The 45,771-nt window shown below is 64.9% G+C and carries 41 protein-coding genes and 1 pseudogene; 26 read left to right on the top strand and 16 right to left on the bottom strand.

Features of this window, described 5'->3' with window-relative positions; genetic code table 11:
* Both mutS and A8V01_RS17455 read left to right on the top strand, forming a co-directional pair.
* A partial coding sequence (mutS, locus tag A8V01_RS17460) for a DNA mismatch repair protein MutS (protein WP_103097374.1) occupies positions 1 to 1,519 on the top strand: 1,519 nt, incomplete at its 5' end.
* Between the two features lie 23 nt (positions 1,520 to 1,542).
* Entirely contained in the window at positions 1,543 to 1,752 is a 210-nt protein-coding gene (locus A8V01_RS17455; RefSeq protein ID WP_103097372.1) for a hypothetical protein, read from the top strand.
* 6 nt (positions 1,753 to 1,758) lie between these two features.
* Here A8V01_RS17455 and A8V01_RS17450 read toward each other — a convergent pair whose 3' ends face one another.
* From A8V01_RS17450 to gluQRS, 5 genes are all read right to left on the bottom strand, one after another.
* A complete protein-coding gene (locus A8V01_RS17450; RefSeq protein WP_103097370.1) occupies positions 1,759 to 2,073 on the bottom strand; it encodes a hypothetical protein in 315 nt (104 codons plus the stop codon).
* Between the two features lie 243 nt (positions 2,074 to 2,316).
* The gene (locus A8V01_RS17445; protein WP_211295053.1) at positions 2,317 to 3,186 is read right to left on the bottom strand and encodes a 3-hydroxyacyl-CoA dehydrogenase family protein; all 870 of its coding nucleotides are present in this window, start codon (positions 3,184 to 3,186) and stop codon (positions 2,317 to 2,319) included.
* 74 nt (positions 3,187 to 3,260) lie between these two features.
* Complete coding sequence (locus A8V01_RS17440; protein ID WP_103097365.1) at positions 3,261 to 3,842, bottom strand: cob(I)yrinic acid a,c-diamide adenosyltransferase; 582 nt, start codon at positions 3,840 to 3,842, stop codon at positions 3,261 to 3,263.
* 2 nt (positions 3,843 to 3,844) lie between these two features.
* A complete protein-coding gene (locus tag A8V01_RS17435) occupies positions 3,845 to 4,072 on the bottom strand; it encodes an HIG1 domain-containing protein (RefSeq protein ID WP_103097363.1) in 228 nt (75 codons plus the stop codon).
* Positions 4,069 to 4,914, bottom strand: a complete 846-nt coding sequence (gene gluQRS, locus A8V01_RS17430; protein WP_103097361.1) for a tRNA glutamyl-Q(34) synthetase GluQRS — start codon at positions 4,912 to 4,914, stop codon at positions 4,069 to 4,071. Before gluQRS ends, A8V01_RS17435 begins: the two co-directional genes overlap by 4 nt.
* Positions 4,915 to 5,083: 169 nt before the next feature.
* On the opposite strand from gluQRS, the gene A8V01_RS17425 reads away from it, so the two are divergent.
* Positions 5,084 to 5,692 (top strand): HNH endonuclease, encoded by a 609-nt coding sequence (locus tag A8V01_RS17425; protein ID WP_103097359.1) that lies wholly within the window; start codon positions 5,084 to 5,086, stop codon positions 5,690 to 5,692.
* 3 nt (positions 5,693 to 5,695) lie between these two features.
* On the opposite strand, the gene A8V01_RS17420 is transcribed toward A8V01_RS17425, so the two are convergent.
* Positions 5,696 to 6,277, bottom strand: coding sequence for a flavin reductase family protein (locus tag A8V01_RS17420; RefSeq protein ID WP_103097357.1), 582 nt, complete (start codon positions 6,275 to 6,277; stop codon positions 5,696 to 5,698).
* A 79-nt stretch (positions 6,278 to 6,356) separates the two neighbouring features.
* Positions 6,357 to 7,637, bottom strand: coding sequence for a dicarboxylate/amino acid:cation symporter (locus A8V01_RS17415; protein WP_103097355.1), 1,281 nt, complete (start codon positions 7,635 to 7,637; stop codon positions 6,357 to 6,359).
* 189 nt (positions 7,638 to 7,826) lie between these two features.
* Here A8V01_RS17415 and glmM point away from each other — a divergent pair, with 189 nt between their 5' ends.
* From glmM to thiD, 3 genes are read left to right on the top strand one after another with little or no spacing between them, the layout of a single operon-like run.
* The gene (glmM, locus tag A8V01_RS17410; protein WP_103097353.1) at positions 7,827 to 9,170 is read left to right on the top strand and encodes a phosphoglucosamine mutase; all 1,344 of its coding nucleotides are present in this window, start codon (positions 7,827 to 7,829) and stop codon (positions 9,168 to 9,170) included.
* Positions 9,170 to 9,397 carry a DUF1272 domain-containing protein gene (locus tag A8V01_RS17405; RefSeq protein ID WP_103097351.1) on the top strand — a complete coding sequence of 76 codons (228 nt, stop codon included), beginning with the start codon at positions 9,170 to 9,172 and terminating at the stop codon, positions 9,395 to 9,397. The genes glmM and A8V01_RS17405 overlap by 1 nt, the downstream gene beginning before the upstream one ends.
* 54 nt (positions 9,398 to 9,451) lie before the next feature.
* Positions 9,452 to 10,201, top strand: coding sequence for a bifunctional hydroxymethylpyrimidine kinase/phosphomethylpyrimidine kinase (thiD, locus tag A8V01_RS17400; protein WP_103097346.1), 750 nt, complete (start codon positions 9,452 to 9,454; stop codon positions 10,199 to 10,201).
* Positions 10,202 to 10,250: 49 nt separating this feature from the next.
* On the opposite strand, the gene A8V01_RS28695 is transcribed toward thiD, so the two are convergent.
* Together A8V01_RS28695 and A8V01_RS17395 are read right to left on the bottom strand one after the other, a co-directional pair.
* Complete coding sequence (locus A8V01_RS28695) at positions 10,251 to 10,415, bottom strand: hypothetical protein (RefSeq protein ID WP_170065967.1); 165 nt, start codon at positions 10,413 to 10,415, stop codon at positions 10,251 to 10,253.
* A 147-nt stretch (positions 10,416 to 10,562) separates the two neighbouring features.
* A complete protein-coding gene (locus tag A8V01_RS17395) occupies positions 10,563 to 11,438 on the bottom strand; it encodes an LOG family protein (protein ID WP_103097344.1) in 876 nt (291 codons plus the stop codon).
* A 107-nt stretch (positions 11,439 to 11,545) separates the two neighbouring features.
* Between A8V01_RS17395 and A8V01_RS17390 the strand changes: the two genes are divergently transcribed.
* The gene (locus A8V01_RS17390; protein WP_245892684.1) at positions 11,546 to 12,604 is read left to right on the top strand and encodes a S66 peptidase family protein; all 1,059 of its coding nucleotides are present in this window, start codon (positions 11,546 to 11,548) and stop codon (positions 12,602 to 12,604) included.
* Position 12,605: 1 nt separating this feature from the next.
* Here A8V01_RS17390 and A8V01_RS17385 read toward each other — a convergent pair whose 3' ends face one another.
* Positions 12,606 to 12,992: a PilZ domain-containing protein gene (locus A8V01_RS17385; protein ID WP_245892683.1), complete on the bottom strand. Its 387-nt coding sequence runs from the start codon at positions 12,990 to 12,992 to the stop codon at positions 12,606 to 12,608.
* A gap of 338 nt (positions 12,993 to 13,330) precedes the next feature.
* Here A8V01_RS17385 and A8V01_RS17380 point away from each other — a divergent pair, with 338 nt between their 5' ends.
* The 6 genes from A8V01_RS17380 to A8V01_RS17355 are packed head-to-tail and all read left to right on the top strand — an operon-like array spanning position 13,331 to position 23,896.
* Positions 13,331 to 13,687, top strand: coding sequence for a hypothetical protein (locus A8V01_RS17380; protein ID WP_103097340.1), 357 nt, complete (start codon positions 13,331 to 13,333; stop codon positions 13,685 to 13,687).
* Positions 13,687 to 14,439, top strand: a complete 753-nt coding sequence (locus A8V01_RS17375) for a cellulose synthase operon protein YhjQ/BcsQ (RefSeq protein WP_103097338.1) — start codon at positions 13,687 to 13,689, stop codon at positions 14,437 to 14,439. The genes A8V01_RS17380 and A8V01_RS17375 overlap by 1 nt, the downstream gene beginning before the upstream one ends.
* On the top strand, positions 14,436 to 18,917 hold the full coding sequence (bcsA, locus tag A8V01_RS17370) for a UDP-forming cellulose synthase catalytic subunit (protein ID WP_211295052.1): 4,482 nt from the start codon (positions 14,436 to 14,438) through the stop codon (positions 18,915 to 18,917). The genes A8V01_RS17375 and bcsA overlap by 4 nt, the downstream gene beginning before the upstream one ends.
* Positions 18,914 to 22,417, top strand: a complete 3,504-nt coding sequence (locus tag A8V01_RS17365) for a cellulose biosynthesis protein BcsC (protein WP_103097336.1) — start codon at positions 18,914 to 18,916, stop codon at positions 22,415 to 22,417. The genes bcsA and A8V01_RS17365 overlap by 4 nt, the downstream gene beginning before the upstream one ends.
* Entirely contained in the window at positions 22,414 to 22,875 is a 462-nt protein-coding gene (bcsD, locus tag A8V01_RS17360) for a cellulose biosynthesis protein BcsD (protein WP_103097334.1), read from the top strand. The genes A8V01_RS17365 and bcsD overlap by 4 nt, the downstream gene beginning before the upstream one ends.
* Positions 22,865 to 23,896, top strand: coding sequence for a family 8 glycosyl hydrolase (locus tag A8V01_RS17355; protein ID WP_103097332.1), 1,032 nt, complete (start codon positions 22,865 to 22,867; stop codon positions 23,894 to 23,896). Before bcsD ends, A8V01_RS17355 begins: the two co-directional genes overlap by 11 nt.
* A gap of 22 nt (positions 23,897 to 23,918) precedes the next feature.
* Here the strand turns inward: A8V01_RS17355 and A8V01_RS17350 are convergent, their stop codons facing one another.
* The 3 genes from A8V01_RS17350 to A8V01_RS17340 all read right to left on the bottom strand — a co-directional run bounded on the left by A8V01_RS17350 (position 23,919) and on the right by A8V01_RS17340 (position 27,360).
* Positions 23,919 to 25,172 (bottom strand): MFS transporter, encoded by a 1,254-nt coding sequence (locus tag A8V01_RS17350; protein WP_103097330.1) that lies wholly within the window; start codon positions 25,170 to 25,172, stop codon positions 23,919 to 23,921.
* Between the two features lie 80 nt (positions 25,173 to 25,252).
* Complete coding sequence (locus tag A8V01_RS17345; protein ID WP_103097328.1) at positions 25,253 to 26,158, bottom strand: LysR family transcriptional regulator; 906 nt, start codon at positions 26,156 to 26,158, stop codon at positions 25,253 to 25,255.
* 89 nt (positions 26,159 to 26,247) lie between these two features.
* The gene (locus A8V01_RS17340) at positions 26,248 to 27,360 is read right to left on the bottom strand and encodes an ROK family transcriptional regulator (RefSeq protein WP_103097326.1); all 1,113 of its coding nucleotides are present in this window, start codon (positions 27,358 to 27,360) and stop codon (positions 26,248 to 26,250) included.
* 121 nt (positions 27,361 to 27,481) lie between these two features.
* Between A8V01_RS17340 and A8V01_RS17335 the strand changes: the two genes are divergently transcribed.
* Genes A8V01_RS17335 through A8V01_RS29805 form a run of 3 tightly spaced genes read left to right on the top strand, consistent with a single transcriptional unit; the run spans position 27,482 to position 32,161 of the window.
* The gene (locus tag A8V01_RS17335; RefSeq protein WP_103097324.1) at positions 27,482 to 29,959 is read left to right on the top strand and encodes a TonB-dependent receptor; all 2,478 of its coding nucleotides are present in this window, start codon (positions 27,482 to 27,484) and stop codon (positions 29,957 to 29,959) included.
* A 34-nt stretch (positions 29,960 to 29,993) separates the two neighbouring features.
* The gene (locus A8V01_RS17330; RefSeq protein WP_103097384.1) at positions 29,994 to 31,151 is read left to right on the top strand and encodes a YdcF family protein; all 1,158 of its coding nucleotides are present in this window, start codon (positions 29,994 to 29,996) and stop codon (positions 31,149 to 31,151) included.
* 26 nt (positions 31,152 to 31,177) lie between these two features.
* Positions 31,178 to 32,161, top strand: a complete 984-nt coding sequence (locus A8V01_RS29805) for a phospholipase C/P1 nuclease family protein (protein WP_245892682.1) — start codon at positions 31,178 to 31,180, stop codon at positions 32,159 to 32,161.
* Positions 32,162 to 32,265: 104 nt separating this feature from the next.
* Here A8V01_RS29805 and A8V01_RS17320 read toward each other — a convergent pair.
* A pseudogene (locus A8V01_RS17320) lies at positions 32,266 to 33,402 on the bottom strand (MFS transporter); the annotation flags it as partial.
* 220 nt (positions 33,403 to 33,622) lie between these two features.
* On the bottom strand, positions 33,623 to 34,027 hold the full coding sequence (locus tag A8V01_RS17315) for a nuclear transport factor 2 family protein (RefSeq protein WP_103097320.1): 405 nt from the start codon (positions 34,025 to 34,027) through the stop codon (positions 33,623 to 33,625).
* Positions 34,028 to 34,244: 217 nt separating this feature from the next.
* Here A8V01_RS17315 and A8V01_RS17310 point away from each other — a divergent pair, with 217 nt between their 5' ends.
* Complete coding sequence (locus A8V01_RS17310) at positions 34,245 to 35,648, top strand: aldehyde dehydrogenase family protein (protein WP_103097317.1); 1,404 nt, start codon at positions 34,245 to 34,247, stop codon at positions 35,646 to 35,648.
* A 99-nt stretch (positions 35,649 to 35,747) separates the two neighbouring features.
* On the opposite strand, the gene A8V01_RS17305 is transcribed toward A8V01_RS17310, so the two are convergent.
* Complete coding sequence (locus A8V01_RS17305; protein ID WP_103097315.1) at positions 35,748 to 37,061, bottom strand: MFS transporter; 1,314 nt, start codon at positions 37,059 to 37,061, stop codon at positions 35,748 to 35,750.
* A gap of 217 nt (positions 37,062 to 37,278) precedes the next feature.
* On the opposite strand from A8V01_RS17305, the gene cyoA reads away from it, so the two are divergent.
* The 9 genes from cyoA to A8V01_RS17260 all read left to right on the top strand — a co-directional run bounded on the left by cyoA (position 37,279) and on the right by A8V01_RS17260 (position 45,552).
* On the top strand, positions 37,279 to 38,613 hold the full coding sequence (cyoA, locus tag A8V01_RS17300; RefSeq protein ID WP_103097312.1) for a ubiquinol oxidase subunit II: 1,335 nt from the start codon (positions 37,279 to 37,281) through the stop codon (positions 38,611 to 38,613).
* Between the two features lie 5 nt (positions 38,614 to 38,618).
* Complete coding sequence (cyoB, locus tag A8V01_RS17295) at positions 38,619 to 40,631, top strand: cytochrome o ubiquinol oxidase subunit I (RefSeq protein ID WP_211295050.1); 2,013 nt, start codon at positions 38,619 to 38,621, stop codon at positions 40,629 to 40,631.
* A gap of 96 nt (positions 40,632 to 40,727) precedes the next feature.
* Positions 40,728 to 41,267 (top strand): cytochrome o ubiquinol oxidase subunit III, encoded by a 540-nt coding sequence (gene cyoC / locus A8V01_RS17290; RefSeq protein WP_245892686.1) that lies wholly within the window; start codon positions 40,728 to 40,730, stop codon positions 41,265 to 41,267.
* Positions 41,267 to 41,659, top strand: a complete 393-nt coding sequence (cyoD, locus tag A8V01_RS17285) for a cytochrome o ubiquinol oxidase subunit IV (protein WP_103097309.1) — start codon at positions 41,267 to 41,269, stop codon at positions 41,657 to 41,659. The genes cyoC and cyoD overlap by 1 nt, the downstream gene beginning before the upstream one ends.
* Positions 41,660 to 41,676: 17 nt before the next feature.
* On the top strand, positions 41,677 to 42,378 hold the full coding sequence (locus A8V01_RS17280) for an SURF1 family protein (protein WP_281256510.1): 702 nt from the start codon (positions 41,677 to 41,679) through the stop codon (positions 42,376 to 42,378).
* Positions 42,375 to 43,724, top strand: coding sequence for an ATP-binding protein (locus A8V01_RS17275; RefSeq protein ID WP_211295049.1), 1,350 nt, complete (start codon positions 42,375 to 42,377; stop codon positions 43,722 to 43,724). Before A8V01_RS17280 ends, A8V01_RS17275 begins: the two co-directional genes overlap by 4 nt.
* Positions 43,721 to 44,275, top strand: a complete 555-nt coding sequence (locus A8V01_RS17270; protein WP_103097305.1) for a response regulator transcription factor — start codon at positions 43,721 to 43,723, stop codon at positions 44,273 to 44,275. The genes A8V01_RS17275 and A8V01_RS17270 overlap by 4 nt, the downstream gene beginning before the upstream one ends.
* A 56-nt stretch (positions 44,276 to 44,331) precedes the next feature.
* A complete protein-coding gene (locus A8V01_RS17265; protein WP_103097302.1) occupies positions 44,332 to 45,033 on the top strand; it encodes a Crp/Fnr family transcriptional regulator in 702 nt (233 codons plus the stop codon).
* A 78-nt stretch (positions 45,034 to 45,111) separates the two neighbouring features.
* On the top strand, positions 45,112 to 45,552 hold the full coding sequence (locus tag A8V01_RS17260; protein WP_103097299.1) for a GtrA family protein: 441 nt from the start codon (positions 45,112 to 45,114) through the stop codon (positions 45,550 to 45,552).
* Positions 45,553 to 45,771: the final 219 nt, after the last annotated feature.

Raw genomic sequence — 45,771 nt, 5'->3', positions numbered from 1 at the left:
TGGCCAACTGCGCGACGGGCTTTCCGGCGCGCGCCGCGTGGGCGAACGGCTTGCGGGCATGGACAATGTACCGGTGTTGCTGGAGCGGCTGCTCCCTGCGCTTGGCGGTCATGGCGCCCTTGTCGATCACTTCGCCCGCGCGCTGGTCGAAACCCCGCCGACCGAGCGCGGGCAGGGCGGCTATATTGCCAGCGGCTACGATGCTTCGCTTGACGAACTGCGTGTGATGTCGGGCAACGCGCGCCGCGCCATCGCCGCGCTTGAGGCCAAGTACCGCGAGGATACCGGCGTCGCCTCGCTCAAGATCAAGCACAACAACGTGCTCGGCTACTTCATCGAAGTGCCCCAGCGCCATGCCGACCGGCTGATGGAGCCCGACAGCGGATTCTCGCATCGCCAGACGATGGCGGGCGCGATGCGCTTCAACGCGCTGGCGCTGCACGAAGAGGCGGCGCGGATCACCGAAGCGGGCGGCCACGCCCTTGCCACCGAGGAGGCGCATTTCGAGACGCTGGTGGCCGAAGCGGTCGCCGCACGGCGCGAGATCGCCCGCACCGCCGCCGCGCTTGCCCGCATCGACGTTGCCGCCGGACAGGCCGAGCGCGCGGCGGAAGGCGGCTGGGCGCGCCCGCAAGTAGTGGATGGCCTCTCGCTGGAGATCGAGGGCGGGCGCCATCCGGTGGTGGAAGCGGCCCTGAAGGTACAGGGCGAACGGTTCGTGGCGAACGACTGCCGCCTTGCCAGCCACGACCGGCTCTGGCTGATCGGCGGCCCCAACATGGGCGGTAAGTCCACCTTCCTGCGCCAGAACGCGCTGATCGTGCTGCTGGCGCAGGCGGGCGGCTTCGTACCTGCAAAGTCCGCGCGGATCGGCATGGTCGATCGCCTGTTCAGCCGCGTCGGGGCTTCGGACAACCTTGCGCGCGGCCGTTCGACTTTCATGGTCGAGATGGTGGAAACTGCCGCTATTCTGGCGCAAGCGAGCGAGAAGAGCTTCGTCATCCTTGATGAAGTGGGGCGCGGCACTTCCACTTACGATGGTCTTGCGCTGGCATGGGCGGTGGCCGAGGCGGTGCATGAAACCAATCGCTGCCGCTGCCTCTTCGCCACGCACTACCATGAGATGGCGCGCCTTGGCGAAACCTGCGAGGCGCTTTCGCTTCATCACGTCCGCGCGCGCGAGTGGAAGGGCGAACTGGTGCTCATGCACGAACTGACGCAAGGGCCTGCAGACCGCAGCTACGGCCTTGCGGTCGCGCGCCTTGCCGGGGTGCCGCCCAAGGTGATCAGTCGCGCCAAGTCGGTGCTCGACAAGCTGGAGAAGGGCCGCGCGGAAACCGGCGGTCTTGCAGCAGGGCTTGGCGACCTGCCCCTGTTCGCCGCAACGCAGGATGTGCACGAGGAGGAAAGGGATACCCTGCGCGACAAGCTGCGCGACATGGACATCGATGCCCTGTCCCCGCGCGACGCGCTGGAAATGCTCTACGATCTCAAGCGCGAAGCGGGCACGGAACCTTAACCACCTGCGGGTAGGAAGGGGCCATGTTCGGCCCCAAGCTAACCCATGTGTTCAAGAGCCGCTGGCACGCGCTGATGTGGTCGGCAGGCGTGCTGGCGACCGCCTATTGCAGCATTCCGGCTCCCGATAACGGTAGCGAAAGTAGCTCCGATTCTGCTGCCCAGCAACAGGCGGAGGCACAGCAGGCGCAGCAGATCGTCGCCGCATGGTCGAACGCTACGAGCGGGAAGTAACGCAGATCAGGAATCGTCGTCGCTGAAATCCGGGTCTGCGGCATTATCCTTGCCGTAGCGGCTTTCCAGATCGTCCATCGTCTCTTCGCCGTCATAAGCCGACATGTCGATGGTGCCGCTGGTGTCCATCTGGTTCATGTGATCGACGACATCCTCGACATCGTCCTCGTCACGGACACCGCCCTTGGCCTTTTCACTGTCGCCAAGGCCCTTGGCGCTTCGGGCCTGCGCCTGTCCGGCCACGGTCTGGGCCTGCGCGGCTTCGTCTTCCTGCTCTTCGTTCACCGTTTCCGGGGCGAGGTCGTCGGGGCGGTCGGTCATTTCCGGTTTCTCCTTCGTTTGATGAAACGGGAAGGAGAAGCGGGAGGTTCCAGAAAGGAATCCGGGGCCATCGCCCCAGCCCCCCATACTGTCGTCGTTTCGCGCGCAGCGGCGTCGGTCTTACATCGCACCGCAGGCTACAAGTCGCCCGAGGCTACGTCAGTGCATTACGAAGCTGCGCGCGTGATCTCGACGGTATACGGAGGCTGCGCGACGTAGACCCCTGCGACTTTCCTTTCGTAATTACCGCGAAGGAACCGGCGTTTCGCCCGAATAATCGTAGAATCCCTTACCCGACTTGCGGCCGTACCAGCCTGCTTCAACGTACTTTTGCAGCAGCGGGGCGGGGCGGTACTTCGGATCGCCGGTGGTCGAATGGAAGACCTTCATGATCTCCAGCAGGGTATCGAGGCCGACGAAGTCCGCCAGTGTCAGCGGCCCCATCGGGTGGTTGAGGCCGATGCGGCAGCCTGCGTCGATATCCTCTACCGATCCGATCCCGGCGCCAAGGACGAAGATCGCCTCGTTCAGCATCGGGCACAGGATGCGGTTGACGACGAAGCCGGGTTCGTCACCGGCCAGCACCACGGTCTTGCCCAGCTTTTCACCGAACGCCTTCATGCGGTCGATCGTGTCCTGCGAGGTGGCAAGACCGGGGATCACTTCGACAAGGCCCATGACGGGAACGGGGTTGAAGAAGTGAAGGCCGCAGAAGCGCGCGGCGTCGGGTGAACTGGCGGCCATGCGGGTGATCGGGATGGAACTGGTGTTCGATGCCATGATGGCATTCGCGCCCAGCACCTTTCCGGCGGCTTCGAAGATCTTCGCCTTGATATCCTCGCGCTCGGTGGCGGCTTCGATGATCAGGTCGCACCCGGACATCGCGGCATAGTCGGCAACGGGGGTGATCCGGGCGAGCAGCGCGTCGGCATCGGTCTGCGTGATCTTTTCCTTGGCGACCAGCTTCGCCAGGCTCTTGGCGATGCCCGCCTTGCCTTTTTCCGCGTTTTCCAGGCTGACGTCCGTAAGGATCACGTCCATGCCCTTGCCCGCGACGGTCTGGGCGATGCCCGAACCCATGATGCCTGCGCCGATTATGCCGACTGACTGCACTGCCAAAGCTCCTCTATGATTTAACCGGGTTCGATTTAATCGGGCGCTTAACATCTCGGCGCCGGAGAGGGAACCTAGCGATTCTGTCCCGGCACCCAAAGCACGTCGTCGGCGCCGTCACGATTCACCGCACGGGCGAGGACGAAGAGGTAGTCGCTCAGCCGGTTGAGGTAGGCGAGTGCGGCGGGGTTCGTGGCATCGGTCTGCGCCAGCGCGGTGGCACGGCGTTCGGCGGCGCGGGCAGAGGCGCGGGCAACGTGGACGCGCGCGGCGCCCTCGCTCCCGCCGGGCAGGATGAAGCTGCGCAGGGGAGAGAGGTTCTCGTTGATCGCGTCGATCGCTTTTTCAAGCCATTCGACCTGGGCCGGGACGATGCGCAGCGTCATCTCGCTGGGGGTGAAGTCTTCGCCCCCAGGTGCTGCCGGCGTGGCAAGGTCGGCGCCAAGGTCGAACAGGTCATTCTGGATGTGAGTGAGCGTAGGTGCGTGTTGAGTGCCGTTGAGTGCCGCTATGGCCACCCCAATTGCACAGTTCGTCTCGTCCACGGCACCGATCGCCTCCATGCGGGTAGCGTGTTTGGGCAGGCGCGATCCGTCGACAAGGCCTGTTGTGCCATCGTCTCCGGTGCGGGTGTAGATCTTGTTGAGCCGTACCAAGATCAGCGCGCCATCGCCAGAAGCAGCGCGCAGACCAGCACGGCAGCGGCCTGATACTTGATGCGGTTGAACATCATCTTGTTCTGCAGCAGCTGGTTCGGGGTGGGCCCGGTGCCGTCGCTGTTCAGGTCATCGCGGGCGCCGTTCAGAAAGGCCACGATGCCGCGCACAAGGCTGACGATGACCATGATCACCAGCACGATGATGATGGGGACGAGAATGGTGCTCATGGCGTTTGATGTATCCCCTGTGACAATGAAATGCCAGCGGGGAAGCGCCCTTCGCGCAGTGCCGTGGCGATGGCTCGGCCGTCCTCTCCGGCGCGGCGGCAGTCGCCAAGTGACGGAGAACCGCGCCTTTTGGCAAGTTTGCGGCCGTCCGGCTCCACCAGCAGGGGGTGATGCAGCCATGTCGGCACGGGCAGGTCTAGAAGCGCCTGCAGAAGCCGGTGAATGTGGCTTGCCGGGAACAGGTCCATGCCGCGCGTGACCAGCGTGACCCCGTCCGCAGCATCGTCGAGCGTCGCGGCAAGGTGATAGCTGGCGGGCAAGTCCTTCCTGAGCAGCACGACGTCGCCGAAGATCATGGGCGTGGCGTCCCGCCGTCCGGCGATTTCGTCTACCCATTCGAGCGGGCCGGTAAGCGCCATGGCCCTGCCTGTGTCGAGCCGCCAAGCGGCGCCGGTCGGATCGACATGGCGGTTGCGGCAGGTGCCGGGATAGACCGGACCGTCGGGTCCGAACTTAGTGGCCGCAGCAGCGATCTCAGCGCGGGTGCAGTTGCACGGGTAAAGGACATCCATCGCCTTCAGTCGCTCCCCGGCGGCGGCATAGCCGGGCAGGCGGTGTGACTGGAATATGGGGGCGCCATCCCATTCCAGGCCGAGCCATTGAAGATCGAGCAAGAACTCCTCGACAAGTTCGGCCCGACTGCGTTCGCCGTCGATATCCTCGATGCGCAGGGCAAAACTGCCTCCCCGTGCACGGGCGGTGTCATGCGCGACCAAGGCGGCATAGGCATGGCCAAGATGAAGCGGGCCATTAGGGCTGGGAGCGAAGCGGGTACGCATCATCGTGGTCCTAGCGCCGGGCCTCGCTCGCGCAAACATCTTGTGGCTGCCAACATCCTGTGGATTGTCTTTGCGGTCGAAGAATCCGCCATCTTGACGCGCTCGCCCGCAAGTGCTGGAAATAGTGCATGGACTGCCATCAAACCGCAATCCCGGCCTGCGACAGGAGGCCATGCTCAAGTCGGAGCTGATCGAGCGCGCGGCCCGGTTCCGCAGCGCGGAGGGAGACCCCTCCCGAAGTCTTTCAGACTGCCCTGCTCTTGTGCTGAACGCGGATTACACGCCGCTGTCCTATTATCCCCTCAGCCTCTGGCCCTGGCAGACCGCGATCAAGGCGGTTGTGCTGGAGCGGGTCGATATCGTCTCAAGCTACGAACGCGCGGTCCACAGCCCCAACTGGACCATGCAGATTCCTTCGGTGATCGCGCTGCGCCAATACGTGAAGCCAAGCGAGTTTCCCGCCTTCACCCGCTTCAATCTGTTCCTGCGGGACAGGTTCTCCTGTCAGTATTGCGGCAGCCCCCATAATCTGACGTTCGACCATGTCCTGCCGCGCCGCCTTGGCGGGCGCACCAGCTGGGAGAACATCCTTACTGCCTGCGCGCCCTGCAACTTGCGTAAGGGCGGGCGCACGCCGAAGCAGGCGAACATGCCGCCGCTGGTTCCGCCAATCCGGCCGACCAGCTGGCAGCTGCAGGAGCGCGGACGCGGCTTCCCGCCCAACTACCTTCACGAGACCTGGCGGGACTGGCTCTACTGGGATATCGAGCTGGAGGAGTAGGGCTCAAAAGCCCAGCATTTCCGGACGGAAGAGCTTGCGTCGCGATACCCGCTTGCCTGACAGCATGAAGACGCCGTCACCGGAATAGTGCAGATACTCCGGCTCCTTTGGGGAAGGTCGGGCGCTGATGTGCGTTACTTCCAGAATGAACAGATTATAGCGTTCAACCGCGCGATCGTCGCGCAGGCGGCATTCCAGGTGTGCGTGGCATTGCGGCAGCACGGCTGCGTCCACATCATGCGCCTGCGCTCTTTCGAGACCGAATGCGGCAAACTTGTCCACCTCGTCGCCGGAAGAGTTGCCGACCCGGACGACCGCATCGAGCATGTCGCTGGTTGGCACATTGAGCACGCACTGACCCGATGCGCGCAGCATGTCGAAGCTACGGCACCCCCGCGAAACCACACAACTGATAATGGAAGGCGTGAATTCCAGAACCTGGTGCCAGCCCACCGTCATGACGTTGTCCCGGCCGGCATGGCGGGTGGTCAAAAGCACGACGGGGCCTGGTTCCAGGAATTGCCGGGCATGGGATACGGGGATGCTATCGAAGCGCTCGGAGGCAAGCAGTGTCGATGAGGCCAAGACCGGAGGCTCCTGTCGCTGAAGGTGCCCATCCAGCGATTTACATCCGATCTGGTTTCATTTTGCTGCGGCGAGTCGTTCAGTGGATCGTCTCGGCCGTTTCCGGTGCCTCGTCGATCCCGGCATCGACGGCGGCGGCGACTGCCACGTCCATGGTGACGTTGCCGATCGTGCGCATCAGGTCCGGCAGGACTTCCACCGCTACCAAAACGCCGAGCGGCCAGAGCGGCACGCCCATGGCGGCCGCGATCGGGCCGATCGAGGATACAAAGCTGATCGTGCCAGGCAAAGATACGGCTCCGAACGTGGTCGCGAAGGCCACGAAGGCGCCTGCCGCCAGTGCGCCGCTGGTCAGTTCAAGGCCCGCCAGCTTCGCCGCGTAGACCGCAACGGCCATGTTCATCGCAGGACCGGTGGCACGAAACAGGGTGACCGCAAGCGGCAGCACGAACTCGGCCGTCGTCGAAGAGACGCCTAGTTTGCGGCTGGATGCCAGCATGGCGGGCACAGTCGCGATCGAGGACTGCGTGGAGATGGCGACGACCTGCGCGGGCAGGATTGCGGCGGCGAAGGCGGGCAGGCTGCGCTTTCCGCCAACCACCGCGATGACGTACCCGGCGATCATCACCACCGTCCCCACCGCGACCACAAGCAGGATGTAATGCGCCAGCGCGCCCAGCGCCGCGCCGCCGCTGCGCACGCCCAGCGTCAGGCCAAGCGCGAATACGCCGATCGGCGCCAGCATCAGCACCCATCCGATCACCACCATCATCGCGCCTGCCAGCGCTTCGAACAGCACCGCAAGGGCGCGGCGGGGCTCGTCGGCAAGGCGGGTGGAAGCGAGCGCGAACAGCCCGACGAAGACGATCACCGGCAGCATCGCGCTTGCCGCTGCCGCCGAAATCACGTTGTCGGGCAACAGCGAGGCGAGGAACTCGGAAATGCCCGGAACCTTTCCCGGATCGGCGCCGTGGGGAAAACTGACGCCGGCGGGCACTGGGAACAGTTCCAGCAGTAGTGGCATCGCTACTGCGCCCAGCGTGGCGCTGAATGCCAGGAAGCCGACGATGATGCCCAGCGTGCGGCGCGCCATGGCTCCGGCGCGGGCAGCGGCGACTGTTTCAACGATGCCGGAAAACAGCAGGCCCGCGACCAGCGGCAGGATCGTCATCTGCAGGCCCTGTAGCCATAAGGAGCCGATCGGCCCGGTCACTTTCAGCGCGGTATCCGCGATCGGCTTGCCAGCCAGCAACAGGCCAAGGACAAGCCCGGCAACAAGGCCGATCAGGGTGAGGGCGCCGGGTACGCGGATTTCGGGAATGCGCGAAGGGCCGGAAGGTGCGGGATCGGGGGAAGTCATGCCGCGCGACAAATAGGCGGGGCCGGGGCACTTGGCAATTTGGCGTTGCTCAAGTCCGCCTCGGCACGAGACAAAGCCATTCGACGGATTCCTAAACTGGCTGTAAGGCGGTGTTCAGAGGGCGGTAACGCCTGTGGTTGCAGAGCGCGGCGGTGAAGATTCGAAACCTTGCGCGCAAGAGGACAGGTAATGGGTAAGCAGTTCTTCGGCACCGATGGTATCCGCGGCCGCACCAATCAGGGGGCGATGACCGCAGCCACCGCGATGAAGGTCGGGCAGGCGGCAGGAACCCGCTTCCTTCGCGGCACGCACCGCCACCGGGCGGTGATCGGCAAGGACACGCGCCTGTCGGGTTACATGCTGGAGAACGCGATGGTCGCGGGTTTCACCAGCGTCGGCATGGATGTGGTGCTGCTTGGTCCGATGCCGACCCCTGCGGTGGCTCTGCTGACTCGCGAACTGCGTGCCGATGTGGGCGTGATGATCTCCGCCAGTCACAACCCTTATGAAGATAACGGGATCAAGCTGTTCGGCCCGGACGGCTTCAAGCTTTCGGACGAGGACGAACTGGCGATCGAGGCGATGCTGATGGGCGGTGACCTTGGTCTTGCCGCCTCGCCGGAGATTGGCCGCGCCCGCCGCGTGGACGACGCGCGCGGTCGCTACATCCATGCGGTCAAGGCTTCGCTGCCCTCCACTGTCCGGCTCGATGGGCTCAAGATCGCGGTCGATTGCGCCAATGGCGCCGCCTATCAGGTCGCTCCATCGGCGTTCTGGGAACTGGGCGCGGAAATCGTCGCGGTCGGCGTTTCGCCCAATGGCAAGAACATCAACGATCGCTGCGGATCCACGCATGTCGAACTGCTGCAGGAAACCGTGGTGTCTTCCGGCGCGGACATCGGCATTGCCCTTGATGGCGATGCGGACAGGCTGATCGTGGTGGACGAGAAAGGCCAGACCGTCGACGGCGATCAGATCATGGCGCTGATCGGCAGCCAGCTTGCCATGCGCGGCGAACTGCGCGGCGGCGGCGTGGTGGCGACGGTCATGTCGAACCTGGGGCTGGAGCGCTATCTGAACGGGCAGGGCCTGTCGCTGGAGCGCACCGCCGTTGGTGATCGCCACGTGCTGGAGCGCATGCGTGCCGGTGGCTTCAACGTGGGTGGGGAACAGTCCGGGCACATGATCCTGCTGGATCACGCGACGACCGGAGACGGCACTGTCGCGGCCTTGCAGGTGCTTTCCGCGCTGGTCCAGTCTGGCAAGCGGGCGAGTGAGCTGCTTCACCTCTTCGATCCCGTCCCGCAACTGCTGCGCAACGTGCGCTTCGGAGGCGGCAAGCCCCTGGAGACGGACAGCGTCCGGGCTGCTATCGCCGATGCCGAGGCTTCGCTCGACGGGCGCGGGCGCCTTGTGATCCGCCCGTCCGGAACAGAGCCCGTCATCCGCGTCATGGCCGAGGGCGATGACGCCGGTGAAGTGGAAGCCGCCGTCGCCTCGATCTGTCACGCTGTAGAAAAGGCCGCCGCCTGATGCCGCTGGAAATGCGCCCCGATTGCGAACGTTGCGGCACCGACCTTCCCGCCGAGGCCCCCGGTGCGTTCATCTGCTCGTTCGAATGCACGTATTGCGCTGAGTGTGCCGATGCGCTGGATGACATGTGCCCCAACTGCGCGGGCGAACTGGTCGACCGCCCGACACGGGCCAAGCGGCACCACGATTCCGCCCCGCCGTCGAAAGTGCGGCACTATCAGGGCTGATGCCCGACGCTGTTACTCGACTTGTGGCCCCCTGAGCGGGTAAGGAGCCCGGCCATGAACCAGCCTCCTCGCATTCTTTCCATCGCCGGGTCGGACAGCTCGGGCGGTGCCGGCATCCAGGCCGATATCAAGACGATCACGCTGCTTGGCGGTTACGCCATGACCGCGATCACCGCGATCACCGCGCAGAACACCCGGGGCGTCACCGAGGTGGCGACGATGTCGGCCGCGATGGTTGCCGCGCAGATCGACGCGTGCATCAGTGATATCGGCGTTGATGCGGTGAAGATCGGCATGCTCGGCAGCGCCGAGATCGCAGCTGTCGTCGCCGATCGGTTGGAAGGCCTGGGTGTGCCGGTGATCTTCGATCCGGTCATGGTCTCTACCGCAGGATCGGTACTGGCAGATGCCGATACCGTGGCGGCATTCGAACGACTGATGGGCATCGCCTGCCTGACCACCCCCAATTATGATGAACTTGCCGCGCTTGGCGGTGACGCCGCGCTGGCAGAAAAGGGCGTCGCCTATATCGCCAAGGGCGGTGATGCGCCGGGCGATGTGGTGGTGGACCGGCTGATTTTGCCTGGACAGGAGCCGGTGCTTTGGACCGCGTCGCGCGTCGATACGCGTCATACCCACGGCACCGGATGTACGCTGTCCAGCGCGATCGCAACGTTCCTGGGGCAAGGTGCCCCGCTGGTCGAGGCGATAGAGGATGCGCGTGATTTCGTGCGGGCAGCGCTGCTGGCGGCTCCGGGCTTCGGGGAAGGACATGGGCCAATGGGGCACCACGCGGTTCGATAGGGGGGCGTTCGGTAAGGAGTGGTTTGGTAACGGGTGATCGGATGCCGGCTCAATGCATCCGTGAACGGCGGCGCAGCGCAGTATCCGCCAGCAACCCCACCGCTGCCATCGCGCCGCCGGTCAGCCCGGCGGTGCTCAGCGCCACGATCACCGGCTGCGCGAAGTCTGCAAGGGCGCGGGCGCGGTCGTTCAGGGGTTCGATGATCTGGCTCATGGCGGGTGTCCTGCGGGGGCTGGGTATGAGCCACGCAGATGCACCGAATCGTGCTTTCAAGGCACTCGGATAAGTTCGCTTATTGTGTTCGGATTTTTCGAATGAGCGACGGCATCCCGGATAAGGTCCGGGATGCCGTCGGTATGTTCAGCCACAGTCGAGGTTATAGAACTTCTGCACGTGGCTCCAGCCTTCGTCGGCGGTTTCGCACCACTGGAACAGGTCCAGATCCTTGGCATTGATCACGCCTTCCTCGGCCAGAGCCTTGAAGTTGACCACGCGTTCCCAGAACTCGCGGCCGTAGAGCAGGATCGGGATCGGCTTCATCTTGCCGGTCTGGATCAGGGTAAGCAGTTCGAAGAATTCGTCGAACGTACCGAAGCCACCGGGGAAGACCGCCACCGCACGGGCACGCAGCAGGAAGTGCATCTTGCGCAGCGCGAAGTAGTGGAACTGGAACGACAGGCGGGGCGTCACGTAACGATTGGGCGCCTGTTCATGCGGCAGCACGATATTAAGGCCCAGCGATTCCGCGCCGACTTCGGCAGCGCCGCGATTGGCCGCTTCCATGATCGAAGGGCCGCCGCCAGAGCAGACCACGAACTGGCGCATGCCTTTTTCGACGATCGCACACTGGCTGGCAAGGCGCGCGAGCTTGCGCGCCTCTTCGTAATACTTGGCCTTGTCGGCAAGGCGCTCAGCGACCTTCTTCTGATCTTCCGTGACAGCGGCGGTCAGAAGCGCATCGGCCTTTTCCGGCGAGGGGATGCGCGCGGACCCGTACATCACCAGCGTGGAACCGATGTTCGCTTCCTCCAGCAGCATCTCGGGCTTGAGCAGTTCAAGCTGGAAACGCACCGGGCGCAATTCGTCGCGCAGGAGAAAGTCGGTGTCGCGGAAGGCCAGCTGGTAGGCCGGGTGGCCGGTCTGGATTGTATCGGCCTGCTGTTCTGCGAAGCCCGCTTCCTGTTCGGCCTTGTAGAAACGGCGCTGGGTGAGGTCTTTGTCTTCTTTTTCAGTCATTGGCTCATCATAGGCTTGGCGCGTTGCGAACGTCGAGAACAGATATGCATGGGTACGGTTGCATGGGGATGTTTACGCCGTAGTCTGGGCGAATGGCGATCCGGCAGATGTATTCGCGGCGCAACGCGTTGGCAGGAATTGGTGCGGCAGTCGGGGCAGGGATAGGCACCGAGCTCGGCGCGTTCCCGGCTCTGGCAGGGCCGCTGCCCTCAGTGCGCGATATGGTGCGCCCTCCGCGTCTGCGCAACGGTGACGTGCTGGGGCTGGTTGCACCGGCAGGGTTCGTGGCGGATCGCTTCGGCCTTGACGAGATCGGCGCCACGGTACGGGCGATGGGGTTGAAGCCACGTTTTGCCCCGCACCTGACCGACCGTGACGGCTATCTTGCAGGGGCGGACGAAGTGCGCGCGCACGATCTCATGACGATGTTCGCGGATGACAGCGTGCGCGCGGTCATGGCGGTACGTGGCGGCTGGGGGACGGCGCGTCTGCTGCCTCTGCTCGATTTCGCGGCGATCCGGGCGAAGCCCAAGTTGTTCGCAGGGTTCAGCGACAATACCGCGCTCGGACTTGCGCTGGCGCGGGCGGGGGTGATGTCCATCCACGGACCGACTGCGGCGACCAGCTGGCCGGCCGCGTCGTGGGAATCGTTCCGGCAGATCGCCTTCGAGGGCGCCATGCCGACTTACGCGGTGCCGGTGCGCGACGGCACCGGTCTTGGCGGACGGGGCATCGGCGTGAAGACCTTCCACGGCGGCAAGGCGCGCGGACGGCTGCTGGGCGGTAATCTTGCGGTGCTGAGCGCTCTGGTCGGCACGCCATACTTACCCGATTTTGACGGTGCGATCCTGTTCCTGGAGGAAACGAACGAGGCCGAATACCGCATCGACCGCATGCTCACGCAGCTTGCTCTGGCCGGGGTGCTCGGCAAGCTTGCGGGCGTCGTCTTCGGGCAGTGCACGCATTGCGACAATCCGGACGGGGGATACTCGAACTTCACTGTCTACGAAGTGCTGGACCGGCGCTTCGCATCGCTTGGGATTCCTGCCTTTCAGGGGCTCATGATCGGTCATATCGCTGGACAGATCAGTGTTCCACAAGGGGCCATGGCCGAGATCGATGCGGATGCAGGAACGTTGCGTCTGCTTGAAGCGGCAGTAGCGTAACTCAGTCGCGCGTAACCTCTTCGCTGCTGAGACCGTATTGCGAAACGAGTTCGGTATAGAGGTCGTCCGGCAATGCGTGGACGAATTCCAGCCCTGCGCCATGCGTGCCGGCCCAAGCCACGAAGGCGATCATCGGGCGGCATTCGGGAAGGGTCAGAGTGACGACCTCGTCAGGTTGAAGTGTTCCGACACCCTCGATTCGCGCGCCGGACGGGGTCAGATCCTTGAGCACGACGGTTGTGCTGACAAGGTCGCGGCGGAAACGGGCCAGCATTTCCACTTTCTCGCGCTCATGGCGACGAACGCCTCCGACATCGTCGACGGGCAGGGTTTCCGTGCCGATCGGAGCAGTAGATTCGGAGCCGGTCGGAGGGTTCAGCTCCGGCATTGTGGCATGGTCCTTCCAGAACGGTTAACAGGCCGGATCGTCCGGCTGACAGAGCGTCGGACCATAGCGCGCAAAACCTTGCGGCAGTGCTCTTCAGGGGAATGCGTATTTTTCCCGAATCGCGTGTTGGCGTGCTGATTTCTCCGGTTATAAGACATGGTTAATCTGCAAAGGATTGCACCAGCTGAGCCCCGAACGTGCCAAGAACCATGAAAACTGTTGCCGGAATGGCACCTTTTCGTGCTCTCCAAAGGCGGGAATCGATGATCCGTTAGTTTCCGAATACCCTTTCTTAACCATTCTTTGCGCAGAATTTACGTGTTCATACAGGGGTTCTTATGCGCATCGATGCCAGAAATCTGCTCGACCGGCTGGGCAAGAACGACTTCGCCTACAAGGAATTCGAAGACCGCTTCAGCGAACTGGAGCTGTGGCCGATCCTCGAGGCGCTGCTTCGCGATCCGCGCCTGCAGGCGATCGATCAGGCAGAGGCAACGGTTGCTGCCATGCCCGAGCCAGCGCCGACCGAAGTGGTCGAGACGTATTCCGGCGAGAGCCTGAGCTCCCTGTTCAGCCGCTATGGCCGTGGCCCGGCAGCCGACGCGCCAGGAGATCGGCGCGGCGGTTCGCAGCAGCAGGACGTGCGCGCCATGCTCCGTCATTTGTCCGACCTCGGATCGCAGGGGAAGATCTGATGCCTGTCATCGTAACGCACGGCCTCAAGGGCGGCGCCGGAACCACCTTCACCGCCGCGCACATCGCGATGGCCCTGTCCGAAGCGGGCGCCGACGTCACGGTACTGACCGTCGCCAAGCGCGACACGATGCCGCTGCACTTCGGGCTGCAACCCGCAATGACGTTGCCTTCGCTGTTTGCGCCGGCAGAGGATGCGGTGCTCGTTGCCGGTATCGACCTGCGCAGCCTGACCACAGCGCCCGAGGACAACGACTTCGTCCCTGCGCTGCGCGACCTTGGTTTCCTTGAAACCGGTCAGGACAAGGTCATGGTCATTGACATTCCCTCGGCCGAATTCGCGTTTGCGCGTCGGGTCATTCCCCACGCCAGCGCATCGGTTTGCGTGATCAACGCCGCGCCCGATACGCTTGCGCTGATGCCGCAGGTGCTTGCCGAAGCCAGTCCCGAGAACATCGCGGCCACCAGCTTCGTGATCAACGCGCTGGACGAGACGCGCCGCCTGTCGCGCCATTCCTCGGCATTCATCCGCGAACTGGTGGGCGCTCGCCTGCTGGGCCGCATTCGCCTGGACGAATCGGTGCCCGAGGCCATCGCGATGCTGCAACAGCTTTCCAAGTACGCACCGTCGAGTGCGGCGCTTGCTGATGCGAAGGCGATCGGCACCGCACTGGTTCCAGCGCTTGAAACGCCCGGTCGCCCGTGGGTGGCGCGTGGCTCCAGCCCTGCTTCTTCTTCGAGCCGCGCCGCATGATCGAGAAACTGGCCGCCCGCGTGCTGGACAACCGGCTCGCCCGCTACGCATCCGTTGCGGTGATCGTCGGAATTGCCGCAGTGGTCATCGGCGTGCCGCTGGACGGCACCGCGCAGTGGGTCTGCGCGGGTGTCACGATGGCGGGTGCGCTGGTCATGCGCCGTATCAAGGGGCGCATGGGCGCGGTCGCGCTCGGCATCCTGGCGGTGCTGGTCTCGACCCGTTACCTGTTCTGGCGCACCACGCAGACGATCGAGTTCAATACTCCGCTCGAATTCCTGTTCGGCGGGGTGCTTTACCTTGCCGAGCTTTACGCCTGGGTCATCCTGCTGCTGGGCTTCCTGCAGACCACCTGGCCGCTCGACCGCCCGGTTATCGAGCCCGAGGGCGAGCCTGACACCTGGCCGACCGTCGATATCTACATCCCGACCTACAACGAGAGCCTGGAGATCGTGCGCAACACGGTCTTCGCGGCGATGGATCTCGATTATCCGGTTGATCGCTACCGCGTCTTCATCCTCGATGACGGCAAGCGCCCGGATTTCCGCGCATTCGCCAAGGAAGCGGGCTGCGGTTACATCACCCGCGACAACAACCTGCACGCCAAGGCGGGCAACCTGAACGCGGCGATGAAGAAGACCGACGGCGAACTGATCGCGATCTTTGACTGCGACCACGTGCCGACCCGCGCCTTCCTGCAGCTGACGGTGGGCTGGTTCCAGCAGGATCCGCGCCTCGCGCTGCTGCAGACCCCGCACCACATGTATTCGCCCGATCCGGTGCAGCGCAATCTCGCGCAGACCATGGGGGACATGCCGGGCGAGGGTGATCTGTTCTATGGCCCGGTGCAGGGCGGCAACGATCTCTGGAATGCCACCTTCTTCTGCGGTTCGTGCGCGATCATTCGCCGCGAGGCGCTGATGGAGACCAACGGCTTCGCTGGGGAAACCGTCACCGAGGATGCGCACACCGCGCTCAAGCTGCAGCGTACCGGGTGGAACACTGCCTATATCTCGGCGCGCCTCTCTGCCGGCCTTGCCACTGAACGTCTGGTCCTTCACGTCGGTCAGCGCATCCGCTGGGCGCGCGGGATGACGCAGATCCTGCGCATCGACAATCCGCTGTTCGGGCGTGGCCTGACCTGGCAGCAGCGGCTTTGCTACCTGAACGCGATGATGCACTTCCAGTATCCGGTGCCACGCATCGTGTTCCTGACCAGCCCGCTGGCTTACCTGATCTTCGGGCAGAACATCATCCAGGCTTCAGCCTCGCTGATCTTCGCCTACGCGCTGCCGCACTTGTTCTGCTCGTCCGTCGCCAACGAGAAGACGCAAGGCGGCTGGCGTCGCCCGTACTGGGGCGAAGTCTACGAGACGATCCTTGCCTTCCACCTCGTCAAGCCAACGGTGATGACCTGGTTCCAGCCGCGCAAGGGCAAGTTCAACGTGACCGACAAGGGATCGCTGCTTGACCAGACCTATTTCGACTGGGCGATCGTCAAGCCGCACCTGATCTGCATCGGCCTTGTCATCACCGGCATCACCATGGCGGTCGTGAAATGGGCGTTCTTCCCTTACATGTTCAATATCCAGACCGATACGCTGGTGCTGAACGTGGCATGGGCACTGTTCTCCCTCGCCATCCTGCTAGCCGCCGTTTCGGTGGCGCGTGAGACGCGGCAGGAGCGCGTGGATATCCGTATCCCGGTGCAGCTTCCGGTCACTGCCTACCTTGCATCGGGGCATACGGTTCCGGCGACTACTATCGACATCTCGATGGGTGGTGCCGCGCTTTGCCTGCCCGACGAACTGCCGACCAAGTACCGCACCGTCAGTCACATCACCATGGCCATGGGGGACGAGGTGCTCTCGATCCCGGTCACGACGATGCGCACCAGCGGCATGAACGCCTACGTGCGCTTTGAAAAGCTTGACATTCTTGCCGGTCGCCATCTGGTGCGCGCCGTCATGGGCCGCGCCGATGCGTGGCAGCCCTGGGGACCGCCCGCCATGGTCGGCACCGCACGTTCCTTCGCTGATATTCTTCGGGTGGATATGGTTACGTTGAAGCGCATGCTACGTCTGAACTTCGCCGAACGCCGCCAGATGAAGGCCGCCAACGCCGCCAAGAAAGCCGCCATGGCCAAGGCCGCGAAGGAAGCCGAAAGGAACGGGGCAAAGGGGGCGTCATTCGCCAAGGCGGCGATGCTGGGCGGCGCTTTGGCTCTGGGCGCCGCGGGCCTGTTCTTCGGCACGTCCGAAGTTCATGCCCAGTCCGCTACCGCCAGGGCGTCCGCTACCGCCAAGGCACCCGAGACAGCCGCTGCTGCCGCCACGCCTGCCGCGAGCAGCCCCGGCGGCATGGCAGAGCGCCTGACGCTGAAGGAACTGCGCGTCAGCCAGCCGATCCGGCTGCGTGGCACGCAGGGCGAAATGGGCATCCCGTTCGGCATGCGTCAGGACCGCGTGGCCACCCAGGCCATGCTGCGTCTGCAGATGGCATGGTCACCAGCGATGCTCGATGACCTCAGCCAGCTGGTCGTGATCGTCAACGGTGAAGTCGTTCAGACGGTGCCGCTGACCCGCGCCAACGCCGCAGGGCAGGTGCTGGAAGTGCCGGTGAACCCCGCACTGCTGCTGCCGGGCGACAATCAGCTCAACTTGCGCCTGATCGGTCACTATGCGCGCGATTGCGAGGACCCGTTCCACTCCTCGCTTTGGGCGAACATCTCGAACACGCGCTCGTGGTTCGATTTCGATTACCAGCCGCTGCCTTACGGTCCCGACCTGTCCCGCCTGCCGCTGCCCTTCTTCGACAAGGGTCAGAACGTGCCGCTGCGCATGCCTTTCGTCTTTGCCAGCCAGCCGCGCGCCGGCGAACTTCAGGCTGCTGCGGCGACCGCCAGCTGGCTGGGCGCACTGGCCAGCTACCGCGGTTTCACCTTTCAGCCGGTCGTCGGTTCGATCCCGCGCGGCAATGCAATCGTCTTCCTCAAGGGCGGTCAGGGCATCCCGGGCCTCGATATAGCTCCGGCCAATGGTCCCGCCGCTGCCGCAGTACGCAACCCCAACGATCCCAACGGCACGCTGCTGGTGATCATGGGCCGCAACGACGATGACCTGCATATCGCGGCTTCGGCAGTGGCGCTGGGGCGCGGCGTGTTCGGCGGTCAGCGGATGAGCTTTGACGGCGTGCGCATTCCCGCCTGGCCACGCTACGGCGCGGTGCGCTGGCTGACCACGGACAAGCCGGTTGAGCTTGGTTCGATCATGGAGCCGTACGCGCTGCAAGGCATGGGCATCCCGCCCGGCCCGCTTACGACCCGCTTCCGTGTCTCGCCGGATCTTTTCTTCTGGCCACGTGAAGGCGGCAAGCTGAACCTGGGCTATCGCTATCCGGTGGCACAGTGGCTGGACAAGCGGGCCTCGCGCCTCGACGTGTCGATCAATGGCCAGTACCTCAAGACGCTGCCACTCGGCGCCGCATGGTGGAGCCAGCTGTTCGGCGGGACCGGTGCCAAGAGCGCGGATTCGAACGCTACCGTCACGCTGCCGCGTTACAACCTGTTCGGCCAGAACGAGCTGACTTACGACTACAACCTGCTCATTGCCGACAAGAAGAAGTGCACCGGCACCCTGCCGGACAACGTGCGCGTCTCGATCGACCCCAAGAGCACGATCGACCTGACCAGCGCCTATCACGCGATCATGATGCCCGACCTGGCGACTTTCGCGGGGGCAGGCTTCCCCTTCACCGCCAGCCCCGACCTGTCGCAGACCACCGTGGTCGTCGCACCGAACCCGTCGATGGCTTCGGTGCAGGCGTTCCTGACGCTGATGGGCCGTTTCGGCGATTCGACCGGCGTTCCGGTGACGGCGGTGACTGTGACCTCCTCGATCAACGGCGACGCTCTGGCCAACCAGGATGTGCTGGTCATCGGCGGCACCGGGCTGGCAGAGGCGGACATGTTCGCCGATGCACCGGTGCGGTACGAGAACGGCCGCCTGCGCGTTTCCGAACGTTCGCCCATGCAGTACCTCACCGCGCTGTTCGGGGGATCGCAGGAAACCGATCCGATGGCTGCGGCTCCGATCGTCTACAACGCGCAAGGGTTCTCCGGTATCGTCAGCTTCCAGTCGCCCTATGCCTCGGATCGGACCGTGGTGGCGCTGCTGGCGGATGACGGTGCGGCACTGCCCGCGCTGGTGGACGGCATGGCCGACGTGAAGATCAACGCCGCGATCCAGGGCGACCTTGCGGTAACTCGCGGCGACGGCATGACCAGCTTCGCGCTGTCCAGCCGCTACTGGGTGGGTTCGCTGCCGATCTGGATGAAGCTGGCCTACTACGTCAGCCAGCGTCCGATGATGCTGGGCGTGTTCACGCTGCTGCTGGCGCTGGCTCTTGCCGGACCTGCCTATCTCTTCTTCCGCCGACAGGCCCAGCGCCGCCTCGGCCGCCAGGACGACCACGCATGACGATGAAGCGTACTTCTCAGTTGGGGGTCGCCCTGCTGCTTTCCACTGCCGTGGCACTGCCCACGGCAGTCGAGGCGCAGAGCGCCGGCGTCGAAGCACTGGTGAAGCAGGCTCAGTACTGGCGCTCCAAGGGGCGTGAGGATCTGGCGCAGCAGGCTTTGAAGCGGGCCCGCGCGCTCGACCCTAACAACCCGGCGCTCAAGGCTTCGGCGCAAGCTGCCAAGCCGGCTGCCCCGAAGCCTGCACCCAGACCTGCCGCAGCCAAGCCCGCTGCCGCACCCAAAGCCGCCGCGGCTCCGACCCGCGCAGCGCCCAAGCCCACGCCAGCGCCGACCCCGACGCCTGCCCCCGTCTCTGCCGCCGACCGTGCGGGCCGGGCGCGCGTATCGGGTTTCGATGCACTGAACGACGGCAACCTGGCCTCCGCCGCCGCGCAATTCCAGCGAGCGCTTGGCGTTAATCGTCGGGATTCCGATGCGCTGGGAGGCCTCGGCCTTGTGCGGCTGCGCGAAGGGCAGTTTGCCGAAGCGGCCAGCCTGCTCGAACAGGCTTCCGCCAGCGGCAAGGCCAGCCAGTGGGCAGAGGGCCTTGCCTCCGCGCGCTTTTTCGCCGGCGTGGACGAGACCAAGGGCATGATCGCCCAGAACCGCCTGGCCGAAGCGCAGAGCCGCGCCGAACAGCTGGTGCGCTCTGGCTACAAGGAGCCTGCTCCCGCGCTGGAATTGCTGGCGGATATCTACGAACGTCAGGGCCGCTACGCCGATGCCGCCGACCTCTACCGCCAGGCCGCGCAGGGCGGCACTGCGGCGGACGACAAGCGCCTGCAGCTGCGCGCTGCGCGCGGCCGCGCCCTTGCCGCCGCCGAGCGGGGCGACGATTTCGGCGCCGTGCGCGAATTTCAGCAAGGCATCGTGCTAGATCCCAACGATCCGTGGATCCGCTACGAATTCGCGCAGTTCCAGATCGAGCGCGGCCGCGTGCCTGAGGCGGAGTCACTGATCCGGTCGCTGGCGACAAGCGGTAACGCCGATTCGCTTTATGCTGCAGCGCTGCTCAACAACGACCTTGGCCGTGCGAGCGAGGCGGACCGCCTGATTGCGATGATCCCCGAAACGCAGCGTACCGCGCCGATGCGCAGCCTGGCGCTCAGCGTGAAGACTGACGCCGCAATCGCCCGCGCCAAGGCCATGGCCGCCAGCGGTCAGGGCGCGCAGGCAGTCAGCAGCTTGCGACAGTTGGGCGCGATGGCCTCGATCCCGGCAGGGAAGCAGGCGGCCGTGGCCAATGCGCTGTTCGACCTTGGCGATACGCAGGGAGCGGCCGAAGTCGCCGCCAATGCTGCTACCGGGCGTATCGACAATATTGCCGACTACGAAGGGCTGATAGGTGTTCTGACCCGCACCGGTCGCAGCGATCTTGCCCAGCAGGCGCTTCAGCGTGCCTCGCAGCTGGCAGGCTCCAGCGCAGAGGGCCAGAAAGCCTATGCGCGCATCAGCGCGGGGATGATGGTGGGGCAGGCCGATGAGGCGCGCATGGGTGGGCGCTATGCGGAAAGCTTCGACATTTTGCAGCAGGCATATTCGGCCGCGCCTGACAATACCGAGATCATGTCCGGCCTTGCCCGCCTTTACCAGACCGGCGGCATGCCTGCGAAGGCGGCGCAGACCTATCAGCTGGTGTTGGCGCGCAAGCCGAACGACAAGGATGCCCTGCTTGGGCTGGCCGACACCGCGCAGGGCGCAGGCGACCGCGACTTGTCAGAACAGGCACAGAAGCAGGTTCTGCGCCTTTACGGGCAGGACTATCAGGTACGCATGGCGCTGGCCAACGTGGAGCGCGCACGCGGCAATGATCGCGCGGCGGTAGCGCTGCTCAAGGATGCGCGCGCGCTCTACGCCCGCCAGAGCGGTGGTATGGCGATGGGAGGCAATCCGTTCGCGGGCATGAATGCCGGAGGCGGCGCGAACCCCTTCCGCAACCAGGCGCAGGCCGCACCGCAACAGGTGAACCCCTTCGCGCTTGGCGGCGGCACCCGATTGCCAGCAGCATATCCGCAGCAGGGCGCAGTCGCCTACGCGGCCCCGCAGCAGGCGAGTGCGTTTGGCGCGGGGCCGGTAGGTATCGGCACGGGTCAGAGCGGCTTTGGCGGGTTTGCCGGAGCCCAGGCACCTCAGGTGTATGGGCAGGCGTATGACTCGCCGCAGGCCACCTATGCCGCGCCTGATCGTTACGCTTCGCCGGTCGGCTCGACCGCTCCGGCGGCAGCGGCGTGGGCTGCCCCGGCCGCCGCACCGGGTTATGACGGTCCGCAGGTTCCGGTTGCTTATGCTGGCGACCCGGTGATGACCCAGATCCAGTCACAGATCGATCAACTGGCGCAGGATACCGGCCCGCGCGTTGACGTCCAGACAGGCTATCGTGGCCGTTCGGGCGAAACGGGCCTGTCCAAGCTTGACGAGATCAAGGGTTCGGCCAAATTCTCGACCGGGGCTGCCGGTGGCCGCGTCTTCGTGAAGGCGGAAGCGGTGACGGTCGATTCTGGCCGTCCGACCGGCTCGGGCCTTGCCCGCTTTGGCCGGAATGCCACGCCAGAGGCGCAGGGCATCGTAGCTGAGGAGCCCTCGGCCCTCGTCAATGCCGATACCCAGAACGGTTCGGGCGCTGCGTTCTCGGCCGGATACGAAAGCGATGTCGTGCAGGTGGAAGCTGGCACCACCCCGATCGGCATGGGCAAGACCAAGTTTGCCGGGCGCGCCGCCGTCAGCCCCAAGCTGGGCCAGTTCGTGCGGGCTACCGCATTCGTTGAGCAGAAGCCGGTGACGGATTCGGTGATCTCCTATGCCGGAACCCGCGACCCCGTAACCGGGGAGCGCTGGGGGCAGGTCATGCGTACGGCTGGCGGGCTTGGCCTCAGCTACGACGAGAACGGATCGGGCGTCTACGGCGAGGCGCGCTACTACCGGCTGCGCGGCGAGAACGTGGCGAACAACGATGGCATCGAGGCCAACGTCGGCGGTTATCTGGAAGCGTACCGGGGCCGCAATTCGCGCGTTACGGTGGGTCTCAACGTGAACTATCAGGCTTACGACAAGAGCCAGAACTACTTCACGTTCGGCAACGGCGGCTATTTCAGCCCGCAGAATTTCATTTCGGTCGGCTTCCCGGTGAACTACACCATGCAGGATGAACGCTGGGACGTGGCGGCATCGTTCACGCCGGGCTTCCAGAGCTACAAGGAGGACCAGAGCGTCCTCTACCCGACCGACCCGACAGCGCAGGCCGAACTGGATGCGCTCAAGGCCGAGAACGACGATGTGCGTTCGTATTTCGACAGCCTGAGCAAGACCGGCTTCGCGCTTTCGGCGCAAGGTTCGCTCTATTACAAGATCACGCCCAATACCCGCATCGGCGGCGAACTGGGGTATAATACCTTCGGCAGTTATGACGAGTTCCGCTCCATCCTCGGGGTGCGGCAGAGCTTCGGGAGCACCGGTAAATGAGAATGCAGGCATTTCCCCAGCCCCGCAGCGGGCCATCGGACTACGCGGTCGGCGGCCTGGCGCTGCTGGCGATCTCCACGGCTTCCGAAGTGTCGGAGGGTATCCCCGAGGAACAGGCGCACGGCTTCTTTCTGGCGATCGGCCGCCGCATGGCCGCGCTGGAACCGCTGGAAGGCGTGAACGACGCTTCGGTTCTCTGCGCCCGGATCAACGCCTTCTGGCAGGCGCTGGACTGGGGCGAGATCGAACTGGCGGTAGGCCGTGATGCCATCGTGGTGCGCCATCGCGATCTGCCGACCGAGATCGCACCCGATCGCGCGGGCCACTGGGCGCGTATGCTGCTTGGCGTGCTGGAGGGCGCTTACGACGCCTGGTTCCGGGTTCTGGGCAGCGGCCCTGCGCTGCGCACCACGGCGGAATGGAAGGGGGACACGCTAGAGCTTCGTCATGGTCGCTGACACTGTTTTCCGGCCCAGGGTCGATCGTCGCACGTTTTCGCTGGGGGCACTGATGGCCTTCACTGCAGCTTGCAATACCGCCCCCAGCCAGGGGCGTGCCCAGCAGGTCAACGACCCGCTGTGGACCCAATGGCGCGACCGCTTCGTCGCGCCGGAGGGCAGGGTGGTCGATACCGGCAATGGCCGCATCAGCCATTCGGAGGGCCAGAGCTACGGCATGATCCTGGCCCTGCGCGCCGGTGACCGGGAGGCTTTTGAACGGATCGCGAAATGGACGCAGGACACGCTGGGACGGCAGGACATGGCGCTCCATTCGTGGAAGTACGATCCGACGCAGCCGGTGCCGGTGTCCGATCCGAACAATGCGACCGATGGGGACATCGTTATCGCCTGGGCGCTCGCGCTGGCCGGGCAGCGGTGGAAACGCTCGGAATGGAGCAACCGCGCGCGTGAATTGCGCAAGGCGATCCGTGAACACTGCGTAGTTTCGCGGTTCGGGCGGGAGCTGCTGCTGCCCGGCCTCGTCGGGTTTGCCGAAGGGGCGCAAGTGACGCTCAATCCTTCGTACTTCGTATGGCCCGCGCTGGATCACTTCGCCAAGGTGGATGGCGCGCAGGCATGGGGAGGGCTGATCCGCGATTGCGAGGCGATCACCACGCTTTCGCGCTTCGGGCAGCACGCACTGCCGAGCGACTGGGTGGCCGTGACCGGTTACAGTGCTGTGGCCCCGGCGGTCGGCAAGCCGCCGCGTTTCGGTTATGACGCGATCCGCATTCCGCTCTATGCGGCGGTGGGTGGGCGTTCCAGCCTTGTGCAGCCGGTGGCGGACTGGTGGCGCTCACGCCTGGCGCAGCACCGTTCGATTCCGGCCTGGGTGGACGTGGTTACCGGCGAAGAGGCGAACTACGCTCTTTCCAGCGGCGGCGCGGCGATCGCGGCGCGGCTGGTAGGTTCGACCACGCCGTCGGCGCTCGACAGCGATTATTTCAGTGCTTCGCTGCAGATGCTGGCACGGCTGTAAACCAGGTGACCCGGAGCGGGAATCAAACCCGCTCCGCCCGCACCGCCATCAGTCCGAACAGGCTGAGTAGCGCCGCGCCTGAAATGTAGAGGCCCACGAACAGCACGCCGCCGCTGTCGGCCAGCCCTTGAGCGACGGCGGGGGCAAAGCCGCCGCCGACGATGCCGCCGACGTTGAAGGCGATCGATGCGCCGGTGTAGCGCACCCGCGCCTTGAACAGCCGGGGCAGCAGTTCAGCGATCGGGCCATAGACCAGCCCCATCGTGAACAGCGCCACGCACAGGAAAACGCCGATCACGAACAGCGATCCGGCCGAGAACATCAGTCCCATCACCGTTCCCAGCACGACGGCGCAGAAGCACCCGAACATCAGCACAGTGCGCGAGGATCGCTTGTCCGAGGCATAGCCGGCAACGACGATGCCTACCGCCATGAACAGGATGGCGAACAACTGCAGCCCCAGAAACTGCTGACGGCCATAGCCAAGCGTGGTTGTGCCGTAGCCGAGAGCAAAGGTGGTCGCGAGGTAGTAGAGCGCGAAGCAGGCAATCACCGCGAACGTCCCTGCCACCGTTTCGCGCAAGTGGGTGCGAAACAGTTCGACAATGGGGATCGCGCGATGATGGCTATCTTCTGCTGTGAACACCGGGCTTTCGGCAAGGCGGAAGCGGATCCACAGGCCAAGTCCGACGAGCACCGCGCTCAGCAGGAACGGTATGCGCCAGCCCCATGCCGCGAACTGCGCGTCGCTCAGCACTGAACTTATGATGAGAAACAGCCCGTTGGCCGCGAAGAAGCCTACCGGCGCGCCCAGCTGCGGGAACATGCCGAAGCGGGCCTCGTAGCCCTTGGGTGCGCTTTCCACCGCCAGCAGCGCCGCGCCGCCCCATTCGCCGCCAAGGCCCAGGCCCTGGCAAAAGCGCATAAGGCACAGCAGGGCCGGGGCGATCCAGCCCGCGCTTTCATACGTCGGCAGTACGCCGATCAGCACGGTGGCCCCGCCCATAAGCAGCAACGAGGCGACGAGGGTGGACTTGCGCCCCACGCGATCGCCGAAATGCCCGAACAGGGTTGCGCCCACCGGCCTTGCGATGAAGGCGATGGCGAAGCTGGCATAGGCGGCAAGGTGCTGGACGGTCGCGGATTCGGCCGGGAAGAACAGCGGCCCGAAAACGAGCGCTGCGGCGGTCGCGTAGATGTAGAAGTCGTAGAACTCGACTGCGGTGCCCACGAGGCTCGCGGTCAGCACGCGGGCGTTCTGGCGGTAGACGTTCATGCTTCGTGGTGCTCCCCTCGCTCGGCCGTCTCCTCTAGCGATGTGGAGTGCGGATGACGAGGGTTCTTGAACGGGCCGGGTTACGCCGCTTTGGCAGAGGGCTCGTCGCGGCAGGTTTCTAGCAGGCGATCGCGCAGCCAGATAGCGGCGGTGTCACGGTGGTTGCGTTCGTGCCAGAGCAGCCAGTAATCGAGCTGGCCGATCGCATTGGGTGCGGGGCGGGTGACCAGATCGTGCGTGCAGCCCCGCATCAGCCGAGACGGCACCGCCATGACCAGGTTCCCGGCATGAAGAAGATCGGGGGCAAGGCCGAAATAGGGCACACTGGCCGCAACCTTGCGCGATCCTGGTCCCAGCAGGGTGGTGACCCGGTCCAGTTCGGCATCGCTGACGGTCAGGCCGAGGTGGTCATGCTCCAGAAAATCCGCGATCGGCACTTCGCCGTTGCCTGCCAGCGGATGATCGGGCCGGGTCACGCAGACGAAATGGTCGCGGAACAGGTGCAGGCGGTGCAGTTGCGACGGGTCGTGATCCAGCCCGGAGATCGCCAGGTCGATGTCACCCTGCGCCAGCGCGCGGTGTGTGGCATGGCCCAGCGGCAGGATGTCGATGGCGATGCCGGGGGCGATGCGACGCAGCCGGGGCAGGGCGGGCAGCAGGACCGCAAGCACCCCGAAGTCGGTCGATGCGATGCGAAAGCGCCGCTCCACCTTGGCTGGGTCGAAGCGGTTTTCGATCAGCAGGCTGGAGGTTTCGGTCACCCAGTCTGCCAGCCGTCCGACCAGTTCGTCTCCGCGCCGGGTGCGGACCATGCCCGAGCCTGATCGCACCAGCAGCGGATCGTTCAGCGCATCGCGCAGTTTGGCAAGTGACCGGCTTACGTTGGGCTGGCTGATGCCAAGCATCACGGCCGTGCTCGAGACGCTCTTGGTCTTGAGCAGCATCGCCAGGACAAGCAGCAGGTTGGGCGAGAGCGACGGGATCATATGCGAGAGAGTCGCATTAGCGGAAAAGCCGCAACTGCGCCACGTCTCGATGCTTACAAAATGTTGCCGATCAGGTGCGGCTATTCCGCTCAGGTCTGGGCAGAGATCGCGTGAATGGGCAGCAGGGCCGCCCCCAGCGTGACCGGGGAGCCGCGCAGGCCGGAGACACGCACCGGCGGGCCGCGGCCTTCCACCGTTGTTACCAGCGAAGCGGTACGCAGGCGTGTCGCAAGGCCGTCCAGCACTTTGGTCGGCACTGCACCGGCCAGCACGATCGCGCCGGGGTCAAGCCACGCAAATGCAGTATCGGCAACGACCTCCAACTGGCGCGCCGCGCGGTCCATCCAGGCCTCGATCACAGGGCGCTGGGCATCCGATGCCATGTCGATCTCGCTGACCGAGGTGATGTCGCAACCGTTGGCGCGCAGCGTTGCCAGCAGGTCGAGCGGGCTGGGCCGGGGGCGGTCGCCGGGGAACAGGCAGCCGACTTCCCCGGCGACGCCGAACTGGCCGCGCACCAGCCGTCCGTCCACGATGACACCGGCGCCGATTCCGTAGCCGAGCAGAAGCACCACCACGGTAGAATGTTCGCGGAGCAGGCCGCCCATGTAAAATTCGGCGATAGCGGCGACATTGGCGTCGTTCTCCAGCCAGAGCGGCCAGCCCAGTTCGGCGCTCAGGATTTCGCGCAAGGGGGTGCCGCGCCAGCCGGGCATGTCTTCCACCACGCTCCACCGTTCGCCTTCAGGGGACAGCGCCGGTCCAGCCACCGCAACGCCGATGCCCAGCATCAGCCGGCCGAGGAGGCCGTGCCGGTCGACAAGATCATGAGTCAGCCGCCGGACGCGCCGGGCGAACTGCTGCGGATCGATGGCTGCGCTGTCTTCTCGGTGAGTGGCGATGGCATTGCCCGCAAAGTCGACCAGCACGATATCGAGCAGGCCCTTGTGCGCCGTGGCGCCCACGGCATAGCCGCCGCTGGACGCAAGCCGCAGCGGGATTGCGGGGCGCCCGCGCCCCTGTGCGCTGCCTTCGGTCACTTCCTCGATCACGCCCAGCGTCAGCAAATCGCGCGACATGCGGGTAAGCGCGGTGTTGCTGATCTCCAGCCGCTCCGCCAGTCCCGAGCGCGACAGCGCACCCGCCTTGCGCAGTTCGTGGATGATACGGCGCTGGTCCTTGTCGAGAGCGGGAATGGCCATGCGCGGGGCGGTATGCCTGTTTATTTATTTTCACAACAATAATTAAAAATGTAACAGACAAGGTTCACTGGCCCCGCGTCGCCCTCTCTCCCGGCGGCACCGAAATTCATGAGGGGCCTTCATGCTCAAGACCGTTCTCGCCACCGGCGCCGCATTTGCTGCGCTTGCCACCGCTTTCACGCCCGCCGCCGCCGAAGAGGCTCCTGCTGCCCCCGCCGCCTCGAACGAAGCTTCGGGCGACGACATCATCGTTACCGGATCGACCCGCGCCGAGCGCCGCTTCGACGTTTCCTACGCCGTCAACACGATCTCGCAGGAGGATTTCGAGAAGATCGCGCCGGTCAACTTCGCGGACCTGATCGGCCAGCTTCCCGGCTTCCAGACCGAGATCACCGGCGGTGAAGTGCAGAACATCTATCGCATCCGCGGCCTGCCCAACGACGGCGGTTTCGTGAGCTTCCAGCAGGACGGCCTGCCGCTGTTCCACGAGAACGACGGCGTGTTTTTCCGTGGCGACGCGATTCTCAAGCAGGATCTGATGACCGATCACGTCGAAGTCGTGCGCGGCGGTCCGGCTCCGGTCTATGCCAGCTATTCGGGCGCCATCATCAACGCGATCACCGTGACCGGTGACGAGACCCCGCGCGGCAAGGCGCAGGTCACGCTGGGCGATACCGGCCTCTATCGCCTTGACGCCTATCAGGCGGGTAAGCTGGCGACGGACACCTATTACGCCGTCGGCGGCTTCATGCGCTATCACGACGGCTATCGTGACAACGGCTTCCCCAACGACAAGGGCGGTCAGATCCGCGCCAACATCAAGCATGTGACCGACAACGGGTTCATCAAGCTGAACTTCAACTACGTCAACGATCACAACGCGTTCTACCTGCCGATCCCGACCAGGAACCCGCTGACCGGCGAATCGCTCAACCAGTATATCGACTACTTCGAAGGCACGATGAACTCGCCCGCCTTTCGCAACGTGAACCTTCGATATCGCGACGGTAATGGGGTTGTGCAGAGCCGCAATTCCGACTTGTCGGACGGTCGCCACATGCGGATGGTGAACTTCGGCGCGCATTACGAAGGGGACTTCGACGGCTGGCTGGTGACGGCGGCTGCGGGCTACACGCAGGGCAAGAACGACTTCACCGCGTTCTATTCGACCACGAACCCGGCGGACGGCGATGCCTTTGCCGCCGGCTACCTTGACCGCGCAACTGCCGCGTTCGGCGCGGTGGATCACTTCGGCTACACGCTGGCGGGCACCGATACGGTCTACGATCCCTACGCGGCATCGGGGCTTGTCATGCAGGGTCAGTACCGCGACATTCACTCGAAGTTCTATTCGGGCCAGGCCAACCTGTCGGTCGCGAAGAAGTTCGACACCGGGATCGGCACGCACGACATCAAGCTGGGGCTCTACGGCAGCTTGTATGGAGAGGACAGCCGCACGCTCTATCAGAACTACCTGATCGAAGTTTCCGGCAAGCCGCGCACGCTGGACCTTGTCGCCTACGACGCGGCTGGTGCGGAACTGGGCCGCGTGACCGACAACGGTGTGCTGAACTATGCAGCCACGCTCAACCAGGGCGACAGCGACGCCAAGATGTTCGCGCTCTACGCCAACGACACCTGGGAGATCGTGCCGGGTCTGCGCATCGATGGCGGCATCCGCCACGAACGCTACAGCTACAAGGGCTGGGCTGCACTCACCGAGCAGGCGAACCTGGGCGATGCGACCACGCTGGCCGACGACACCACGCGTGCCTTCACCGGCGTGATCCTGAACCAGAAGCTCAAGCCCAACGTCACCAACTGGACGATCGGCGCGAACTACGACTTCTCCAGCCATATCGGCGTCTACGGCCGCGCTTCGCACCTTGAGACGCCGCCCAACGTGCAGACCGTGATGAGCATCAACCCAACGATCATCACCACCGTCGCCGACCAGTTCGAGGCGGGCCTGAAGCTGTCGATGGGACGTTCGTACCTTTACGTCACCGGGTTCTACACCAACTTCGACCCGCTCAACGCCTCGTTCCTGGCCTACGATCCGACGACCGGCCGCAATGATGTGAACGTGCCCTTCATCGGCGAGGCGCAGGTCAAGGGTATCGAGTTCGACGGCGCGTGGAGCGTGACCCCGTGGTTCACCCTCAACGGTGCGCTGACGGTCAGCGATCCGAAGTACAAGAACTTCGAAAGTGCCACCGGCGCCGACCCGGAACAGGCGGAGGGCAACCAGATCGTCCGCCAGCCGAAGGTTTACGGCAACATCCGCCCCAGCTTCGACTTCACCACCGGCGACACCGACGTGTCGATCTATGGTCGCTATACCTACATGGGCAAGCGCTTCGTGGACCTCTACAACAATACCGCGCTGCCCGCTTACGGCACCGTGGGTGCCGGCGTGACGGTGAAGCACGGGACGTGGCAGCTGCAGGTCGTTGGCGACAACCTGTTCAATGCGCACGGTCTGACCGAAGGCAATACCCGCACCGATTCACTGGCCGGACAGGGCAGTGCCGAGGCGATCTACGGGCGTCCGATCTTCGGCCGCAACTTCCGCCTTGTCATCGGCAAGTCCTGGTAAGGGCGGCGGGCTGATGCGGAAAGGTCCGGCGCGCATGGCAGCGGTCGCTGTTGCTGCGGCACTCTCGCTCACGACGGTCTGGGCGCCTGCACAAGTTGCCAGGGCGCAGGCTGTACGGGACACCGTGACGGAGAGCCTGTCGCAGCGGTTGTTCCCCCTGCTCGACGCGCTGGGCCGCGATCCTGCTGCGCTCAATGTGCTGCAGGCCCGCCCGGAAGTGGCCACCATGCTGCGCGCCCGGTTCGACCGACGCGCGGCATGCGGCACTGACCTTGGCTGCGTGGCGCAGGCGATGATCTGGACCGATGGCGAGGCGCAGGTTCTGGCCGCCGCCGTTCCCGGTCGGGGCATGGACGATGGCCCGGCCGCGCAGGCCGGGCGCGAGATTGCGGGCATCAACACGATCGTGCGCACTTATGGACTGGGTCAGGTTCCGTCTTATCCCGGCATCGACGGGGCCGGCACGCTTGACCCGCAGGAGGCCCGCGCGCGCCTGCAGGCGGCGGCGTGGCTGGCCCGGACGCCACGTGCGAACTCGGTGCAGGCTCTTGATCCCAGCCTCGACTTCGCGCTGGCGTTGCTCGATGCCGCCGATCGCCGAGACGCGATCAGCTATGCGCCGCTTACCGGCGGGCTTAACGCGCCAGCCTTCAGGCACGCCGGGGGGCTGGACTGGAAGCGCTACCGCTACAGCGCGCTCATCGTCACCGGGGTCGGCCCGGAAGTGGAGGGCATGCCGCTCAGCCCTTACGGCAAGTACCACGTGCGCCTTGCCGCCCAGCGCTTTGCGGCAGGCGATGCGCCTTTCCTGATCATCACCGGTGGCCACGCCCACCCGCGCGCCACGCCCTTTGCCGAGGCGGAGGAGATGCGCCGGGCCCTGATAGAGCGCTACGGCGTGCCCGCGGAGGCCATCGTCATCGAGCCGCACGCGCGGCATACCACCACCAACTTGCGCAATGCATCGCGGCTGCTGATGGCCATGGGCGCCCCGCTCGACAAGGCGACTTTGATCATCTGCAACCCTGACCAGAGCGCGATGATCGAGAGCCCCGATTTCGTGAAGCGCAACGACCGCGAACTGGGCTACCAGCCCGGCGCGATTGGTCCGCGTGTATCGTCCACCGAGCTGGAGTTCCGCCCGTCGCCGCTCTCGGCCCGCGTCGACCCGCGCGACCCGCTCGATCCCTGAACTGCCTTCCTGAACCGGAGCCTCCCATGCGTATCATCCTGCTTGCGGCCAGCGCCGTGCTAAGCCTCAGCCCCACGATCGCGATGGCATGGGGCGGCACCGCCCATACCGTGATCGACCGCGCCGCGATCGAGGCCATTCCCGATGACGGCCCGGTGTTCCTGCGCAAGTACGAGGACTATATCGGCGCATCATCGCTGCTGCCCGATTCATGGCGCGGCGATTCGGAGAACTTCTCCAAGATCGAGGAAGACCCCAATCACGGTTGGTTCCGCGAACAGTTCACGTTCCTCAAGCCCATTCCGCGTTCACGCTACGAATTCGTGATCGCGCTCTACAAGCAGCATGAAAAGATCAAGGACAGCGATCCGGAAACGGCTGCGCGCACCAACGTGCGATGGACCGGGACGCTGCCTTATGCCGCCATCGAGGCTTACGATCGCATCGTCGTGTGCATGCGGCGCATCCGTGCGGCGAATGCGGCAGGCGCGGATGCCTCGGTAGCAGAGCAGAACTGCGCGTTCGATGTGATCCGGCTGGGCCACTACATCGGCGACGGGGCCAATCCGATGCACGATTCGGTCAGCAGCGACGGCTGGCGCGGTCCCAATCCGCATGGCTACACTACCGAACGCAGCGTCCACGGCCGCTTCGAAAGCCGGTTCGTGGACGGCATGAAGCTGTCCGTGGCCGATATCGCTCCGCGCATCGGCAAGCCGGGGCGCAGGAACGGAGACATGTTTGACGCCGTGCTCGCCTATCTCGATGCATCGGGTGACAAGGTCGGCGCAGTGTTTGCGCTGGAAAAGCGCGATGGTTTCGCCAACTTCGCTGACCGTGACGTGCGTGAGATGATCTATGAACGCACGGCGGCCGGGGCGACGATGCTGCGAGACATGCTCTGCCGCGCCTGGACGGAAAGCGCATCGCCGCCGGCCAAGGTCGAACCTTCGCCGCTCGACTTCGCCAATCCCCGGTTCAACCCGGAAACCGGCTCGGCGCCCGACTGAGCCTTGCGGTCCAGCGCGGCGCGCACTCTTGCGTGTCGCGCGTGGCCGATATCGAAGCGTTGCAGCAGTACGATGGTAGACAGTGCTCCGACCAACGGCAGGCCTAGTCCCAGCGCCAGCATGCCGGTTTCCACGGTGGTGCTCTGGCTTGCCCCCGGCATGTAGCCCAGCCATCCCAGCGCCCAGCCAATCAGCGCCGTCGCCGCCGCGCCGCTGGCCTTCACCGTGACGAGGTAGAAGGCGAAAAGGCCGGTCTCCAGCCGTCGGCCATGGCGCAGCGCCACGAAGTCCACGGCATTGGCCAGCAGTCCCCAAGGCAGCATGAACACCGATGCAAGGCCGAAACCGATCACTGCCGCACAGGCCAAAAGGGCCTGAGGTTGCCTGAGGAACAAGGCAAACAGCACGAAACCCACCGCGCTGACGCCATGGCCGATGGCCAGCACCCGCGCCTGATCCAGCCTTGCGGTCAGCGGGGTCCAGAACAATACCCCCGCGAACTGGCCGCAGGTGACCGCCAGCAGCAGCGGCGCGACCATGTCGGGCCGGTCCACCACGTAAGTTCCCATGTAAAGAATCATCCGGCCGAAGGTCGGCATTGCAAAGCCGGTGACGAGCGCAAGCAGGCCCATGCCGATCACCAGCGGATCACGCAGGGGCACGCCTATTCCGTCCTCGGCGGCCGCGGCGGTCGATATGCGGTCACGGGCTCCGCTTCCCGAAGTCAGCACGCACAAAATCATGGTCAGCGCAAAAAGGGCACCCGCGACCAGACCGGTCAGGGCCAGCGCGTCGAAGGCACGGCTGCGTGCCGCATGCTGCACCAGCGGCGTCAGCACGAGGGCGACGCACAGCGAACTCGCCGTGCTGAACAGCAGCCGATAGCCGGAAACCCGCCCGCGCGCGCGGCTGTCGGTGGTCATTTGCGCCATAAGCGCGTTGTGCGGCACGTCGATCACGGCATAAGCGCCGCGAAAGATCAGCATCGCTGCAGCCAGCAGCCATCCCTCGCGCATTCCGCAGGCGGGCATTGCGTAAAGCAGCGCGAAGGCCATTCCGCATGGCACCGTCCCTGTCGCTACCAGCCAGCGGTAGCCGCGTCCCTTGCGCCTCAGACGGATCACCAGCGCGGCGGCCACCAGATCGAAGACGAGGTCTCCGGCCAGCGCCACCATCATCAGTGATCCGGCTGCGATGGCGGTCAGGCCCAGAAGGTCCGTCAGCAGGAACAGAATGGTCATGTCCGCTCCGGCAAAGACGATGGCCTTGCCGAAGTTGCCCGATGAATAGGCGAACAGCCGTGCTTCGCGCACCAGCGGGGCGAACGGGGCAGGGCCGGTGCCGCCGGTGCGGCGAATCTCCGGGCGGCAAGCGGTCATCGACAGCAGCGCCTAGCGGCGGTTCATTTCACTAATGCGACGCTCGCACGACCGGGATCGTACATGCAGGGCGGTCTTGCCCTCAGGCCGCTGCGGCTTTTGCCTGTGCAGCCGCGACGAACGACGCGGGATCGTAGTAGTATGGCTTGATCTCGCAGCACTTGCCGTCGCGGAAGCGGAACATCTCGCAGATCTCGGCGGGTGCCAGTGACGGGTCGGCGAAGCGCAGCGAAAGGATCGTGACGGCGTGATTCTTGCCCACTGTGGTCTCGATACGGTCCAGCGCCACGACATCGCACAGACCCATGACCCGCGCATAGAGTTCGCGCAGACCGTTCTTGCCGCGATATTCTCCGGCCATCGGCAGGCCATTCGCTTCGTATGCGACAAAGTCGTCGGTCAGCATCTGCGAGGCGGTTTCCCAGTCTCCCACCCCTGTGGCTGCGTAGAGCCGGTCGACGAAATCGATCATCTCTTCTGAGTTCATGTCATTTCCTCTCCTACCCGGCCGTGCGGCATTGGCCAGCACGTCAGTTTCATGCCGGGCCGTCTCGATCACCTGCACTTTTGGGCAGTGTGCGCCGCGAACGGCAGGACGCGCCGGGGCGTTGCCGCATCCTGGCGCAGCCTCCATATACGCGGCCTGTCGTGGCGTAGCCGTTTCGGGCCGCGCCGCAGTCTGATGATCAGGAAGGATTTGCGTGATGCCCTACCGGCTTCTCATCGATGGTGCGCTGGTGCCCGGAGCCTCTTCGATCGACGTGGTGAACCCGGCGACGGGGCAGGTTCTGATGCAGGCTCCGCGCGCCGATGAGGCTCAGGCGGAGCAGGCGGTCGCGGCGGCAAGACAGGCGTTTCCCGGATGGGCGGCGCTTGGCTACGGCCGGCGGAGTACGCTGCTGGACGCGCTGGCAGGAGCGATCGAGGAGCGGATCGACGATTTCGCCCGGTTGCTGACGCAGGAGCAGGGCAAGCCCTTGGCCGAAGCTCGCGGTGAAGTGATGGCGACTATTGCCGCGCTTACCTATTACGCCCAGCTTGAACTGGAACCGCGCGTATTGCGCGAGACGGCGGCAGAGCGGATCGTCGAGCAGCGCTATCCGCTTGGCGTCGTGGCCGCGATCACGCCATGGAACTATCCCCTGCTGCTGCTGATGGTGAAGCTGGCCCCGGCGCTGATCACCGGCAACACGGTGATCGCCAAGCCCGCGCCCACCACGCCGCTGACCACGCTGCTGCTGGGCGAGATTGCGGCGGATATCCTGCCCGCCGGCGTGTTCCAGACGCTGGTGGACCAGAACGACCTTGGCGCGCTGCTGAGTCGCCATCCGGACGTTGCCCATGTCAGCTTCACCGGATCGACGCCGACCGGCAAGAAAGTGCTGGGCAGCGCGGCCGATACGTTAAAGCGCTTCACGCTGGAACTGGGCGGCAACGATGCCGCGATCGTGCTGGACGATGCGGATGTGGCCAAAGTTGCGCCGCGTATCTTCCGGGGTGCGACGACGAACGCCGGACAGATCTGCCTTGCCGTCAAGCGGGTCTACGCGCCGCGGGGCATGGTCGATGCGCTGTGCGCCGAACTTGCGCGGCTGGCGGGCGAGGCTGTCGTCGGGGACGGGCTTGAGCAGGGCACCACGATCGGCCCGATCCAGAACCGCGCGCAATTCGAGAAGGTGCTGGGGTTCATCGCGGACGCGCGCGAGAATGGCACCATCGTTGCCGGTGGCGATGCGCTGCCGGGCGAAGGCTATTTCATCGCGCCGACCATCGTGCGCGACCTGCCCGACGATGCGCGGCTGGTGCGCGAAGAGCAGTTCGGCCCGGTCCTGCCGGTGCTCGGCTACGACGATCTTGAAGACGCCATCGCCCGCGCCAACGACAGCGATTTCGGGCTTGGCGGGACGGTGTGGACATCGGACGTCGAACGCGGGATGGCGGTTGCATCCCGGATCGAGAGCGGCACCGTCTGGGTGAACAAGCACCTGGAACTGCCCTTCGACGTGCCGTTCGGCGGCGCCAAGCAATCGGGCATCGGCCGCCAGCAGGGGATCGAGGGGATGGAGGATTTCACGCAGCCCCGCATCGTCAACGCGGCGCTGGGATAAGGTTCGCGCTGGCATAAGGCCCAGCCCGAAGACGCAAAGAAAAAGGCCGCTCCCCGATGTGGGGAGCGGCCTTTTTTGCGTCTCGCGGGGCCTGCCGGATCAGCGGCTGGCGAGTTCCTTGTTCAGCCACAGGGCCAGCAGGGTGGCCAGTGCGCCCGAGAGCAGGTAGCCGCCCGAAGCGATCAGGCCGAAGTGGGTGGAGAGCAGCAGTGCCGCCAGCGGGGCGAAACCGGCGCCGAACAGCCAGGCAAGGTCACTGGTGAGCGCCGAGCCGGTGTAGCGGTGGTCAGTCGCGAAGGCCGAGGCCACGACGCCCGACGACTGGCCGAACGACAGGCCCAGCAGGATGAAGCCGCCGATCATGAAGGTCAGCTCACCGGCGGTGCCGGCATCGAGCAGCTGCGGTGCGAACCCGCTGAACACCGCGATGCCCACGGCGCAGGTGCCGAGCAGGGTGCGGCGGCCGTAACGGTCGGCCAGACGGCCCGAGAAGAGCACGGCGACAAGACCGAAGACTGCGGCCAGCACTTCGATCAGCAGGAAGCGGGTGGGCGCTTCACGGGTGAACAGGAACACCCACGAGAGCGGGAACACGGTGACCATGTGGAACATCGCGAAGCTGGCAAGCGGTGCGAATGCGCCGATCAGGACGGTGCGGCCTTCCTTGCTTACGGTGCCCATCACGCTGACGGGCTGCAGGTCGCGGCTTTCGAAGAGGGTCTGGAATTCTTCGGTGACGACGATGCGCAGGCGCGCGAAAAGCGCAACGACGTTGATCGCCAGGGCCACGAAGAACGGATAGCGCCAGCCCCACTCAAGGAAGTCGGCGGCGGGCAGCACGGCGATCATGTAGGCGAACAGCGCGCTGGCGACGATAAGGCCGAACGGCGCACCCAGCTGCGGGACCATCGCCCACCAGCCGCGGCGGTTTTCCGGTGCGTTGAGCGCGAGGAGCGAGGCAAGCCCGTCCCAGGTGCCGCCCAGCGCGAAGCCCTGCGCGATGCGGAAGATCGCCAGCAGCCAGATCGCGGTGTTGCCCATGGTTTCATAGGTCGGCAGGAACGCGATGGCCGCGGTCGAGCCGCCAAGGCCGAACAGCGCGATCGTCAGCTTGACGCCGCGGCCGTAGGCGCGGTCGAGCGCCATGAAGAACAGCGAACCGAACGGACGGGCGATGAACGCCAGCGCGAAGATCGCGAAGCTGTAGAGCGTGCCGGTCAGCGGATCGACGAAGGGGAAGAACAACTTCGGGAACACCAGCACCGAAGCGATGGCATAGACGAAGAAGTCGAAGAATTCCGAAGTGCGGCCGATGATCACGCCGATCGCGATCTCGCCGGGCGAAATCGCGTGGTGCGGCTTGAACGTCGGCAGGCCGAGTTCCTCGCGGGTCGGGGTCATGGTTGTGCTCATCTGGCGTATCGCGGCCTTCGTCTGGTATAACACGCCGGCCCGTGGGAGTCTCTGGCGAAGAGTCTCGCCGAATTGAGTCTCACAGGCCCGCGAATCGCGCCGGCGCGACGGGCGCGCGGCTTCACAATCGAGTGCCCTATTGTCATTGATCGGGCGCAAGGGGATTGGACAAAATGTCCTATGTTCGCATCCGCAGCACGAGCTTAGGCGACGCGCCATGCAACCGCCCGAGTCACGCCTGAACCCGCCCGGCCGTCGTTTCGGCCCGTTTCGAAACCGCGTCATGCGTATCGGGGTCGCCCTCGGGCTGACCGCCGCGCTGTCGGCGTGCAACACCGTCGTGCTGAAGCCGTCGGGCGATGTTGCCCAGCAGCAGGGCGACCTTGTGGTCGTTGCCACGCTGCTCATGCTGCTGATCGTCGTGCCGGTCATGCTGGCCGTGGTGATCTTCGCATGGCGTTACCGCGCGAACAACCAGGACGCCAAGTACGAGCCGGACTGGGATCACTCGACCCAGCTGGAACTGATGATCTGGGCCGCGCCGCTGCTCATCATCATCTGCCTTGGCGCCGTGACCTGGACCAGCACGCACCTTCTTGATCCTTATCGCACCATCGGCCGCATCGACGCGCAGACGCAAGTGGCCAAGGACGCCAGGCCGCTGGAAGTCGAAGTCGTCGCGCTCGACTGGAAGTGGCTGTTCATCTACCCCGAACAGGGTGTCGCCACGGTCAACGAACTGGTTGTGCCGAGCGGCCGCCCGCTGAACTTCAAGATCACTTCCGCGAACGTGATGAACTCGTTCTACGTTCCGGCGATGGCAGGTCAGATCTACGCGATGCCGGGCATGGAAACGCGCCTGCACGCGGTGATGAACTCGAACGTCGAATCGATCGGCTTCTCGGCCAACTATTCAGGCGCGGGCTTCACGCACATGCGCTTCAAGATGCGTTCGGTTTCTGACGCGGACTTCGCCAAGTGGATCGGCGACGTGAAGGCAACCGGCACCAAGCCGCAGCCCGCCGGCGACATCATCGCCGCCTCGGAATTCGAAGGCGTTCCCGCCAAGCAGATGGGCGGCATGCTCGACCGCGCGGCTTATCTCGAACTTGAAAAGCCGACGCAGAAGGTTCCCTCGATCCGCTTCGCCAATGTCGATCCCAAGCTTTATGACGCCGTCGTCAACATGTGCGTCCAGCCGGGCAAGATGTGCATGAGCGAGATGATGGCGCTCGATTCGCGCGGCGGCATGGGCAAGGCGGGCATCCGCAACGTGCAGATGCTGTCCTACGACAAGGCAGGCCGCGACAGCGCGGTGGCCGAAAGCGCCAACCCCACCGAAGCGGTCCAGCGCGAACTGGCCTGGGTCCGTGCCCTGTGCGAACAGATGCCGGGTCAGGTTCGCGACGGTTCCGTCAAGGCGCCTTCCGATCTTCGCTCGCTGAACGGCGCCGGGATCCCCGCGCCGCAGTCGATCGGCTTCGGTGGTGAGGACGCGCCCGTCGCGTCTTCGCCGAAGCCCGCTCACATTTCCCTGAATTCGCGGAACTGACACTCATGGCCATCGAAGCCGAAGCCCATACCCACTGGAGCCCGCTACTCGGGCGCCTGTGGCTGGACGCCATCCCGCAGGAGCCGATCGTGCTCGCGACCTTCGTGGTCGTGATGCTCGGCGGCGCCGCACTCGTTGCGGGCCTGACCTACTTCAAGCTGTGGGGCTATCTCTGGAAGGAGTGGTTCACCAGCGTCGATCACAAGAAGATCGGGATCATGTACATGATCCTGGGCCTGATCATGTTCCTGCGCGGCTTCGCCGACGCGGTCATGATGCGCGCCCAGCAGGCAATGGCGTTCAACGGCAACGAGGGCTACCTCAACGCCCACCACTACGACCAGGTCTTCACCGCGCATGGCGTGATCATGATCTTCTTCGTGGCGATGCCTTTCGTCACGGGTCTCATGAACTACATCGTGCCGCTGCAGATCGGTGCGCGTGACGTCAGCTTCCCGTTCCTGAACAACTTCAGCTTCTGGATGACGACCGCGGGCGCGGTGCTGGTCATGATGTCGTTGTTCGTGGGCGAATTCGCGCAGACCGGCTGGCTGGCCTATCCGCCGCTGTCGAACCTGGCGTACAGCCCGTGGGTCGGCGTCGACTACTACATCTGGGCCCTGCAGATCGCGGGTGTCGGTACGCTGCTTTCGGGCGTCAACCTGGTGTGCACCATCGTCAAGATGCGCGCGCCCGGCATGACCATGATGCGCATGCCGGTGTTCACCTGGACCTCGCTTTGCACCAACATCCTGATCGTCGCCGCCTTCCCGGTGCTGACGGCGGTGATGACGATGCTGACCGTCGACCGCTACCTCGGCTTCAACTTCTTCTCGAACGACTTCGGCGGCTCGCCGATGATGTACGTGAACCTGATCTGGATCTGGGGCCACCCCGAGGTTTACATCCTCATCCTGCCGCTGTTCGGCGTGTTCTCGGAAGTCACCTCGACCTTCTCGGGCAAGCGCCTGTTCGGCTACTCGTCGATGGTCTACGCCACGCTGGTCATCACCATCCTGTCCTACCTCGTGTGGCTGCACCACTTCTTCACGATGGGTTCGGGCGCGAGCGTAAACTCGTTCTTCGGCATCACCACCATGGTGATCTCGATCCCGACCGGCGCGAAGCTGTTCAACTGGCTGTTCACGATGTACCGCGGCCGCATCCGCTACGAGCTGCCGATGATGTGGACCGTCGCGTTCATGCTGACCTTCACGGTCGGCGGCATGACCGGCGTGCTGCTGGCGGTTCCGCCTGCGGACTTCGTGCTCCACAACTCGCTGTTCCTGATCGCGCACTTCCATAACGTGATCATCGGCGGCGTGCTGTTCGGCCTGTTCGCGGCGATCAACTTCTGGTGGCCCAAGGCCTTCGGCTTCAAGCTCAACGTGTTCTGGGGCAAGGTCAGCTTCTGGCTGTGGGTTCCCGGCTTCTGGTTCGCCTTCATGCCGCTCTATATCCTGGGCCTGATGGGCGTGACCCGCCGCATGCGCGTGTTCGACGATCCGTCGATCCAGATCTGGTTCGTCATCGCCGCTTTCGGCGCCGTGATGATCGCCGGCGGCATCGGCGCCATGCTGGTCCAGTTCGCGGTTTCCATCTGGAAGCGCGAAGAGCTGAAGGACGAGACGGGCGATCCGTGGGGCGGCCGTACCCTGGAATGGTCGACCTCGTCGCCGCCGCCGGAGTACAACTTCGCCTTCACGCCGATCGTGCACGACCTTGACGCATGGGACGACATGAAGCGCTGCGGCGTGGAACGTCCGACCTCGGGCTTCCGTCCGATCCACATGCCCAAGGGCACGGGGACCGGCCTGATCCTGGCGGGTCTGTCGACGGCGCTCGGCTTCGCGATGATCTGGTATATCTGGTGGCTTGCGGCGGTCTCGTTCGCCGGGATCATCGGCTACGCGATCTTCCATACCTTCAACTACAAGCGGGACTACCACATCCCCGTCGAGACGGTCGAAGCGACCGAGGCGGAACGCACCCGCCAGCTCGCCGCCGCGGGAGCCTGAGACATGACCGCTACTGCACATAACCTGGACCAGCCCAAGCTGCAGGCCGCGTTCTACGACCTGAACGAGCATGACCATCCCGAAGGCGGCAGCACCATGCTCGGCTTCTGGATCTACCTGATGAGCGACTGTCTCATCTTCGCCATGCTGTTCGCGGCATACGGCGTGCTGGGCGGAAGCCTGGCCGCCGGGCCGGGGCCGAAGGATCTGTTCGACCTGCCGCTGGTGGCGCTCAACACCGCCATGCTGCTGTTCTCGTCGATCACCTATGGCTTCGCCATGCTGGCGATGGAAAAGGGCAACAAGGGCGGCACGCAAGCGTGGCTGCTGGTGACCGCGCTGTTCGGCGCTGCCTTCCTCTTCATCGAACTCTACGAGTTCAGCCACCTGATCCACGAAGGCGCGACGCCGATGCGTTCGGGCTTCCTCACCGCGTTCTTCTCGCTGGTGGGTACCCACGGTCTGCACGTGACCTTCGGCATGATCTGGCTGTTCACGCTGGTTGTGCAGGTGGCGAAGAAGGGCCTGATCCCGGCCAACAAGCGCCGTCTCATGTGCCTGTCGCTGTTCTGGCACTTCCTTGACGTCATCTGGATCGGCGTCTTCACCTTCGTCTACCTGATGGGAATGCTCTGATGGGCACTGAACACGCACACCCGAACCCGCAAGCGCACGATCACCACGACGAGCACGGCGCGAGCCACGGCTCGATGCGCGAATACGTCGTCGGCTTCCTGCTGTCGGTGGTGCTGACGGCGATCCCGTTCTGGCTGGTCATGTCGGGCGCCATCCCCGACAAGCAGACCACCGCGCTGGTGATCATGGCCTTCGCCGTGGTGCAGATCGTGGTCCACATGATCTACTTCCTGCACATGAACACCAAGTCTGAGAACGGCTGGACGGTCATGGCGCTGATCTTCACGATCGTGCTGGTCATCATCACCCTGTCCGGTTCGCTGTGGGTCATGTTCCACCTCAACACCAACATGATGCCGATGAGCGTCCACGACATGGGCCAGCTGCCCTGACCGGGGACCGTACATCGGTGACACGCGGAGCGCGGCGGCCCATCGGGTTTGCCGCGCTTCTGCTAGTGGCGTTCGCGGGGTTCGTGGCGCTGGGCGTCTGGCAGGTCCAGCGGATGCACTGGAAGCATGCGCTGATCGCCCGCGTCGATGCGCGCGTCCATGCCGCCCCGGTGGCGCTGCCGGCCGACGCGAAGCTGGGCCCCGATCTCGAATATCTTCGCGTCGGCGTTTCGGGCGTCTATGACGGCGCTGCGACCGCGCTGGTGCGGGCCGCCACGGAACGTGGGACGGGCTACTGGACGATGACGCCGCTGCGCCTTGATGACGGCAGGCTCCTGTGGATCAACCGCGGCTTCGTGCCTGCGGGAACCACCCGCGCCGCCGCCGGAGCATCTGCCCCGGCCGGGAAGGTGTCGATCGTCGGCCTGCTGCGCTCGCCGGAGCCCAAGGGCAGCATCCTGCAGTCCAACGCCCCTGCCGATGATCGCTGGTACTCGCGCGATACCGCCGCGCTGGCCGGGGCGCGCGGGCTGGGCGCGGTGACCCCCGCCTTCGTTGACGTGCAGGTAGAGCAGGCCGCCGCCGTGCCCGCGCTCAGGCCGGTTCCGGGCCTCACCCAGATCAAGTTCCCCGACAGTCACCTGAGCTATGCCCTGACCTGGTTCGCGATGGCGGCGCTGTCTCTGGTCGCACTGGCCTACATATGGCGCAGGGCATGATCGACCGCCTGGCGGCGCTGTTCGCGCCGCCGGAAATGCCGGGCAGCACGCCGAGCCGTTCCAGCGTCGTCTTGCTGACCCAACTGCGCTGGATCGCGGTGTTCGGGCAGCTGGCCACGATCATCGTCGTTGCCGCCGTGCTCAAGGTGCGTCTGCCGCTGGCGCCGCTGCTGCTGGCGCCGCTGCTGCTGATCGTCATCAACCTGACCGTCGCGCGCGTGGTGCTGCAGCGCGAATCGTTTTCCCAGCGCGAGATGTTCTCGGCGCTGATGATCGATGTCGTCGCGCTGTGCTGGCAGCTGTATTACTCGGGCGGGGCGACCAACCCCTTCACCTTCCTGTTCCTGCTTCAGATCGTCATCGGCGCGATCATCCTTGAGGCGCGCTGGAGCTGGCTGGTCGCGCTCAATGCCTGCCTGTGCATGGCGCTGCTGACGTTCCGCTACGTGCCGCTTCAGCTGCCCGATCGCTTTGCCGGGGACCACTTCCACCTCTACATCTACGGCAGCCTGTTCTGCTTCGTGCTGGCCGCGGTGCTGCTGATCGTCTTCGTGGTGCGGCTCGACCGCAACCGGCGCGAAAGCGACGCGCAGCTGGCCGCGTACCACCAGCAGGCAGCGGAGGAGGACCATATCATCCGCATGGGCCTGCTTGCGTCGGGCGCGGCGCATGAACTGGGCACGCCGCTGTCGTCGATCTCGGTGATCCTGGGCGACTGGAGCCACGAGCCGACGATCATGGATGACCCCGACATGGCGGCCGACCTTGCCGACGTGCGCCGCGAGCTTGAACGCTGCAAGACCATCGTGTCAGGCATTCTCATGTCGGCGGGCGAGGTACGCGGGGTCGATCCGGCGGTTACCACGGTGCGCGGCTTCATCGATGATCTGGCCGAGGAATGGCGCACCCGCATCCCCGGCGAACTGCGCGTGACCGACCGCATGGCCGACGACGTGGAGATCATTGCCGACCCCGGCCTGCGCCAGATCGTTGGCAATGTGATCGACAACGCCATCGAGGTCTCGCCCGACCTCGTGCTGGTCGAGGTATGGCTGGAAGGCGACGGTGAAGGCAAGAATCAGGGCCGGCAGGTGATGCTCACCGTGAGCGACCGCGGCCCCGGCTTCGCGCCCGAAGTGCTGCGCCGCCTTGGCCAGCCCTATATCTCCACCAAGGGGCGTGACGGGGGCGGGCTTGGCCTGTTCCTCGTCATCAATGTGATCCGCAAGCTGGGCGGGACGGTTTCGGTAGAGAACCGCGCGACCGGCGGTGCGAGCGTGCAACTGGCGATCCCCCTCGCTACACTGGCGCTCGAAGAACAAGAACAACGGCAAGAGAAGCAATGACCGACACCCCCTCCGCCATCGGCGCGACGGGCGCAAGCCTGCTCATCGTCGAGGATGATCCCACCTTTGCGCGCACCCTGCGCCGCTCGTTCGAGCGGCGCGGCTATCGCGTCGCCTCCGCCGCCAGCCCGGAAGAAGCCGAGGCGCTGTTCCTTGCGGACAGCTTCGAATTCGCCGTGGTGGACCTGAAGCTCGGCGCGGGCTCGGGCCTTACCGTGGTTGAGGCGCTGCATGCCCATGCGCCGCAGACCCGCATCGTCGTGCTGACCGGCTATGCCAGCATCGCAACGGCGGTTGAGGCGATCAAGCTGGGCGCCTCGCACTATCTCGCCAAGCCGTCGAACACTGACGATATCGAAGCGGCCTTCGCATCTCTGCGCGGCGATGCCAGCGTGCCCGTGGAAGGGCGCAAGACTTCGATCAAGACGCTGGAGTGGGAATATATTCACCAGACCCTGGTGGAGTGCGAGTTCAACATATCGGAAACCGCGCGCCGCCTTGGCCTTCATCGCCGCACGCTCGCGCGCAAGCTGGAGAAGCGGCAGCTTTGAGAAAGCCTGCATTCTCCGCTATGCGACTCAGGAAAATCCCCCGGTGACCAGAACTTATGTCCAGCTGTGATCTATGCGTCGTCCGCAATCGGGCGATCTGCTCTGCCCTTGACCCCATGGAGCTGGCGGCGCTCACCGCGATCGGCCGCACGCGCCAGCTTACGGCGGGGGAATCGATCATCTGGGAGGGGGAGGATTCGGTCCTCGTCGCCAATGTGATCGACGGCGTTCTGAAGCTGTCCACCAATACCGAGGACGGGCGCGAGCAGATCGTCGGCGTGGTCTATCCGTCCGACTTCATCGGGCGGCCCTTCGGCGGCACCACCGGCCATGGGGTTACGGCGCTGACGGATGCCAAGGTCTGTGTCTTCTCCCGCCGCGACTTCGACGCTTTCGCGCGTGAGCATCCGGCGCTGGAGCACAAGCTGCTTGAACGCACGCTGGGCGAACTGGACCGCACGCGCCGCTGGATGCTCCTGCTGGGGCGCAAGTCGGCGGCAGAGAAGATGGCCAGCTTCCTTGTCGAGATGACCGAGCGGCTGAGCGGATCGAGCTGCCGGGTCGAACGGGACAAGCCCAACCAGCGCATCCTGACGCTGCCGTTCTCGCGCCAGCAGATCGCGGACGTGCTGGGCCTGACGATCGAGACGGTGAGCCGCCAGTTCACCCGCCTCAAGAACGAAGGCGTGATCGACCTGCCTTCGCGCCGCGAGGTGACGATCCTCGATTTCGACACGCTGGTGGCCGAAGCGGGATAGCGTTTCTCCGCACCGTGCGGGAAACCACGCCTGAAACCACGCCGGAAACCACACGGGCCTGCCGGAGTTGGATCAGGCATGTTTCATTCGCCCATCGTGCCGGCTCATGCCCGGACGCACTATGGCCTGTTCAGCCGCCACACCGCCGTGTTGTTCGCACGCAATGCCGTCACGTCGAGCCTGTGCTTCGCGATCGACATGGGGCTAATCTGGCTGATGGTGTCGCAGCTGGGCATCGACAAGTTCGTGGCGGTGACGGCGGGGTTCCTCATCGCCAACTCGCTGAACTACGGGTTCGCGCGGATCTGGGTGTTTCGCGAAAGCGATCGCGGGTTTTTCACCGGCTACGTCTACTACCTGACCAATGCGCTGGTGGGACTGGCGGTGATCCTGGGCGGCTTTGCGCTGATGACCGAGGTGTTCGACGCGCATTACCTGGTGGCGCGGGTGATCGTGTCGCTCTGTTCGGGAACGCTGGTGTTCCTGCTGAACCTGACCCTGAACTTCCACGAGGTCTGATGTGCTCTCCGATGGGAGAGGAACCTTGCGCATACGCCGTTGCCCGCTGGCGAGTGCGGGCCATTACGCCGGGGGAAGGTAACGCGAAGGACCGAAAGTAAAATCGGGTCGGCGTCGGGAGCGTCCACGCAGGGACGCGGGGGGTTGTGTTCCGCAGGCTCAGGCGAGTGGCCGGGTAGCAGCGGGCAGCCCGGCTCGACCAGCATTCCATCGAACTCG

The organism is Novosphingobium guangzhouense (assembly GCF_002896965.1).
Classification (GTDB): domain Bacteria; phylum Pseudomonadota; class Alphaproteobacteria; order Sphingomonadales; family Sphingomonadaceae; genus Novosphingobium; species Novosphingobium guangzhouense.
This window is presented reverse-complemented; position numbering and strand designations above follow the sequence as displayed.

Bases quoted from the DNA above. Each gene is read 5' to 3' on its own strand.
- A8V01_RS17455 (WP_103097372.1), top strand. From the start codon at position 1,543: ATGTTCGGCCCCAAGCTAACCCATGTGTTCAAGAGCCGCTGGCACGCG.
- A8V01_RS17450 (WP_103097370.1), bottom strand. From the start codon at position 2,073: ATGACCGACCGCCCCGACGACCTCGCCCCGGAAACGGTGAACGAAGAG.
- A8V01_RS17435 (WP_103097363.1), bottom strand. From the start codon at position 4,072: ATGAGCACCATTCTCGTCCCCATCATCATCGTGCTGGTGATCATGGTC.
- gluQRS (WP_103097361.1), bottom strand. From the start codon at position 4,914: ATGATGCGTACCCGCTTCGCTCCCAGCCCTAATGGCCCGCTTCATCTT.
- A8V01_RS17425 (WP_103097359.1), top strand. From the start codon at position 5,084: ATGCTCAAGTCGGAGCTGATCGAGCGCGCGGCCCGGTTCCGCAGCGCG.
- A8V01_RS17415 (WP_103097355.1), bottom strand. From the start codon at position 7,637: ATGACTTCCCCCGATCCCGCACCTTCCGGCCCTTCGCGCATTCCCGAA.
- glmM (WP_103097353.1), top strand. From the start codon at position 7,827: ATGGGTAAGCAGTTCTTCGGCACCGATGGTATCCGCGGCCGCACCAAT.
- A8V01_RS17405 (WP_103097351.1), top strand. From the start codon at position 9,170: ATGCCGCTGGAAATGCGCCCCGATTGCGAACGTTGCGGCACCGACCTT.
- thiD (WP_103097346.1), top strand. From the start codon at position 9,452: ATGAACCAGCCTCCTCGCATTCTTTCCATCGCCGGGTCGGACAGCTCG.
- A8V01_RS28695 (WP_170065967.1), bottom strand. From the start codon at position 10,415: ATGAGCCAGATCATCGAACCCCTGAACGACCGCGCCCGCGCCCTTGCA.
- A8V01_RS17395 (WP_103097344.1), bottom strand. From the start codon at position 11,438: ATGACTGAAAAAGAAGACAAAGACCTCACCCAGCGCCGTTTCTACAAG.
- A8V01_RS17390 (WP_245892684.1), top strand. From the start codon at position 11,546: ATGTATTCGCGGCGCAACGCGTTGGCAGGAATTGGTGCGGCAGTCGGG.
- A8V01_RS17385 (WP_245892683.1), bottom strand. From the start codon at position 12,992: ATGCCGGAGCTGAACCCTCCGACCGGCTCCGAATCTACTGCTCCGATC.
- A8V01_RS17380 (WP_103097340.1), top strand. From the start codon at position 13,331: ATGCGCATCGATGCCAGAAATCTGCTCGACCGGCTGGGCAAGAACGAC.
- A8V01_RS17375 (WP_103097338.1), top strand. From the start codon at position 13,687: ATGCCTGTCATCGTAACGCACGGCCTCAAGGGCGGCGCCGGAACCACC.
- bcsA (WP_211295052.1), top strand. From the start codon at position 14,436: ATGATCGAGAAACTGGCCGCCCGCGTGCTGGACAACCGGCTCGCCCGC.
- A8V01_RS17365 (WP_103097336.1), top strand. From the start codon at position 18,914: ATGACGATGAAGCGTACTTCTCAGTTGGGGGTCGCCCTGCTGCTTTCC.
- bcsD (WP_103097334.1), top strand. From the start codon at position 22,414: ATGAGAATGCAGGCATTTCCCCAGCCCCGCAGCGGGCCATCGGACTAC.
- A8V01_RS17355 (WP_103097332.1), top strand. From the start codon at position 22,865: ATGGTCGCTGACACTGTTTTCCGGCCCAGGGTCGATCGTCGCACGTTT.
- A8V01_RS17350 (WP_103097330.1), bottom strand. From the start codon at position 25,172: ATGAACGTCTACCGCCAGAACGCCCGCGTGCTGACCGCGAGCCTCGTG.
- A8V01_RS17345 (WP_103097328.1), bottom strand. From the start codon at position 26,158: ATGATCCCGTCGCTCTCGCCCAACCTGCTGCTTGTCCTGGCGATGCTG.
- A8V01_RS17340 (WP_103097326.1), bottom strand. From the start codon at position 27,360: ATGGCCATTCCCGCTCTCGACAAGGACCAGCGCCGTATCATCCACGAA.
- A8V01_RS17335 (WP_103097324.1), top strand. From the start codon at position 27,482: ATGCTCAAGACCGTTCTCGCCACCGGCGCCGCATTTGCTGCGCTTGCC.
- A8V01_RS17330 (WP_103097384.1), top strand. From the start codon at position 29,994: ATGGCAGCGGTCGCTGTTGCTGCGGCACTCTCGCTCACGACGGTCTGG.
- A8V01_RS29805 (WP_245892682.1), top strand. From the start codon at position 31,178: ATGCGTATCATCCTGCTTGCGGCCAGCGCCGTGCTAAGCCTCAGCCCC.
- A8V01_RS17315 (WP_103097320.1), bottom strand. From the start codon at position 34,027: ATGAACTCAGAAGAGATGATCGATTTCGTCGACCGGCTCTACGCAGCC.
- A8V01_RS17310 (WP_103097317.1), top strand. From the start codon at position 34,245: ATGCCCTACCGGCTTCTCATCGATGGTGCGCTGGTGCCCGGAGCCTCT.
- A8V01_RS17305 (WP_103097315.1), bottom strand. From the start codon at position 37,061: ATGAGCACAACCATGACCCCGACCCGCGAGGAACTCGGCCTGCCGACG.
- cyoA (WP_103097312.1), top strand. From the start codon at position 37,279: ATGCAACCGCCCGAGTCACGCCTGAACCCGCCCGGCCGTCGTTTCGGC.
- cyoB (WP_211295050.1), top strand. From the start codon at position 38,619: ATGGCCATCGAAGCCGAAGCCCATACCCACTGGAGCCCGCTACTCGGG.
- cyoC (WP_245892686.1), top strand. From the start codon at position 40,728: ATGCTCGGCTTCTGGATCTACCTGATGAGCGACTGTCTCATCTTCGCC.
- cyoD (WP_103097309.1), top strand. From the start codon at position 41,267: ATGGGCACTGAACACGCACACCCGAACCCGCAAGCGCACGATCACCAC.
- A8V01_RS17275 (WP_211295049.1), top strand. From the start codon at position 42,375: ATGATCGACCGCCTGGCGGCGCTGTTCGCGCCGCCGGAAATGCCGGGC.
- A8V01_RS17270 (WP_103097305.1), top strand. From the start codon at position 43,721: ATGACCGACACCCCCTCCGCCATCGGCGCGACGGGCGCAAGCCTGCTC.
- A8V01_RS17265 (WP_103097302.1), top strand. From the start codon at position 44,332: ATGTCCAGCTGTGATCTATGCGTCGTCCGCAATCGGGCGATCTGCTCT.
- A8V01_RS17260 (WP_103097299.1), top strand. From the start codon at position 45,112: ATGTTTCATTCGCCCATCGTGCCGGCTCATGCCCGGACGCACTATGGC.